General features: G+C 34.5%; 50 protein-coding genes and 3 pseudogenes (1 of these 53 only partly in view). 41 read left to right on the forward strand and 12 right to left on the reverse strand.

The features are described 5' to 3' along the window. The first annotated feature begins 59 nt into the window (after window positions 1-59). From LZ578_RS04995 to LZ578_RS05010, 4 genes are all read left to right on the forward strand, one after another. Window positions 60-413, forward strand: a complete 354-nt coding sequence (locus LZ578_RS04995) for a hypothetical protein (RefSeq protein WP_235146206.1) — start codon at window positions 60-62, stop codon at window positions 411-413. 5 nt (window positions 414-418) lie between these two features. Then, the gene (locus LZ578_RS05000; RefSeq protein ID WP_235146207.1) at window positions 419-2,098 is read left to right on the forward strand and encodes a glycosyltransferase family 4 protein; all 1,680 of its coding nucleotides are present in this window, start codon (window positions 419-421) and stop codon (window positions 2,096-2,098) included. Further along, complete coding sequence (locus tag LZ578_RS05005; protein ID WP_235146208.1) at window positions 2,088-3,389, forward strand: glycosyltransferase; 1,302 nt, start codon at window positions 2,088-2,090, stop codon at window positions 3,387-3,389. The genes LZ578_RS05000 and LZ578_RS05005 overlap by 11 nt, the downstream gene beginning before the upstream one ends. Window positions 3,390-3,638: 249 nt before the next feature. Then, the gene (locus tag LZ578_RS05010; RefSeq protein ID WP_235146209.1) at window positions 3,639-4,448 is read left to right on the forward strand and encodes a hypothetical protein; all 810 of its coding nucleotides are present in this window, start codon (window positions 3,639-3,641) and stop codon (window positions 4,446-4,448) included. An 88-nt stretch (window positions 4,449-4,536) separates the two neighbouring features. On the opposite strand, the gene LZ578_RS05015 is transcribed toward LZ578_RS05010, so the two are convergent. The 3 genes from LZ578_RS05015 to LZ578_RS05025 all read right to left on the reverse strand — a co-directional run bounded on the left by LZ578_RS05015 (window position 4,537) and on the right by LZ578_RS05025 (window position 8,692). Further along, a complete protein-coding gene (locus LZ578_RS05015; protein WP_235146210.1) occupies window positions 4,537-6,321 on the reverse strand; it encodes an adenine deaminase in 1,785 nt (594 codons plus the stop codon). Window positions 6,322-6,391: 70 nt separating this feature from the next. Continuing rightward, window positions 6,392-7,723 carry an NCS2 family permease gene (locus LZ578_RS05020; RefSeq protein WP_235146211.1) on the reverse strand — a complete coding sequence of 444 codons (1,332 nt, stop codon included), beginning with the start codon at window positions 7,721-7,723 and terminating at the stop codon, window positions 6,392-6,394. A gap of 357 nt (window positions 7,724-8,080) precedes the next feature. Next, window positions 8,081-8,692: a trimeric intracellular cation channel family protein gene (locus LZ578_RS05025; protein WP_235146212.1), complete on the reverse strand. Its 612-nt coding sequence runs from the start codon at window positions 8,690-8,692 to the stop codon at window positions 8,081-8,083. A gap of 285 nt (window positions 8,693-8,977) precedes the next feature. Here LZ578_RS05025 and nth point away from each other — a divergent pair, with 285 nt between their 5' ends. Continuing rightward, complete coding sequence (gene nth, locus LZ578_RS05030) at window positions 8,978-9,607, forward strand: endonuclease III (protein WP_235146213.1); 630 nt, start codon at window positions 8,978-8,980, stop codon at window positions 9,605-9,607. Window positions 9,608-9,676: 69 nt separating this feature from the next. Here nth and LZ578_RS05040 read toward each other — a convergent pair. Continuing rightward, window positions 9,677-12,181 (reverse strand): annotated as a pseudogene (locus LZ578_RS05040) (CotH kinase family protein). Between the two features lie 522 nt (window positions 12,182-12,703). On the opposite strand from LZ578_RS05040, the gene LZ578_RS05045 reads away from it, so the two are divergent. From LZ578_RS05045 to LZ578_RS05070, 6 genes and pseudogenes are all read left to right on the forward strand, one after another. Next, window positions 12,704-13,747, forward strand: a complete 1,044-nt coding sequence (locus tag LZ578_RS05045; protein WP_235146216.1) for an acetamidase/formamidase family protein — start codon at window positions 12,704-12,706, stop codon at window positions 13,745-13,747. Window positions 13,748-13,964: 217 nt separating this feature from the next. Then, window positions 13,965-14,825, forward strand: a complete 861-nt coding sequence (locus LZ578_RS05050; protein WP_235146217.1) for a neutral zinc metallopeptidase — start codon at window positions 13,965-13,967, stop codon at window positions 14,823-14,825. Between the two features lie 149 nt (window positions 14,826-14,974). After that, on the forward strand, window positions 14,975-15,352 hold the full coding sequence (locus LZ578_RS05055; protein ID WP_235146218.1) for a metalloregulator ArsR/SmtB family transcription factor: 378 nt from the start codon (window positions 14,975-14,977) through the stop codon (window positions 15,350-15,352). A gap of 2 nt (window positions 15,353-15,354) precedes the next feature. Beyond that, window positions 15,355-16,412, forward strand: a pseudogene (gene arsB / locus LZ578_RS05060) (ACR3 family arsenite efflux transporter). Between the two features lie 40 nt (window positions 16,413-16,452). Continuing rightward, window positions 16,453-16,854 carry an arsenate reductase ArsC gene (locus tag LZ578_RS05065; RefSeq protein ID WP_235146219.1) on the forward strand — a complete coding sequence of 134 codons (402 nt, stop codon included), beginning with the start codon at window positions 16,453-16,455 and terminating at the stop codon, window positions 16,852-16,854. Between the two features lie 81 nt (window positions 16,855-16,935). Beyond that, entirely contained in the window at window positions 16,936-17,646 is a 711-nt protein-coding gene (locus tag LZ578_RS05070) for a nuclease-related domain-containing protein (RefSeq protein ID WP_235146220.1), read from the forward strand. 95 nt (window positions 17,647-17,741) lie between these two features. Here LZ578_RS05070 and LZ578_RS05075 read toward each other — a convergent pair whose 3' ends face one another. Beyond that, entirely contained in the window at window positions 17,742-18,707 is a 966-nt protein-coding gene (locus LZ578_RS05075; RefSeq protein ID WP_235146221.1) for a ribose-phosphate pyrophosphokinase, read from the reverse strand. Between the two features lie 325 nt (window positions 18,708-19,032). Between LZ578_RS05075 and LZ578_RS05080 the strand changes: the two genes are divergently transcribed. Genes LZ578_RS05080 through LZ578_RS05090 form a run of 4 tightly spaced genes read left to right on the forward strand, consistent with a single transcriptional unit; the run spans window position 19,033 to window position 23,305 of the window. Beyond that, entirely contained in the window at window positions 19,033-20,562 is a 1,530-nt protein-coding gene (locus LZ578_RS05080; protein ID WP_235146222.1) for an NAD(P)/FAD-dependent oxidoreductase, read from the forward strand. A gap of 54 nt (window positions 20,563-20,616) precedes the next feature. Beyond that, window positions 20,617-22,140, forward strand: a complete 1,524-nt coding sequence (locus tag LZ578_RS05085) for an NAD(P)/FAD-dependent oxidoreductase (protein WP_235146223.1) — start codon at window positions 20,617-20,619, stop codon at window positions 22,138-22,140. Window positions 22,141-22,188: 48 nt separating this feature from the next. After that, window positions 22,189-22,563, forward strand: a complete 375-nt coding sequence (locus tag LZ578_RS12465) for a glycosyltransferase (protein WP_255763948.1) — start codon at window positions 22,189-22,191, stop codon at window positions 22,561-22,563. Beyond that, window positions 22,508-23,305: a glycosyltransferase gene (locus tag LZ578_RS05090; protein ID WP_255763950.1), complete on the forward strand. Its 798-nt coding sequence runs from the start codon at window positions 22,508-22,510 to the stop codon at window positions 23,303-23,305. Before LZ578_RS12465 ends, LZ578_RS05090 begins: the two co-directional genes overlap by 56 nt. A 175-nt stretch (window positions 23,306-23,480) precedes the next feature. Here LZ578_RS05090 and LZ578_RS05095 read toward each other — a convergent pair whose 3' ends face one another. After that, a complete protein-coding gene (locus LZ578_RS05095) occupies window positions 23,481-23,858 on the reverse strand; it encodes a hypothetical protein (protein ID WP_235146224.1) in 378 nt (125 codons plus the stop codon). Window positions 23,859-23,889: 31 nt separating this feature from the next. Further along, window positions 23,890-24,495 (reverse strand): hypothetical protein, encoded by a 606-nt coding sequence (locus tag LZ578_RS05100; protein WP_235146225.1) that lies wholly within the window; start codon window positions 24,493-24,495, stop codon window positions 23,890-23,892. 227 nt (window positions 24,496-24,722) lie between these two features. Here LZ578_RS05100 and LZ578_RS05105 point away from each other — a divergent pair, with 227 nt between their 5' ends. After that, a complete protein-coding gene (locus tag LZ578_RS05105; RefSeq protein WP_235146226.1) occupies window positions 24,723-25,331 on the forward strand; it encodes a hypothetical protein in 609 nt (202 codons plus the stop codon). Window positions 25,332-25,483: 152 nt separating this feature from the next. Here the strand turns inward: LZ578_RS05105 and LZ578_RS05110 are convergent, their stop codons facing one another. After that, on the reverse strand, window positions 25,484-25,963 hold the full coding sequence (locus LZ578_RS05110; RefSeq protein ID WP_235146227.1) for a nucleoside deaminase: 480 nt from the start codon (window positions 25,961-25,963) through the stop codon (window positions 25,484-25,486). 218 nt (window positions 25,964-26,181) lie between these two features. Between LZ578_RS05110 and LZ578_RS05115 the strand changes: the two genes are divergently transcribed. The 6 genes from LZ578_RS05115 (at window position 26,182) to LZ578_RS05140 (ending at window position 32,783) form a co-directional block, all read left to right on the forward strand. Next, entirely contained in the window at window positions 26,182-26,847 is a 666-nt protein-coding gene (locus LZ578_RS05115) for a RecQ family ATP-dependent DNA helicase (RefSeq protein ID WP_235146228.1), read from the forward strand. Continuing rightward, window positions 26,844-27,977 carry an RQC domain-containing protein gene (locus LZ578_RS05120; protein ID WP_235146229.1) on the forward strand — a complete coding sequence of 378 codons (1,134 nt, stop codon included), beginning with the start codon at window positions 26,844-26,846 and terminating at the stop codon, window positions 27,975-27,977. Before LZ578_RS05115 ends, LZ578_RS05120 begins: the two co-directional genes overlap by 4 nt. A 133-nt stretch (window positions 27,978-28,110) precedes the next feature. Next, window positions 28,111-29,349, forward strand: a complete 1,239-nt coding sequence (locus tag LZ578_RS05125; RefSeq protein ID WP_235146230.1) for a dicarboxylate/amino acid:cation symporter — start codon at window positions 28,111-28,113, stop codon at window positions 29,347-29,349. A 107-nt stretch (window positions 29,350-29,456) separates the two neighbouring features. Further along, entirely contained in the window at window positions 29,457-31,049 is a 1,593-nt protein-coding gene (locus LZ578_RS05130; protein ID WP_235146231.1) for a hypothetical protein, read from the forward strand. 134 nt (window positions 31,050-31,183) lie between these two features. Continuing rightward, window positions 31,184-32,137 (forward strand): tocopherol cyclase family protein, encoded by a 954-nt coding sequence (locus LZ578_RS05135; protein WP_235146232.1) that lies wholly within the window; start codon window positions 31,184-31,186, stop codon window positions 32,135-32,137. Between the two features lie 28 nt (window positions 32,138-32,165). Next, on the forward strand, window positions 32,166-32,783 hold the full coding sequence (locus LZ578_RS05140; RefSeq protein WP_235146233.1) for a CoA pyrophosphatase: 618 nt from the start codon (window positions 32,166-32,168) through the stop codon (window positions 32,781-32,783). Between the two features lie 95 nt (window positions 32,784-32,878). Here LZ578_RS05140 and LZ578_RS05145 read toward each other — a convergent pair whose 3' ends face one another. Continuing rightward, complete coding sequence (locus tag LZ578_RS05145; RefSeq protein ID WP_235146234.1) at window positions 32,879-33,301, reverse strand: thioesterase family protein; 423 nt, start codon at window positions 33,299-33,301, stop codon at window positions 32,879-32,881. Between the two features lie 132 nt (window positions 33,302-33,433). Here LZ578_RS05145 and LZ578_RS05150 point away from each other — a divergent pair, with 132 nt between their 5' ends. Beyond that, window positions 33,434-33,973, forward strand: a complete 540-nt coding sequence (locus LZ578_RS05150; RefSeq protein WP_235146235.1) for an acyl-CoA thioesterase — start codon at window positions 33,434-33,436, stop codon at window positions 33,971-33,973. Between the two features lie 56 nt (window positions 33,974-34,029). Here the strand turns inward: LZ578_RS05150 and LZ578_RS05155 are convergent, their stop codons facing one another. Continuing rightward, window positions 34,030-37,461 (reverse strand): pyruvate carboxylase, encoded by a 3,432-nt coding sequence (locus LZ578_RS05155; RefSeq protein ID WP_235146236.1) that lies wholly within the window; start codon window positions 37,459-37,461, stop codon window positions 34,030-34,032. A gap of 259 nt (window positions 37,462-37,720) precedes the next feature. Here LZ578_RS05155 and gcvT point away from each other — a divergent pair, with 259 nt between their 5' ends. From gcvT to gorA, 14 genes are all read left to right on the forward strand, one after another. Then, entirely contained in the window at window positions 37,721-38,827 is a 1,107-nt protein-coding gene (gene gcvT, locus LZ578_RS05160; RefSeq protein WP_235146237.1) for a glycine cleavage system aminomethyltransferase GcvT, read from the forward strand. A 19-nt stretch (window positions 38,828-38,846) separates the two neighbouring features. Beyond that, entirely contained in the window at window positions 38,847-39,233 is a 387-nt protein-coding gene (gene gcvH / locus LZ578_RS05165; RefSeq protein ID WP_235146238.1) for a glycine cleavage system protein GcvH, read from the forward strand. A gap of 4 nt (window positions 39,234-39,237) precedes the next feature. Then, window positions 39,238-40,599 (forward strand): aminomethyl-transferring glycine dehydrogenase subunit GcvPA, encoded by a 1,362-nt coding sequence (gcvPA, locus tag LZ578_RS05170; RefSeq protein WP_235146239.1) that lies wholly within the window; start codon window positions 39,238-39,240, stop codon window positions 40,597-40,599. After that, window positions 40,586-41,563, forward strand: a complete 978-nt coding sequence (gcvPB, locus tag LZ578_RS05175; RefSeq protein ID WP_311198601.1) for an aminomethyl-transferring glycine dehydrogenase subunit GcvPB — start codon at window positions 40,586-40,588, stop codon at window positions 41,561-41,563. The genes gcvPA and gcvPB overlap by 14 nt, the downstream gene beginning before the upstream one ends. Window positions 41,564-41,634: 71 nt before the next feature. After that, complete coding sequence (locus LZ578_RS12605) at window positions 41,635-42,048, forward strand: hypothetical protein (RefSeq protein WP_311198602.1); 414 nt, start codon at window positions 41,635-41,637, stop codon at window positions 42,046-42,048. A gap of 300 nt (window positions 42,049-42,348) precedes the next feature. Beyond that, window positions 42,349-43,401, forward strand: a complete 1,053-nt coding sequence (locus tag LZ578_RS05180; RefSeq protein WP_235146240.1) for an ATP-binding cassette domain-containing protein — start codon at window positions 42,349-42,351, stop codon at window positions 43,399-43,401. Next, window positions 43,398-44,222, forward strand: coding sequence for a hypothetical protein (locus LZ578_RS05185; protein ID WP_235146241.1), 825 nt, complete (start codon window positions 43,398-43,400; stop codon window positions 44,220-44,222). Before LZ578_RS05180 ends, LZ578_RS05185 begins: the two co-directional genes overlap by 4 nt. Before the next feature lie 12 nt (window positions 44,223-44,234). Further along, window positions 44,235-45,437: a hypothetical protein gene (locus LZ578_RS05190; protein WP_235146242.1), complete on the forward strand. Its 1,203-nt coding sequence runs from the start codon at window positions 44,235-44,237 to the stop codon at window positions 45,435-45,437. A 187-nt stretch (window positions 45,438-45,624) separates the two neighbouring features. After that, window positions 45,625-45,969: a chromate transporter gene (locus LZ578_RS05195; protein WP_235146243.1), complete on the forward strand. Its 345-nt coding sequence runs from the start codon at window positions 45,625-45,627 to the stop codon at window positions 45,967-45,969. A 5-nt stretch (window positions 45,970-45,974) separates the two neighbouring features. After that, a complete protein-coding gene (locus LZ578_RS05200; RefSeq protein ID WP_235146244.1) occupies window positions 45,975-46,199 on the forward strand; it encodes a chromate transporter in 225 nt (74 codons plus the stop codon). A gap of 1 nt (window position 46,200) precedes the next feature. Beyond that, a complete protein-coding gene (locus LZ578_RS05205) occupies window positions 46,201-46,770 on the forward strand; it encodes a chromate transporter (protein ID WP_235146245.1) in 570 nt (189 codons plus the stop codon). Window positions 46,771-46,794: 24 nt separating this feature from the next. Continuing rightward, on the forward strand, window positions 46,795-47,088 hold the full coding sequence (locus LZ578_RS05210) for a hypothetical protein (protein ID WP_235146246.1): 294 nt from the start codon (window positions 46,795-46,797) through the stop codon (window positions 47,086-47,088). Then, window positions 47,082-47,360, forward strand: coding sequence for a hypothetical protein (locus LZ578_RS05215; RefSeq protein WP_235146247.1), 279 nt, complete (start codon window positions 47,082-47,084; stop codon window positions 47,358-47,360). Before LZ578_RS05210 ends, LZ578_RS05215 begins: the two co-directional genes overlap by 7 nt. A 95-nt stretch (window positions 47,361-47,455) precedes the next feature. Then, window positions 47,456-48,805 (forward strand): glutathione-disulfide reductase, encoded by a 1,350-nt coding sequence (gene gorA, locus LZ578_RS05220; protein ID WP_235146248.1) that lies wholly within the window; start codon window positions 47,456-47,458, stop codon window positions 48,803-48,805. Window positions 48,806-48,855: 50 nt separating this feature from the next. Here the strand turns inward: gorA and LZ578_RS05225 are convergent, their stop codons facing one another. Together LZ578_RS05225 and LZ578_RS05230 are read right to left on the reverse strand one after the other, a co-directional pair. Beyond that, entirely contained in the window at window positions 48,856-51,528 is a 2,673-nt protein-coding gene (locus tag LZ578_RS05225) for a cation-translocating P-type ATPase (RefSeq protein ID WP_235146249.1), read from the reverse strand. Window positions 51,529-51,785: 257 nt separating this feature from the next. Then, entirely contained in the window at window positions 51,786-53,258 is a 1,473-nt protein-coding gene (locus LZ578_RS05230) for an NCS2 family permease (RefSeq protein WP_235146250.1), read from the reverse strand. A gap of 254 nt (window positions 53,259-53,512) precedes the next feature. Between LZ578_RS05230 and LZ578_RS05235 the strand changes: the two genes are divergently transcribed. From LZ578_RS05235 to LZ578_RS05250, 4 genes and pseudogenes are all read left to right on the forward strand, one after another. After that, complete coding sequence (locus LZ578_RS05235; RefSeq protein ID WP_235146251.1) at window positions 53,513-54,256, forward strand: metallophosphoesterase family protein; 744 nt, start codon at window positions 53,513-53,515, stop codon at window positions 54,254-54,256. Between the two features lie 60 nt (window positions 54,257-54,316). Further along, window positions 54,317-56,494: a Tex family protein gene (locus LZ578_RS05240; protein WP_235146252.1), complete on the forward strand. Its 2,178-nt coding sequence runs from the start codon at window positions 54,317-54,319 to the stop codon at window positions 56,492-56,494. Window positions 56,495-56,580: 86 nt separating this feature from the next. Continuing rightward, window positions 56,581-57,030 (forward strand): SprT family protein, encoded by a 450-nt coding sequence (locus LZ578_RS05245; protein ID WP_235146253.1) that lies wholly within the window; start codon window positions 56,581-56,583, stop codon window positions 57,028-57,030. Window positions 57,031-57,091: 61 nt separating this feature from the next. Then, a pseudogene (locus tag LZ578_RS05250) lies at window positions 57,092-57,671 on the forward strand (DegV family protein) (it continues 265 nt past the right edge of the window).

The raw sequence follows: 57,671 nt of genomic DNA on the forward strand, positions 1-57,671 counted from the left end.
TAGATAGATTAAAAAGATTTAAACCTCAAAAAGGAAATGAAACTAGGGGGATATTGAATATGAATGAATTTATCAAATTAAGAAAATCTAACTCGAATTTTAAGAATACATACGACTTCACAACTACTTTTGTAAAAGAGTTTATGAATATAGAAAATATGCAGACAAAAAATGCGAAGTTTTTTAAAAATAAATTAGATGATATTTTAGATATTAATCAAAAAAAGAGAAGCGATGAGAAAAAGTTTGAGACTCTATTATCTTACATAGGGGAAGATCCCTACATTGATCGATTTACTATAGATAAGATTGTAAGCATTTACAATCTTTATCCAAAAGAAAAACTGATATCACTATTAAAAACAGAAATCGAGAAAGAGGATAATAATGAAGAAAAAAATATCATCTCTTAGATCTGTTGTTAGAATTTGAATTAGATATTTTATCCGTCGATCAAATCATGACTGTACTTGACAAAAACAAGGACAACTTTGATACGGTCACTTTACTAATCCAGTACATCTACCAATTTAAAAGCAAGATACCGAAAGAATACCTATATGAACAACTTACCAATCTTTATCCGATCGCAATAAAAATCCAAATTTTAGATGTACTAGATAGTCTCTATTCAATGGATGAATTGGACATAGAACGAATAAAATCAGAAATCACAACAGAAAAAAATCTGGTTTTTATAAAAAACTATATTGATTTTCTGAATGGAAAATACCAAAGAGAGCAAAAAGGTACCGTAATGCTACAATCAATGTTTTATGGTGACTTTGAAGATAGTGGTAAAGGAAACAATGGCGGCTTAGCCATTCTTCTTAAAACATTAGGAAATGAAATATCAATCGATAGTAGAATTGATTTAGTACTGACGATAACGATTAGTGACACGATGCGAAAACCATTTATGGCTTCCTACAAAGAGAATCATTTATTTGTAAGACTACCGGCCTATTTAGACCGAACAGTAGCAGATCCGTTTTTAAAAAAAGAATTATTTATAAAGCGATTTATTAAAAACTTTTTAGTGAAACTGAATATTCAACCAGACATCTTCCATATTCGCTACTTAGATAATGCATCCATGGCAACCGCCAAGTTAAGTAAAGAGTTAGGGAAGCAGTTAGTATTGACATTAGCTCCTGATCCTCATCGTAATATGACAGATGAAGAAGGTTCTTTAAAGCTCTTGAATTTTAATGAGGCCGAACTTTTATTAAATAAAATAAAAATAGGAGACGAATTAGTTCTGATGAGCGATAAGATATTAGGAATTGGTGGAAGAAAGGTTAGTAAGGAATTACTATTGTATTTTCCGCAATTCAATTACTATGATATGGAATATAAAATGAAGATGATTGATGAAGGTATAAAAATTGATAAAAACAGCTCAAAAAAAGACAATGTAGATTACATTTGTGAATTAAAAGAATTAGTGGGAATTGACTCTAGTTTTTGTGACCAACCAATTATTTTGAATGTAGGGAGGCTCGCTAAAATAAAAGGGCAAGTAGCTTTATTTAAGGCATGGGCAAACTCAGAATTAAAACAAACCCATAACTTGCTAATGATTGGTGGTGATCTAGAAAACCCTAACCAAGAAGAAAAGGAAATTATTGATTTCTTTAATCAACAAATAAAAGAACGTCCGGAACTAAAAGACAAGTTTTTCCATAAAGGTGCTTTGCACAATGATGAAATCAGATTAGTTGAAAAAAGTATTATGAAAAAGACTTTTGACTACCCACATATCTATCTAGCTTCAAGTATGAAAGAAGAATTTGGAATTGCTATTTTAGAAGCTATGTCTAGAGGTTTTCTTATCTTCGCTCCTATTAAAGGAGGAGTGAAAAGCTACCTAACGAATAGAGAAAATGGCTTTTTAATCAATACTTTTAATGAAAAAACGATAGCGAAGGATACACAAGAAATCCTTTATCATTCTGATATAAGCAATGAAGAGTTTAAACAGATTCAACTAGCAGGAAAAGATACGATTGAAAAAGAATTTTCAATTGATAAAATTGCGAAAACATTTACGGATACATATTTAACCCTATTAGGAGGAAATGAAATTGAAGTATAAATCTATATTTTTTATCAGTCCACCTTTTTATTCTCACTTTAATCCACTTTTAAATCTAGCAAAGAGTTTTAAAAAAGCGGGAGTGGATGTAACAATAGGGTGTAGTGTGGAATTTAAAAAATTTGTCGTTGACGAAGGCTTAAAATTTTATGAAATTGATATCAGTAGCAATAAAAATATTCAAAAAGCAGAAAGTACCGATCAACCTGATACTGAAAAGGAACGTTTGGATGAGTTTTTTGAATCAACAAAAGAAGGTGCGATTGAGACTCTGATTACACAGTCCAGACATCGCAAAGCTGATATGTTGTATGATCCTCATAAACTAATCGAGAATATCAAAATGATTGATGAAACGGTAGGCGTTGATTTATACGTTGTTGATATCTTATCTTATTCCGTTACTTTAGCTTTGTATTCATTAAATCTAGATTTTATAACGTATTGTCCTCCGCATCCGTATACAATTCCTGATGATGAAATGAATTATGGCGTACCAAAATACTGGCTATCTGCTATACGTGTAGAAAAGAATGATGAAGAAAGACTAAAAGAAGTATCGAAGTCTACACAAAAAGAATTTACAGAAGTATTTAATCAAATTATTTCTGAAAAGAATAAGGTAGCTCAAATTGACAATGCCTTTCGTTTGGTTTCTGATATAGCTGTTATTTACAATTATTTTGATTTTAATGAAGAGGAAGAAACAGAAAATATGCCCTATAAAATTTATGCTGGGAATAGCTTCGAAGAAAAAGAATTAGACTCTTCATGGAAAAAGATTGTAGATCATAATGAAATGAAAATTTTAATTACACTAGGTACTTTTCTGTCCAATCGTAAAGATGTTTTGAAAAAGTTGATTGAATACACAAAAGAGAAATATCCAGAAGCAATGATTATCGTTTCGGCAGGTGAAAATACAAAAGAGTTAGAAGGGTATGCTTCCAGTAAAATCATCATCAAAGATTTTATACCTCAAATTGCACTCATGCCGTATGTTGATTTAGTTATTTTCCATGGAGGATGTAATACGTTTACTGAAGCGATGTATTATGGGAAGGATATGATTGTTTTACCTTTCTCAAGTGATCAGTTTAATATTGCTCATGACATAGAAAAAAATGATTTAGGAGTCATTCTAGATCCAAATCACTTTAATCAAAACGATATGAAGACTGCATTTGAAAAAGTTGAGGATATGTCGAGAAATCGTCTAAAATACTTCAGTGAAATGAGTCAAAATAGAGGGACTGATTATGCCACCAAAATTATTTTGGGAACAGAATAGCTAAAATATATGTGGAAATTTACAAGGGATTTTATAATCATAAAAAAGGAGCCTAACAGCTCTTTTTTTTATTAGCAAAAATCCATTCAAGGCTAGTTTCTTCTAAAAGATACAAAAAAAGGTAGTGATTACGAGCCAAAACCTATAAAAAATTTGATGAAAACGCTTTTAAAAGGTAAGATAAAGATAATAATGATAGGATGCAGGGATGTGAAGGAACAATTTAATCTGAAAGAGGAGGAGATTAAAGTGAAAAAGAAATATCAAATAAGTGTATTTTTAATGGTTGCTACGCTTCTACTGGTTGGATGTTCATCTGAAGTTCCAGAGTCTAACCAGTCCGAAAAAATAGATTCTACTGAATTAAAAGAAAGTATTGAGCAAAAATCTATTCAATCAGAAGAATCAGAGTCCACTCTGCTAGAAGAAAGTGAAGAGTCAGAGATAGAGGAAGTTGGCAAAATAGAAGAGGAAGGGTATTCAAAGGTCTTAAATGATATTAAGGACATGAATCGTTATACAACAAAAATGAAAAGTATATCAAATGTAACCGGATATGAAGTAGAAAGCCTTATTACAAACGTGGTAGCAGATGACCAAACGTATTCATTAATTGAGACAGAAAATGGTATCTTAGAGCACATAGAAAAAGATGACAAGTCTTATCTAATTATGCATGACTCTAAAACAATTATTAAGTCTGATCGTTATGAAGAAGAGGAAGACAATTTAGTTTCTACAGATCCAACGATCGTCTACGATGATTTAGAATATATCAGTAAAGGGCAAGATACATTCTTAGGAAATAAAAGAGCCTATGAAGAATACAAAATGGAACTTGGAACAGTAAAATATTATTTTGATGGTGAAGAGCTAGATGGTATGGAAATAACTATGGATATGTCATCTTTAATAGAGGATGATGAAGATTTTGAAGAGAATGAGGAACTTTTTGGAACGGATGAAGTTATTATGATTCTAGATTTATTATCTTTTGAAAAAGAAGTGGATATGACTGTCTTTGATTTACCAGAAGATTATCAAATCATCGGAGAATAACAAATACAAATATACCTCCTAATAACGACTAGGAGGTATATTTGTATTTATAAAAAAATGTTATGTTCATTATGTAGTGATAAATAAATCAGCTTTCTGGAAAAATGGGAATGAGTTTTGTTTTCATTACATCTACTAAACCTAAATCACTGTATTTAAATTCTGGAATTACAGTTAGACCAAGAGTTACAATTCGAAGTAGTGGATTTAATGTGTCTAATCCAATTCCTCTCAAAACATTTTTCATATGGGTGGCTCTTTTTGCAGTTTCAAAACAATCAACTGCACTCATCAGGCCAAATACTGGAAGTTCAAGTGTATAAAGTAACTCTTGTTCATCAGAGCAGCTAATTCCGCCTCCACAGGCTTGCAAGGCTTGGTATACTCTGTAGGCTGCTTCTGGATAACGATAGACAATCATGAGGTTGTGATGGTCATGAGCTACTGTACTACCGATTGCGCCTTCTACACCTCCAAAATTTCTGACCAGACCAAGAGTGCTGTTTTTCTTTCCGTATCGATTAATGGTCAGTACGTAAGCAAGGTCAGGATCGTGACTAATATCAATCACTCCATTTTTTACAGGAAGCTCTTCTACTTGTAGATTAGTAATGGAAGCATTTAATTCATAATAAGTAGGAACATTGACTTTTACCGTGCCATTTTGTTGATTATTAGGTGCTCTCATTATAAAATCGGGTAGTTGTTTAGGTAGAATATTTACTGTGTTTATTTTTTCAATTTCGAAAGAACGTTTTTCAATTTCAACAACCATCTTCCCTTTCTCAGCAACTAGTTTCCCATCAAAGAACACTTTTTCTGGTTCGAAAGTACTAAAATCTTTTACTAAAAGAAAGTCTGCTACATAGCCAGGTGCTATTGCACCTAAGTTGGTTACACCAATTTCTTCAGCAACATGTAAAGTTCCTGCCCTGACTGCCTCAATAGGGGACATGCCTTCTTTTATTAGCAGACGAACCACATCATTCATATGTCCTTTTTCGAGGATATCTGCTGATTCGCGGTCATCTGTACACAATGCTAGGCGACTTCTCCAAGGAAGCTGTTTGACATCATTATAGATCGTTTTAATATTATGGGCCATGGAGGATTCCCGTGCATCGACATAGAGACCCACACGTAACTTATTGATAGCTTCGCCCGGAGAACGCGTCTCATGGTCTGTTGTGGGACCACCTACAGCGTAAGCACTCAACTGACGACCAGATTCGTTAACAATATGACCTTGAATATAGAGATTATTTCTCTCAGCTGCTTCAATCATATCCATCATTCGATCAGCACCATTTTCCACACCTTTAAAATCCATTACCTCAGCAAGACCAATAACATTTTCAAGTTTAGCTAAACGATCAACAACCGTATAATCGAAAGCAGCTCCTGACTGCTCCAAACCTGGAACAGCTGGTACACAAGATGGAATGTTGATATATTGACGCATTGGCAGATCTAATCCAGCATCATGCATATATTTAACTGCTTCCTCACCAGCAACGTTTGCTACTTCATGAGGATCAGTAACGACAGTTGTTGTCCCATGAGGAATAACAGCTTCTGCAAAGTTGCGAGGAGTAAGCATGGTGCTTTCTACATGCATATGAGCATCAATTAATCCTGGTATAATTGTTGCACCTTCAGCGTCAACAACTTCTTTGACATGATCTAAATGCTCTTCGAGATTTTCAGACTCCACATGAACAACAAAACCTTGATGAATAAATACAGTTGCAGGATATTCTTCACCAGTAAATAAATTAAAATAAAGTGTATTTTTTATAGCTAAATCTGCTTCTATTTCACCAAGTGCTGCCTGTAGTAAAGATCGTCTATCTGGAATAGGTATTTTTCTCATAGAATGATTCCTCCTATTTTTTAATTTAATAGAAAAAAGGATGAAAAATCCATCCTTTCGTTATATTTATTTAGTTTAAAATGAAATACAAGACAAGTGGAATAGACAGGATATACATTGCTGGGTGTACTTTAACTTCTTGTGAAGCAGGAGCGAATGTTTTTACAGCTACATCTGCTAAGATTCCAGCACTAATTCCTGTTGCAATACTACCTGTAAAAATCGTGAAAGCAATCATGATAAAAGGACCAAATGCTTGAACAAAGTTTTTGAAGTCAATATTTCCAATAGAAGAGATCATACTGTATCCAACAAAAATCAATGCAGGACCAGTAGCAGCATCTGGAATCATCAAAAATAGTGGGGCAGCTAAAATAGCCATAAAGAACATTAACCCGCTTGTTAAGGAAGTAAGCCCTGTTCTTCCACCGGCTTCTACGCCTGCTGAAGATTCTACAAAGGTAGTAATGGTTGTACAGCCGGTAAAAGCTCCAGCACACGTTCCGATAGCATCTACTAAAAATGGACGTTTAATTCCGGGATAGTCACCATTTTCATCAAGAAGATTAGATTTCTGTGCAACACCAAGTACAGTACCGAGTGTGGAAAAGAAATCTCCACAAAATGTAATGAAAATTAAAACGAAGGTACTTGCTTGCAATAAGTTTTTAAAGTCAAAAGCAAATGAAATATTTTGAATGGAACCTAAATCTGGTGTCGCAAAAAAACTATTGGGCATAGTTGTTACGCCTAATGGAATCCCAATGATCGTAATTAATATGATTCCAATCAAAAGTGCGCCCGGTACGTGATAAACAGTTAAAATAGCAATTAATATTAAACCAAGAACGGCTAGAAAAACAGGTGGTTGAGTAAAATCACCTAAACTAATACCATCTTGAAAATTACCGATACCAGAATTTTTAAATCCAAGGTAAGCTATAAAGAATCCAATCGCAACTGATATAGAAGTCTTGATATTAGCAGGAATAGCTCTTACAATAAAATCACGTATTCCAAGAAGTGAGAGGAGTACAAAGCTGATTCCACTTATAAGAACAATAACCATTATATTTCCAAATGACAATTCGCCACTTTGAAGTAAAATTCCTAACATAAAATTGGTCCCCATACCTGTAGATAATGCGAAAGGAAGGTTTGCATAAAAAGCCATTAATAAAGTAACCAGTCCTGAAACCAGCGCGGTCATAATAAGTAAAGCTGATTTAGTAATAACAACTCCATTGATATCTGTTATAAATTGTTCAGGTCCAAAACCTACAATCGCACCTGGCTGAACTACTAGTACATAAGCCATGGTCATAAAAGTGGTTATACCAGCTATTATTTCGGTCTTTATATTTGTATTGTTTTCCTTTAGCTTGAAAAATTTTTCTAACATATGCTGGTTTACCCCTTTTATTTGCTTTTCACAAATTATTTTTAAGACCTATTCAGTATAACGGTAACGTTCGTATATAACAACTTTTTATAATAAAAAAATCTTTTAAAATTAATTAAACGATTAAACACGAACGATTATAGGGTGTAAATATGATAACGTAAGTTTAAAAAGCGCATTCTAATTTAATGTTGTCACAAAAGTAGAAGTGTCTATGAAATTTACGATGAATAGCCATTTTATTTATCTAGTTTAATTTTACAAGCAGTGAACTACATAAAATAACTCCTAGAAATTGGAAATTAAATTTCTAGGAGTTATTTTATAGTTAAAGATCTACATAAATAAGTTCCCAACCTAATATTTGCGATAGGGAATTCTCCATTTGTATATAAAAGAAATAATATGTAGTGCTGAGAATACACTAAATAACATATATTGATAAGGAATGGCATTCTCTCTGAAGACTCCCATGATGATTCCAATTAAAGAAATCCAAAGTCCGTAAATGTTTCGTTCCAATATGATTGGCTTTCTTTGAGATAATAGATCACGTATAATTCCCCCACCTGTTGCTGTGGCTATTGCTGATACAACGACAGCACTAGCCGGAAGCTCAAGATTGATTGCAGTCAATGAACCTTGGATCGCAAAAGCAACGACACCAAAAGCATCTAGAATATTGGTCAAAAATATTTCTCTTTTAACAATGGGATGAGGAAAAATAATAACTAGTGTAATGGAAATCATCGCAACTATAAAAAGTGTTTGTTGATTCCACAACTGATAGTCTGGTCCTCCAATGATGATGTTCTGTAATAGCCCACCACCAAAAGATGTTAGTAAACCAAAAAAATAAACTGCAAATATGTCATATTTCTTTTCCATGGCAATTAACCCACCTTGTAGAGCAAAGGAAATGGTTCCTATTACTGCAAAAGCACTCCATGTATCTATTGATAAATCCATATAAACTTCTCCAATCTTACTATTAATTAGTACGCAATCAATTTCATAGACTAGTTCCAAATTTTTTTAAAATAATTTCAATAGAAAATGAATATCCAACTTCACACTTTAACATAGAAAGTCTGTTGATGAGAAGTTAATACCTTTTTCGTCTGATTAAACTGTAAAAAAATCTATAGAAATGATTCCTACAGATTAAATGGATCGTAGATGTTATACTTGAACATGTAATGTACAATTTTTATTATTTATAGTTAAACATCTAATGTTGAAAGAGGTAGTCATATGAAACTTACCAAAGATGAAGTTTTAGATATTTTATCCAATGAATACCCAGAACCTACAACTGAATTAAACTACACAAACATATTTAGTCTTTTAATTTCTGTTGTTTTATCTGCTCAAGCAACAGATATATCCGTAAATAAAGTAACGCCTGCTTTATTTGAAGCGTATCCAGATCCATATCACTTAGCAAAAGCAGATATAAAAGACGTAATGGAACTATTAAAAACAATTGGTTTATACAAAAACAAGTCTAAATTTATTATTGAAGCATCCCAAAAAATAGTAGAGGACTTTAATGGCGAAATCCCTCAAACAAGAGAAGAATTAGTGACGCTTCCGGGAGTGGGCCGAAAGACTGCTAATGTTGTATTGGCAGAAGGTTTTGGAATCCCGGCGATTGCTGTAGATACACATGTTTCAAGGGTAGCAAAACGATTAGGATGGGCTGATGAGAAAGATTCTGTAACGATCATCGAAAAAAAGTTAATGGAAATTATCCCCAAAGATCGATGGAGAGATGCTCATCATCAGCTATTACTTTTTGGAAGGTACTATTCAACAGCTAGAGATAAGAGAGATATTTATGACGTGTTACTTGAGGTAAAAGAAAAGCATAAAAATCTGTAGATTGAAACAATGCTAGAAATCCAAATAATATGGGTTTCTAGCGTTGTTTTGTAGATGTGGCTATTTTAATCATTCTTTTATAAAAACAGCTTTTAATTCTACATCATCGACTGGGACAAGTTCTAAAAATGAGTTTTTAGAATCACTATCTTCCCAATGAGAGAATTGGTATCCTTCTTTTGCGATGGCTTCTATCGAAATAGGAACCATTTTAAAATATGTTCCGGACCACAGTGAATTTTTTTCGTTTCCTGGTAAATCTTCCCTAATTTCCATTTTATTTAATCGGACATATCCAGATTCAGTTTCGTTGCTAACCGTTACTGAAATAGTACCCTCAATTTCAAACTCTTCCATCATAAATTCTCTTATAATAGAAGGACGTTCCTTAGCAAATAGTTTTTTTCTTTCAATATAGGACTGCCAGATTTCTTTAGAGGGGATGGAACCCCATTGTTCCAAATGGTAGTCAATTTCTTTATTTAACAAAGCAACTTTTTCATCCAATTTTTTATTGGCTGCCTGTTCATTTAAATAACCATTTGCAATGTCGTTGAATCTTCCCAAAAATCTATTTTTAAATTCTTGGTTTCTCATAAGCTCACGGAACAAAAAGTTAGGCCAAGTCTCACTCCCAAGTCTTCCATCAAACTCATTCATAACGATTTTAATCGTATTATGCTCATGATTAAGTGGCTGTTGGTAGTGACCCCATAATTCATCTGAGCGGTAAAAACCAAAGTCAGTATCATTTAACATCCAACGCCATCTTCCATCATGGCCGTAGGGTGCATCCTCGATGTATTCATCCGTATTCTTTCTCCAATACTTTATATTATTTTGTGGCTAATCAGCATTTCCATAATAAATTTCGGTAGCAAACAAATCAATAAAGTTATCAAAGTCCATCATGGTTTCAATATGGTTTATATGCTCCTCTTCTTGAATGTTATTCTCTTCAATATATTGAAGCATTTCTTTATAATGATTAACATCTTTATTTTTACCCCGATATAATTCTGCATCATTTTCTAATATGACGATATCATAACGATCCATGTCATAATGACTTTCTACATAATACTCATCGAGACGTTCACGAATATTTAAGATACCAAGATATTCACCGTTGAAAAAAATTACAGCAGGTTGATAGGCTTGGGTGTCAAAACTTTTAATTGGTTCGGAAAGTTCTTGCATAAATCCATCATTAAACATCGTCTGATCATTATCATTTCCAGAATTCCTTAAAATTAAATGCTTAAATGAGTCAACAAAACCTTCTGAATTATTTTTTTTGAGGGTTGAGAAAAAAACATTCTCAAAAGAATCTTTGGGTGAATATTCTGATTTTGCATATAGTCGAAAAGATTTTTGAGGATTTCCTCTTGACCAACCACCATGGATTCGAATCCCTGCATTTTGTGTTAATGAGAGGGTACCATTTGGTTCAAAATAATCAATATGAACTGGTCTTTCCCAATCACTACCTCTATTCATTGCATTTTTCTCTGTATAAATTCCTATTTCTTCATCGAATAAATGATCAGGATCTGTTACTAGTGAAAATACTGGTAGATTAAAGCGTTGGTTTATATTTGTAGCAGTGAAGTAAGATTTTGTAATCGTTTTGCTCCTTGCATTTTTTTCTGAAAGGATTTTTGCTCGTATAACCGTTGGGATATTTTCATTTTTCTTAATAGAGATTGGTGTATGGTAAAGGTGCGATTTTGAGGTGGGTTCTGATCCATCTAAGGTATAATAAATTTTTTTGTCTGTGTACTCAGTTGATAAATCTAATAGAAATGTGTTTGTATAAAAGCCTGTATCATGGGAAAAAGTAGGGGGATGTAAGGTGTGTAGGATTCGTAAAGGTCGTACTTCGCCTTTTAAAGCACCCTTACTTAAGAGTTCTTCAATAACGGATGGGTTAAAATTTTCTATTCCTGTATCAATAGCATTCAGTTGCTGTAACTGATCAAAATTAGCTAGTAGTTGGATGTCTTCTAATTTTGTATTGCGCATAATGAAAGTTTCCAGATTGATGAGACTACTGATAGGATCTAATGACTCGATGGTAGGAATGGAGTGTATATTCAGGTAAGTCAATCTAGTCAGGTTACGCAGAGGTTCTAACGATTTTATTTTGTTATTTCGAAGATTTAATTTTTCTAATCGATTTAAAGGTTCTAGGGGCTCGATAGACTCAAACTTATTTTCCCGAATATCTAGATTTTTTAAGGATGTAAGGCTAGAAAGTGGATTTAAATCTTTAATGTGATTATCTCTTAAATCGAGTTTCTTTAGAGAAATCATTGTACTAATTAAAGATATATCTTCGAGTTTGGTTGCTTCACCTTTTGAATCTCTCTTGACATTGTGTCGTAAGTCTAATTTTTCTAAGCTTAAAGAAGTGATTTCTTGAAAATTAATATCTTCTAAACGAGTTATTTCATTATTTCTAAGGTTTAAATCATCTAACTTAACCAGTTTCTTAAGAGGGGATACGCTTTTAACAAAATTGTTTTCTAGAGTTAATTCTCGTAGTTCACTTAAACGTTCAATTCCATTCAAATTTTCAATATTTCTATTCGAAGCATCCAGTGTATGTAAACTTTGAATATCACTAGAGTAAATTTTTCCTTCTTGCTTATCAATCGCATCTCTAATTGAATATTCCAGACCTACGTCTATAAATTCAAGATGTGAATCTGATTTGTAAGCTACAACAATAAAAATAAAGAGAGCAGAAATGATTAAAGCTAATAGGGCTAACAGTTTAATTTTTTTATTTTTTTATTCATAATTTCCTCCTTGTAATCATTTTCTAATAGGGAAGTGAATTATCAAAATATAAAATAAATTAGTAAAGAATAAATAGTGTTATATATATCTATGATACTAAATTAGATGAATAAAAGATACTTGTAACAGTTGGTACTCGTATAATACTAAAAAAATATGGTAAAATAATAGAAACAAGTCGTTTGAATCCTAAGTAGGCTATTCGGCAACAAAGGTTAATAGCTAAAAAAACAATGTAAGCGTATTTATTTAAGTAGGTAGATACATTGGTCAAAGAATTAGGAGGCAATTATGAGTACAATACATGAGTTAAAAGCAACGGTTGAAACTGTCAAATGGGGTTACTACGATAATTCTTGGAAACCTGTTTTACAAATTGAATCAGGTGATTTTGTTGATATAGAAGCTTTGAACCATCAATCAGGTGATGCACCCGATTTATTATTTGATGAGTCAATTAAAGCCATATATGACTTCAATGTTGGAAGACATATGGGAGATCACTTAATAACCGGTCCTATTTATGTGAAAGATGCTAAACCAAACGACATTATTGAAATGAGAATGATAGATGCTAAACCTAGAATGAATTATGGTTCGAACGTGATTGCAAACTGGGGTAACTTGTCAAATGAATTTAATCGTGAAGAGACTATCTTCATTTATGAAGCAGATCCGGAAAAAGGAATTACGTATCCAATTTTTAAGTATAGATATCCTAGACCAATTAACGCTCCAGGACTAGTAACAATACCAGGTACAGTAGAAAGAATTCCTATTCTTGAAAAGTTAACGATTCCTATGAATATGTTTTTTGGAGTTGCGGGAGTACTACCTGCAAAAAAAGGGAAAATCCACTCGCTTCCTCCTTACGAATTTGGTGGAAATGTTGATAATAAAAATTTTGTAGTCGGAACCTCTATGTATTATAAAGTTCAAGTAGAAGGTGCAGGTATTTATGTGGGAGACAGCCATTTTGCACAAGGAGATGGTGAGCTTAGTGGAACGGCAATAGAGGGAAGTGTAAATGGGCGTATCCAAATTATTCTCCATAAAAATAAACAACTATTCAGAAATCAAATACTTGAATCAGATACACATTGGGAAACCCATGGATACGGTTATACCTTAGATTTAGCTAATCATGAAGCGGCGTTAGAAGCAGTTGATTTTCTTACCCATCGATTTAATATTACAAGGGAGCTGGCGTATTCAACTTTAAGTGTAAAAGCAGATTTCCATGTAACACAAGTCTCCAATCGTATCGTGGGAGTTCACTGTAGAATTTTGAAAGAAGCTTATAAGGAATTAGAAATTAGTAAAGAATCTATTTGATAAAAGTAAATCAAAGTCTTTCCATTCTAAAAAAATGGAAGGGCTTTTTTTATATTGTTCTGAACCGTTCTAAATATGAAAATGGGTAAAAATTTTATTCATATAAAGTGCTTTTTCAATCAACACTTGGTAAAATAGCGTTGATATAACTTTGCTGATTAATCTTTTATAAGTTTAGACAAAGGAATTCTTTTAATAAAATCGAGGAGGAGATTTTATGAAGTGGAAGGGCAGAAGAAAAAGCTCGAATGTTCAAGATAGGCGTGGAATGAGTACGGGAGGAAAAGTTGTTGGTGGAGGAATAGGGGGAATCGGACTTCTTTTTGTTATTGTTTTTACTTTATTCGGAGGAGATCCTTCTGCGATTTTAAATAATCAATCAGTGAATACCCCTCAGCAACAAACGGTGCCCTATACAGAAAATGAAGAAGAAAAAGAGCTATCAGACTTTGTCGCGGTTGTTCTTGCGGATACGGAAGATGTTTGGAGCCAAGTGTTTGAAGAAAATGGGATAAATTATGAAGAACCTTCTTTAGTTCTTTTTACTAAAAGTGTGCAATCAGCTTGTGGTGTAGCGGGCTCTTCAACTGGACCATTCTATTGCCCAGTGGATCAACAACTGTATATTGATTTGAGTTTTTACAATGAATTAGTACAAAAATTCCAAGCCCCAGGAGATTTTGCAATGGCATATGTAGTGGCTCATGAAGTCGGTCATCATGTTCAAAAATTATTAGGAGTTTCAGACCAAGTTCAAGGACTTCGAGGACAGTTGAGTGAGAAAGAATTTAATAGATACTTAAAACGCTTGGAATTACAAGCAGATTATTATGCTGGTGTATGGGCACATTTTGAACAAGAATTCGATTACTTAAATGAAGGCGATATCGAAGAAGCAATGAATGCAGCCTCCGCGGTAGGGGACGATCGAATCCAAAAAGCAGCACAAGGGTATGTAGTTCCTGATAGTTTTACGCATGGAACTTCCGAACAACGAATGAGATGGTTCAAGAAAGGATTTGAATCTGGAAATTTAAAAGATGGCAACACATTTGATGTAACCGATAGTGAGTTATAAACGAATACGTATCGAAAGACCACAAACTGTATATACAGTTTGTGGTCTTTTTTGTGTAAGGAACAAGTAACTATTGACAAATTAAGTTTTTAATTTTAGTATATGAGTACATTCGATTATAGTAATACAGAAAGGTGAAATGATATTCTATGGAAAAATTATTCAAAGTATTAGGTGATGAAAATAGACTCCGAATTATTAACTTACTTTGTAAAGGAGAATTGTGTGTTTGTGATATTGAAGAAATTTTAAATACTACTCAATCTAATGTTTCTCGACATTTAACAAAACTCCGAAATGAAGAGGTCGTTATTTTTGAAAAAAGATCTCAATGGGCATATTATCAAATAAATCCAGTATTTATTGAAAATAATACATTCCTGTATCAATATTTACTTGAGAAAATGAATGAGAATGAAAAGTTTAAGAGTGATCTCGAAAGATTATTGAAATATGAAGAAAACGAATCTGATTGTGATAAAAACACTGAAAAAATATCTATAGATACAAAAAGTAAGGAGAGATGAAAATGGTGAAAAAAGGGGAAAATGGCGGAATTGGCTTTTTTGAAAGGTATCTGACTATCTGGGTAGCAATATGTATGGTGATTGGAGTATTCATTGGGGTATATATTCCTGCTATTCCAGAGTTCTTGAGTAATTTTGAATATGCGAATGTTTCAGTTCCAGTTGCTATTTTAATATGGCTGATGATTTATCCGATGATGTTAAAAATTAATTTTCAAAGTATCAAAAAGGTTGGTGAAAACCCAAGAGGACTAGTTATTACGTGGATATCAAATTGGTTGATTAAACCATTTAGTATGTATCTATTAGCTTTGTTTTTCTTTACTGTTGTTTTTAAAGATCTTATTTCACCTGAATTAGCGAAAGAGTATCTTGCAGGTGCCGTTCTTTTAGGAGCAGCTCCTTGTACAGCAATGGTATTTGTTTGGAGCTATCTAATTAAAGGAAATCCTGCATATACTCTCGTGCAAGTAGCAACAAATGATCTTATTATTTTAATTGCTTATGTTCCTATCGTAGGGGTCTTGTTAGGAATAAGTGATATTGCCATTCCGTGGTTGACATTATTCTTGTCGGTTCTATTGTTTGTGGTAGTCCCTTTAAGTGCAGGAGTTATTTCAAGAATTGTAATCACTAAAAATAAAGGGGAAGAATACCTTGAAAAAAGTTTATTCCTAAATTTAAAAATGTGACAACAACGGGATTGTTACTAACCTTGATTATTATCTTTTCTTTCCAAGGGCAAGTAATTGTAGATAACCCACTTAATATCTTATTGATTGCTATCCCATTAATTATTCAAACATTCTTCATCTTTTTTGTTGCTTATTTATGGGCAAAAGCATGGAAATTACCTCATAATGTTGCTGTTCCTGCTGGAATGATAGGCGCATCAAATTTCTTTGAACTAGCAGTAGCAGTAGCTATTTCTATTTTTGGCTTAGGGTCTGGGGCAGCGTTGGCGACCGTTGTTGGGGTATTGGTAGAAGTACCTGTTATGCTTCAATTAGTAAAAATAGCAAATCGTACTAGAAAATGGTTTCCAGAAACTGTAGAATAAAAGAAAATATAGTAGAATTTAAATTTGAAAGGATGAGAAGATGAAGACGAAAGTAGCATTTATTTGTATCCATAACTCATGCCGATCTCAAATGGCAGAAGGTTTGGCAAGACAGTTCGGAAGCGATATTTTAGAAAGCTATTCAGCCGGAACAGAAGAATATCCAGAAGTAAAACCTTTAGCGGTAGAGGTTATGGAAGAAAAAGGAATCTCCATGGATAAACAGTATCCAAAGCTTTTAACAGATATACCAGCAGAGGTAGATATTTTGATTACGATGGGTTGTGGTGTGGAGTGTCCATATGTTCCAGCTCGACATCGAGAAGATTGGGGTCTAGAAGATCCTTCCGGAGGACCGATAGAGGACTTCCGAGATACTAGAGATTTAATTGAAGAAAAAGTAAAAGATTTGATTGAAAGAATTAAAAATAAGGAAATCTAAAAAGAAAATAAATCTTTGAAAAAAACCATAACTAATAGTTAGTTATGGTTTTTTTAATAAACAATATTGGAGGAATCCTACTTGTCAAACTTCTTTATTTCCCTATCAATACCTATACTTTACTGTTTAATAGCTATAATTTTAGTATTCTTGTTTCGAATGATTCTCATTTATTATTTTTACCAAAAATCTTCCTACAAAGAAGCGACTGGAGAGAATTTTTTTAAATTAATAACTAATAAAGGTTTATATGGTGAGTTTTTGATTTTCAGGAAATTAGAAAAATATCCAGAGCCAAAAAGGATTTTAGCTAATATCTATTTGGAAAAAGGAAAAGGAACTACTGAAATTGATTTAATAATGATTAGTACAAACGGTATTTATGTAATTGAATCAAAAAATTATGGCGGAAAAATATATGGTAGCGATAAAAACAAACGATGGACTCAATATCTTAATGGAAAAAAATTTAATTTTTTTAATCCAGTTTGGCAAAATTCAGCTCATATTAGTGCTTTGGAAGATTATATTGGAATGAAAGATTCTGCTATAGTGCATTCTTATCTTGTATTCAGTGATCGAAGTGACTTGAAAAGAATAGAAATTACTACATCAAAGGTTACTGTATTACAAACTAGAAATCTATTACGAGTCTTAGCAAAAGAGAAAAGTATGGATGTCTTAACGATAGACGAAATGGAACAGTATTACGAGAAATTGAAGAAATGTACACTTGTTGATGATAGAAAGAAACAAGAACATATTGAATACGTTCGACAAAGAGTGAAATAGGATCTATTAAGGTAACGATAAAGCTAAACAGGTCCAAAGAAAGTAGTCTAAAATACTACCTTCTTTGGACCTGTTTATGATAATTTTTTATTGATTTAATTCTCTGGGCTAATGCATTTCATTCCTTCTAGTCCAAATAATGGGCTCATTGATTCTTGTTCATAAATACGTTTCATAGCTTCCCCAATAAGTGGAGCACAAGAAATATAAGTTAATTGGTTCGGTTGTCTATCTTTATCTACCTCACAGGAATCTGTTACGAAGATTTCAGTGATAGGAGATTGTTCCAGAAGTTGTTTTGCATGATCAGAGAGTAAAGCATGTGATGCACATACAAAAACTTCTGTCGCATTTGCTTCCATTAATAGAGTAGAGGCTGATGAAATAGTAGTTCCTGTATTTAACATGTCATCTATAATGATACATGTTTTATTGGTTACATCTCCAATAACGTAACCTTGTTCACCATCTTGATCGACAATAGCTAAAGTTGTATCTAGATATTCAGCTAATTCTCTTGCACGTTCAATCCCACTGTTTTTAGGAGCAACAACGACATAATTGTCGCCATGCATACCTTGTTCAATCAGATGATTTGCAAAAAGTGGAACAGTAAATAAATTGTCTAAAGGAATATCAAAGAATCCTTGTACTTGCACCGTATGGAGATCTAGTGTTAGGACACGAGTAGCACCTGCTATTGTAATCATATTTGCGATTAGCTTTGCAGTAATCGGTTCGTGCGGAAGAGATTTACGATCTTGGCGTGAATATCCATAATAAGGAAGAACCACGTTAATTGTTTTAGCACTAGCACGTTTCATGGCATCAATCATAATCATTAATTCCATGTAGTATTCATTTACATTTCCGTTCGTTGATTGAATGATGTACACATCATTATCTCGCACACTTTCTTCTATGTTAATGTAAATTTCCCCATCGCTAAATCGAACGATTTTACATTTTCCTAAATCTTTTCCAAAAACATTTGCAATTTTTTGTGCTAATGGTCTATTTCCATTGCCACAAAAAACTTTTAATTTATTTTCTTGCTCCATGATGTTGCTCTCTCCATTCGCTTTTGAGAATTTATTACTGACTAGAAGTGTTCTTGTTTCTAATATACCACTTTTTTTATGATTTCCCAACCTTGATTTGAAGAAGAATTGAATTTAAATGAGATTAACATTTCATTCTACTAAATCAGTGAATGTAGACTGAGTTAAGTAATCGTTATCATTATGGAATAGTGGAATTCTATACATATTTTGTTATAAATGGTAAGCTAATTTTAATGTAAATAATTTAAAAACTTTCTCTTACTTAAAAGTTTTTTTGAAATACAAAAAATGAACGATTTGAAATGGAAAGGTGTTGTTTTAATTGTCCAAACAAAAAAAGATTCTCATTATTGGAGGCGGATTAGGGGGATTGTCCGCAGCAATTTCTCTTGCCCAAAGTGGCTATGAAGTCTCACTTTATGAAAAAAATAATCATATAGGGGGAAAGTTAAATCGTTTAGAACAAGATGGATTTGGTTTTGATTTAGGTCCCTCTATCTTAACGATGCCAAAGGTTTTTGAAAAACTGTTTACAGACAGTGGAAAAAACATGAAAGATTATGTACCCATTGAAAGATTAAATCATCAATGGCGCTCATTTTTCCGTGATGGTAATGTTATTGATTTATATGAAAATCTACAGGATATGGAAAATAAAAATCCGTCTTTAAGTGAGGAAGATATCCATCAGTTTAAGGAATTACTTAGCTATTCTGAAAACCTCTACCATACGATTGAAAAGGGGTATTTTGATAAAGGATTGGATAGTACAAAAGAAATTGGAGAATTGCATGGAGTAATTAGTACGTTTAAAAACTTTGATTTATTTTCAACGGTTCATCAAGCGATCGATAAACGAATAAGCAATAAGCAGTTTGGAGATATGCTATCTTATTTCAGTAAATACGTAGGTTCTTCACCTTATGATGCACCAGCTTTACTAAACATGTTGATTTATATGCAACAAGATCAAGGAGCATGGTATGTGCCAGGTGGAATGCATCTTTTGGCAAAGGGAATGGTGAAGCTTGCAAAACAAATTGGAGTGACATTCCATACAGGACAAGCAATTACTGAAGTTCATAAAGAAGATGGAATGATTACGGAAGCTATTCTGGAAGATGGGACTGTTTTGACTGCAGACTACTATATTTCTAATATGGAAGTCATCCCATTCTATGAACAATTACTGCATGAGGAAGAAGAGTATGTCGAAAAACTAAAGAAAAAATTTGAACCAGCTAGTTCTGGAATGATTATGCACTTAGGGGTTAAAAAAGAGTATCCGCAACTAGGTCATCATAATTTCTTTTTTGCAAAAGATCAAAAACGTCAAATGAACAAAATTTTTCATCAACATAAACTACCAGATGATCCGGTTATTTATTTGGTAAATGTCAATAAAACAGATTCTTCCCAAGCTCCTGAAGGACATGAAAATATCAAAGTGTTACCCCATATTCCTTATATTCAAGATGAACCTTTCACACAAGCCGAGTATGATGAATTTGCAGAACGTGTATTAATTAAACTAGAAGAAATGGGATTAGAAGACTTACGAGAAAACATCGTAACGAAAGATATTTGGACCCCAGAAGACATTAAGGATACTTATTGGTCAGATCGTGGAGCGATTTATGGAACACTTTCCGATCGTAAATTAAATAAAGGATTTAAACATCCTAAGCATAGTGAGCGTTATGATAATTTGTATTTTGTTGGCGGAACAGTAAACCCAGGTGGGGGTATGCCGATGGTTACCTTAAGTGGTCAACAAGTGCGAGATAAAATTGTCGCAAGAGATAAAAATTTTGAAACAATAATGGATGCCCTTCATCAATTAGAAAAATAGCGTTCGTTAGATGAAAAAAGATGTCGTTTGATTGTTAGAAAGAAGGAGTACACTTTGAGTAAAAAAATCATTGTTATCGGAGCAGGCGCTGCAGGATTGGCTAGTGCCATTCGATTACAATACGCAGGGTATCAAGTAGAACTATATGAAAAAGAATCTACCCCCGGTGGTAAAATGAACCAAATTGAAATGGAAGGGTATCGGTTTGATTTGGGACCAACGATTGTGATGATGCCCAGCATGTATCGAGAAATATTTGAATATTGCGGACGTAATCCGGATGACTATGTCCCGATGGAACAACTTGATCCGATGTATCGGGTTTACTTTAGCAAGGATACTTCTAGACCAATGGATGTATCCAATGATTTAGTTCAATGGACTCGAACACTCGAATCAATCAGTAATGAAGATGCTGCTGGATTTTTAGATTACCTAGGCGATTTATATAGGGGATTTAATGTTGCTTGGGATAGTATTTTACAAAGACCTTTTCGAAAGCCAAGTGATTTTTATAATCTATCTATGTTGAAAAAAGGTATGAAAATGAAAGCAGGTCGTAATGCCAATCAATTCATTGGAAAATATATAAAAGATGAAAGAATCAAGCAAATGCTTAGCTTTCAGACCTTATATATTGGAATTTCTCCAACGCAAAGTCCTTCTTTTTACACTATGATTCCAGCAATTCAATTCACACATGGTGTTTGGTTCATGAAGGGAGGCATGCATACGATGGCTACTTCTATGGAAAAATTATTTAAAGAACTTGGTGGCACAATTCATTACCAAGCAGAGGTTGAAGAAATCTTGATTAAAGATAAAAAAGCAATTGGAATTCGAGTCAATCAAAAACAGATTCTGTCAGACTATGTGGTTTGTAATGCTGATTTCCCGTATGCAATGAAAAACTTAGTTCAAGATAAAGAAGCAAAAGGGAAGTACACCGATAAAAAAATTGATCAGATGAAATATTCCTGTTCGTGTTTTGTCATGTACTTGGGCATGGATCGTAAATATGATGAATGGGAACACGTTCATAATTTTGTCTTTAGTGATCAATTCGAAGAAAATATGAATGATATATTTGAAGGGAATAAAATAAAAAAAGGATCTTTTTATGTGTATATCGCATCTAAGTTGGATCCAACTCTTGCTCCAGAAGGGAAAGATGGTATTTATATCATGATGCCCGTTTCTAATATTTCTTCTTCCAAATACAAATGGAATGATGAAACAATAGCGGATTATCGAACGTATATTTTAGATACATTAAAAACCATTGAAGGATTTGAAAATCTAGAAAATGAAATTGTTGCTGAAAAACATTTCACACCAGTAGATTTTGAAGAGACTTTTCATGCATATAATGGTGCGACATTCGGACTTTTACCATCCCTTAATCAAAGTGGACCTATGCGTCCGCAAAGTAAAAGTAAAACTAGTTCTAATTTATACTTCACTGGAAGTAGTACACATCCTGGTGCAGGTGTACCGATTGTGTTACTATCTGCTAAAATCGCAGCACAAGAGCTGATTCAAGATGATCAAGGGATTATTTTTGACTACGATCATTAGAAAATGAAGGATTAATCTATTTGAAATATAGGTTTGGAAAGGGGAAACATGTCTATTTTAGAAGCAATAAATCTTATTGCAGGATTTTTAGCATTGGTGGTTGGGATTGTTATGTTTTGGTCTTTACCAGTTCCGTCTCCTCAAAAACGTGAATATACAAAACTTCCATTTATTTCTATTATTATTCCAGCTCGAAATGAAGCGGAACGGATTTCCCCTTTACTAGAATCTTTACAAAAGCAAAGTTTTCAATCATTTGAAATAATAGTTGTAGATGATGATTCAACAGATAATACTTCAGCTATTGCGGTAGAATATGGTGCGAAAGTCGTTCAAAGTAGAGGAGAATTCTGGTGCTGGAAAATCAATGGCTTGTTGGATTGGAGCAAAACAAGCCAAAGGGGAGTGGCTCTTATTCCTTGATGCAGACACTCAATTTACGAATGAAGATAGCATGGGGAATCTACTGAACCTCTATCAACAAAAAGGAGCTTCTGGTATTTTATCGATACAACCCTATCATACCGTTGAACACTGGTATGAACAGTTATCAGCTATTTTTAATATTATTGTAATTGTCGGGATGAATCTCTTTACCGTTTGGAAAAGGAAATTCAAAACAGCAGGGTCTTTTGGTCCTTGCATGTTAACGAGTAGGGAAGATTATTTCCTAACAGGTGGACATAAAGAAATCCAGGATGCGATCATGGATGATTTAGCAATGGGACAAGCTTTTCTGGATCACCGTCTTCCCGTTTATTGTTTGGGTGGAAAAGATACCCTATCTTTTCGAATGTACCCCGAAGGATTTAAAACGTTAATAGAAGGATGGTGTAAAAGTTTCGCTATGGGTGCAAAGGCTACGCATCCTATTGTGATGCTGCTAGTGATTACCTGGATTTCAGGTAGTTTCATTAGTGTGGGAGAATTAATTACTTCTGTAAATTCGGGTAGTCTAGTAGCTATTATTTTTAGTAGTATCCTGTATTTATTATATGCCATCCAAACAGGGATATTTGCTCGACGTTGTGGTAACTTTAAATGGATCATCTTCCTTTTCTATCCATTTTTGTTTCTGTTTTTTGCAGGAATCTTTTTATACTCCCTATTTTGTGTATATGTTTTAGGTACAGTTACCTGGAAGGGTCGGAAGATTGAAGTTTGAATGAAAGAAGAGACTGGGACAAAATGATAAGCCCCCTTCAAAGTAGACGCTGTAAAAAACAAACTACTTTGAAGGGGGCTTTTTTCTATTTTCTTAATTATTTCCTTAATGGTGGAATAAAAGGTAGGTTGGCCGTCCACTTCACGAATAAACTCCTTTTGTCCCGCTTTTTTTACTATTTAACTTTTGTTAGACGAAATAATTTTATAAAAAAAGCACTAATAAAATAAATAACAAAAATAATAACGAGAGCCGTAGATCGATTGGAAATGGTAGGAATGAAAAGAGTAAGTAAAATAGCAATAGAAGGAAAAAAGCGAAATAGGATTGATTCTCTAGTACTAGTTATTTCAATAGTCTCTCCGTCATTAACATTCATTTTGCTGCTTTTTGCCCACGATTGAGAAACGGTCATCGTTCCATGATTGTTTAAGAGATCAATTTCTACTTGCTCTCCCGGTTGGACTTTCCCAACAACTTCATTATCTATTTTAATAGTTATTGGTGATGCCGAACCAATCCAATTTGTATTGCGAATAATAGTAATAGACATTTGAATGCTCCTTTATTTTTTATAGTATAGCTTAGGGTGTAGAGCGGCGACTATCTGCTAAGGAAGCAAAATGTCGGAAAGTCATCCCCCAAGATTTTTTTCGAGACAGTGAAATCTTATATGGATCATCTTCCTTGGATAAAAGAGTGGCTTCTTCTGAAAAAAAGGGAAGATAGCTTCCTTCATAAATAACTGAATCGGCATAACGAGCTTCTAACTGATTTACGGATACATCCGTTTTGTCTAACAGAAAAGAGACAAACTCTACACACGTATAGGCATGTGGAATTGTAAAACCACGATGAAGAAGAGAGGTAACAGCACTAACGGTATTATATCGGTATAAATCAGGTTGCTCAATAAATGGAGTAAGAAGAGATAAAATCCGTTTTTCGTCCACTTTTCCTTTTAGGTCCACGACTTTTATAAATGCTTCTTTGTCTCCTTGAATAAAACGGTTTTCTTGTTCAAAGACAAACCCTCCCCATAAAGGAGTATTTTGATGAATCCTTCCAAAACTCACCATTTTATTTCCTTCTATATCTAGTACTAAAGAGACATGATTATATTCATTGCGGGTAAGAAACCGAATTCCTTTTCCAATCAATGTGGGGGTACATGAAAATACGAGGTACATAAAAAATCCCCTTCCATCTTATTATTATATTTAAGGAATAGTTTCCTTTTTAAATTTAAAATTAACATATTTTAATATTATATCACGACAAATGTTTGTATGTTAGATAAACTATATTTTATTAATTGAAGATCCTATAAACCTATAAAAAAGCTTGAACGTTATTATTGAGAATCGTATACAGTTCAGGTAGAGTTTACATCATACACAACCAATAGGAGGAAATCATGAAAAGTAAAGCAACGGATACATATCAAGAATATGCGAGAAAAATAGGGGATAGGAAAGTATTGTATGAAGTAGTTACAAAAAAATTTAATATCCAAGTAGCACTATACCCTGGAAGTCATATTGATATTGCCCCTTCTATCGTTATCCCCACCGTTACCTATATGGATAATTTTAAAGGAGCCATTCGTTTCTTTAACGATATCGATGAGATAGAAGAATACATTGAACAAAATAAGGAATATCTAGATAAAAGTGAAATTAGTTTTCTAGGACAAGATTATACAACTCCTTTTGATATTAAAGAAGTTGATTTAATTATTTCACAATATGCTGGTTTTGTAGGACAAGCAACCAAGCAGGCTTTGAAGACGGGAGGAATCTTATTGTGCAATGATAGCCATGGAGATGCTTCATTAGCAAAGCTTGATGAGGACTACGAATTTATTGGAATTGTGAATAGTCAGAAAGAAATTGAAACAGAACATTTAGAAGACTACTTTGTATTGCCAAAAGAGAAATCCATTGATAGAAAGCTAGTAGAACAAAAAATGAAAGGACTCAAATATAAAAAAAATGCTGAAAACTACTTATTTCGTAAAGTATAAAAGTTCTAAGAATTAGAATCCAGATAATGGGTAGAAATGATAGAACAGATAAAGAATTGTTTTATCAAAAAAAGTAGGAAAGGAAGGGGACTTTTGTCCCATCCTTTCCTACTTTTTAACTATTTTCTGAAAGAACTTTTATCCCACTTTATTTATACTTCCATATTTTTTTGATAGTGCAATAGACGGATTTCTTCCGCTAGTTCATCAACAGGGCCATCTACTATTGCATCGCGGATTATTTCTTGAATAGGCAATGGGTAAACATTAGAAGCCTCCAACCCCATATCTTCGTACCACTCTGTCAATTGTGCAGAGGAACTGGCATAAACGATTCTACCCAACTCAACCCATCCATGAGCGGCGGAACACATCGGACAATGTTCTCCTGAAGTATAAACGACTGCTTTTTTTCGTTCTTCTGGAGTCATGTGGGTAGCTGCCCAACGAGCGATCGCAAATTCTGGATGCTGGGTATGATCTCCACCGGCTACATGATTATAGTCCTCCATTAAAACTTCTCCATTTTCAGAAACTAAAATAGAACCAAAAGGCTCATCTCCTTCATTTAGCGCAGTTTTAGCTAAAGTCACACAGCGTTTTAAATATTCTTTATCTTTTTCGGTAATCATTTTCATCCATCCTTTCTGATTGTATTATCTTAAGTATAGAATAGTGGTCACTAGTTTTCTAGTTATCCTATTCTTTAGTACTTGAAAGAATGAAGAATGTATTTTCCAATCTAAAATCAACTCTATATTCAATGTCATTTCATGTTATAGTCGTAGATGTAGTTTTAAATCGAATGGTAGCTATTTTAAAAAATAAAAAATTTAAATGAGGGATCATCATGCAAGATATAAAGACGGTTTTAAAAACCTATTATGGGTATGAAGAGTTCCGTCCTGGACAAGAAGAAATGATCCGTGCTATTTTGGATCAACAAGACGTATTGGGAATTATGCCAACTGGTGGTGGAAAATCTCTTTGTTACCAAATACCTGCAATTGTCATGGAAGGAACTGCCTTAGTTATTTCACCACTTATTTCTTTAATGAAAGATCAAGTAGATGGATTACGAGTAATGGGAGTCCGGGCTGCGTATATGAACAGTCAAATGAGACCAAAAGAGTATCAGCAAACGATGGATGACTTATTAAATGGGATGCTAGATTTACTGTACATTGCACCAGAACGCTTAGATAATGATTCTTTTTTACATATGTTGCAAGAAATTGAAATTAGTATGGTTGCGGTAGATGAAGCTCACTGTATTTCTCAATGGGGCCAAGATTTCCGTCCGAGTTATCAAAATATCCTTCAATTACGTGATTACTTACATGCATCCACTCCATTTGTAGCTTTTACTGCGACGGCAACCAATCGAGTAAAGGATGATATCATTCACCGGCTTCGGTTGAGACAACCGTATTTATTTACAGCTAGTTTTGATCGACCTAATTTGTATTTTTCGGTAATTGAAACAAAGAAAAAAGTAAAGAATTACTTCCTTTGATTGGAAAGGATGGTTCAACAATTATTTATTGTAATACGCGAAAAAATGTAGAGTCCGTTTATCAAACGCTAACTAAAAAAGGATTTCCGGTAGCTCGCTACCATGGCGGTTTAAGTTCGGATGAACGTAATAAAAATCAAGAGGATTTTATTTACGATAAAAAAACAGTAATGGTAGCGACGAATGCGTTTGGTATGGGAATTGATAAACCAGATGTAAGAAAGGTTATTCATTATAATATGCCATTGGATGTAGAGAGTTATTATCAAGAAGCAGGAAGAGCTGGTAGAGATGGAGCTGAGGCTGAAGCAATTCTTTTGTATTCGGCACAAGATATTATTACGAATACATTCTTAATCGAACAAGGGAATCAAGCTCATGCAACGGATCGCTTAAAAAGAATGATTTCCTATTGTAAAACAGGGCAGTGTTTACGAAAATTTCTTCTTAATTATTTTGATGAAGAGCCTGCTTGGCAAAAATGTGAACATTGTTCTACTTGTGATGGGCACACTGAAGTATATGATATAACTGTGGGATGTCAGAAAATCCTTTCTTGTATTTATCGGATGGAACAACGATTTGGTACGGGATTAATTACTGATGTTCTTAGAGGAAAGAATACAGAACGAATTCGGAGTATGAAATTTGATGAACTCTCTACCTATGGATTGATGTCTAGCTCCAGCGATGCAGATATTAAAGATATGATTTCTTTAATGCTTGGAGAAGGGTACTTGATGCTTTCTGGAGATACGTATCCTATTATAAAATTCACTGCTAAAACAGGTGAACTTCTCAAGGGAAAAGTTCAATTACTGATGACGAAAAAAATTGTAGAGGATGTACCCGAACAAAAGAAAAAATCTACTGAAGCATATGACTATGATGAAACTTTATTTGAAGAACTTCGGATATTGCGAACAGAGATTGCTAAAGATATCGGAAAACCTCCTTTTGTTGTTTTTGCAGATCGTAGTTTAATGGATATGGCAGAAAAATTGCCTCTTACAGATCAAGATTTTTTAGAAATCCATGGGGTAGGACAAACTAAATTAGAAACGTATGGAGACGCATTTCTTTCTGTTATACATACATATACAAAAAACAAGACGGTTATATCCAGTTAAATAGAAAACATAGTCAAATTGTTCATTTTCAGAAAAACACCGAACTTAAATTGACAAAGAGATTAAGGAAGGGTACCATTAGAAACATCTGTTTTTTATAATTAAATTTTAATCTACTGGAGGTTCTGTTTTTATGAAGAAAAGGAAAATCGGTCTGGTACCAAAATTAGTGTTAGGAATTTTATTAGGGATAATAGTGGGCTCATTTGCTCCGACAGGAATAATTAAAATATTTATGACTTTTACCTCCTTTGTATCTGCGTATATATCTTTTATTATTCCGCTTATGATTATTGCATTTGTAACTGCTGGAATTGGAGAATTAAAAAGTGGAGCAGGAAAGTTGTTAGGACTAACTCTAAGTTTAGCTTATGGATTCACTCTCATTTCTGGAACATTTTCCTATACGATTTCTCGTTTAGTTTTCCCACTGTTTATCAATGGGACCACTACAGAAATGGTTGGGAATACTCATACAGCTGTGGTAGAACCTTTTTTTTCTATCCCACTCTCTCCAATGGTTGAAGTTACTGGAGCATTAGTGTTTTCTTTTATAATGGGATTAGGAATTTCAGCCCTACGTGGTCAAGAAAGAAGTCATAAAATAGGTGAGATGATGAGTGACTTTTTCACTGGCTTTCAAGGGATTATTCATATGGTTTTGTCTAAAACCATTATTCCGCTTTTACCTTACTATATAGCAGCAACCTTTGCTTACATGAGTTATACTGGAGATGTTTGGCGTATTCTTAGTATTTTCTGGCGTGTATACTTATTAATTTTTGCGATGCATTTTATGATTATTCTTTTCCAATTTAGTATTGCAGGAGTAATAACCAAACAACGTCCTTGGAAGTTTTTGAGAAATCAACTTCCAGCATGGCTAACTGCTGTTGGAACACAATCTTCAGCAACAACGATACCAGTCAGTGTGGAAGCAGCGAAGAATAATGGTGTTTCGAAAAGTATCCGTGAATTTGTTGTTCCTTTGGGAGCAACGATACACTTATCGGGCAGCATGATTTCTTTAACTGCCTTTTCAACCGCAATATTGATGATGAATCAAATGGACTTTAGCTTTAAAATAATCTTGCCATTTATTGCTGTATTAGGAATCAGCATGGTAGCTGCTCCTGGAGCACCTGGAGGAGCAGTCATGAGTGCTTTACCGTTCTTGCCTTTGATTGGAATCAGTTCCGAAGGGGCATTAGCAAGCTTAATGATTGCCCTTTACCTGACTCAAGATAGCTTTGGAACAGCCTGTAATGTTTCTGGGGACAATGCTATTGCCATCATTGTTGATCGGGTGAAAGGTCGTTTTGGTATCTTTGAAGAAGATGAAGATCAAATAGAAGAAGCAGAGCTAGTATAATTAGATTGAAACACCGGTTATTCACGGGAAAGTGTGAATAATCGGTATTTTTCATGTTTTCTCGTGTTATAATGATGAAAGAAACAAATAGGAAAGAGGTTCGAAAGATGATTAAAGGTTGGAAAAATATTTTAATATCATACGGGGTACCATTGATTGGTATGCTCATCTATTGGTATTTTGCTTTAACACCACTAACGTTCCAATCAATGGAATTTTGGATGAATCTAATCGTCTACTTAGTTGTAAGTGCTACACTTTCAAATCTATTAGATATTCGAAATGGAAAACGAGTCATTCAAATTAATGGAGCGTTGATTGCGATAAGCTTGGTGACAATCTTAGTTGGAATGGCATTGGGAACACAAGTATTCCGTTCAGAAAGCTATTCAAAACTGATCACCCATGAAGATGGACAGTTTGATAAAGATTTAACTTCAACAAATCCAAGTGAAATTCCTACGATTGACCGTAGTATGGCGGAACGTTTGGGTAGTCGTAAAATTGGAGAAGTATTAGACTTAGTTTCTCAGTTCAGAGTAAGTGATGAATATACTCAGATTGCTTATAAAGGAGATTCGGTTCGTGTATCCCCTTTGGAGTATGTAAACTTTTTCCGTTGGTTTAGTAATCGTGGAGATGGAATTCCTTACTATGTAATGGTAGATATGGTTTCTGGTGATGCAGACTTAATTAACTTAGAAGAGACTTTACGTTATTCTCATTCTGGTTTTTTTGGAGATGACATTAAACGTCACATTTTTATGCATCATCCAACTACTTTATTTGAAAAACCAGTCTTTGAATTGGATGAGGAAGGCGATCCATTTTACGTTGCTCCCATCGTAAAACGTCAATTTAGCTTTTTAGGTCCTAAAGATGTTGTAGGTATATTCGTAGTAGATGCACAAAGTGGTGAAATTACTCGTTATGGTTTAGATGAAGTTCCGGATTGGGTAGACCGTGTTTATCCAGCGAACTTAGTAATGGAGCAGATTAACTACAACGGAATGTATCAAAATGGTTTCTTGAATAGTATTATAACCAAACGAAATGTGATTCAAAATGCGGGTGGATATAACTATATCGTATTAGACAATGACCTTTATTTGTATACAGGACTGACTTCTGTCACTTCTGATGAATCAAATATTGGATTCCTTTTGGTGAATTCACGTACGAAAGAATCAAGACGATATAATATTAGTACGGCAACGGAATGGAGTGTCATGGAAAGTGCAGAAGGCTCCGTTCAGGAAAAAGAATATAATAGTACGTTCCCGTTGTTATTCAATATGAATAATAAACCCGTTTTCCAATTATCCTTGAAAGATGAAGCTGGGCTCATTAAATTATATGCCTTTGTGGATGCATTGAACTATCAACGAGTTGGTATCGGTAGTTCATTGGAACGGGCCTGGACCGATTATAATGGCGGTGTAGCTACTATTCCAGATGAAGATCTGACAGATGAAGAAATAGAAGAAATTCCTATGGAGACAGTTACCGGTGAAATTACGTTAATAGAAGCAGTAGTAGTAGCTGGCGAAACAACTTACTACTTTACATTAAATGATGATAATGAAGTTATTTACATTGCTCCAGTGTCATTAAATAATGAACTTCCTTTCTTAAAAGCAGGAGAAAAAGTTTCAATAGAAGTACAAAACAACCTAGTAAGAAGTATTATAAAAGAATAATTACGTAAAATAGGGCCCTTTTTAAAGAAGGGCTCTATTTTTTCTATAAAAATTGGAGTACGATTTGACAGTCTAATATCGAATAGTGCATAGTGAATAAAGAGTATAAATGATTAGAAAAGAAGGTGTCATATATGAAAAAACCTTTATTATTTCAAGGGAATTTAAAAAAGAAACCATATTTTGAAGGTTGGTATTATAAACAAGTTAGTGAAGATAAGAAAAGTGCGATTAGTTTTATACCAGGAATTAGTTTAAATGAAAATGATCCACATAGTTTTATCCAATATATATTCACTCATGACAATGTAAACGGAAACCCCCAAATGGAAAGTGGATATATTCGTTTTGGTGTCGATGAATTTACATGGAGCGACAAACCATTTGCAGTTAAAATAGGCGATAATCTATTTACTGAAAATTTTGTGTCTGTTCACTTACAAAATGATACGCATCAAATAGAAGGGATGCTACATTTAGGTGCCTTCACACCAATTGAACGAAGTGTTTATATGCCTAATATCATGGGACCTTTTGCATATATTCCTCATATGGAATGTTATCACGGTGTAAATAGTATGAGCCATGAACTGAATGGTACATTAGATATTAATGGAGAAAACATTGAATTTACAGATGGCAAAGGTTATATTGAAAAAGATTGGGGAACGAATTTCCCCCGTGATTATGTGTGGTTACAAAGTAATCACTTTAATGATTCAAATACAAGTATCTTTTTTTCGAATGCACATATTCCCTTTTATGGAAGCGAATTTCAGGGATATATTTGTAATTTACTTTTAGAAGGTAAACAGTATCGATTTGCAACTTATACAAAAACACCTATGGAAATTGAAATTAAAGAAGGTAAACGAGTTATTGTTTGTATGGAAGATGACAAATATCGCTTAACATTAGATGCACAACCTGCTGATCAAAAAGAGCTTCTTGCTCCAATTCCAGAAGGGATGAAAAAAATTATTAAAGAAGGAATTTCTGGAGAATTAAAAATTACTTTTACTGACAAAAAAACAGGTTATCACTATGAAGATATTGGTAAAATGGCAGGTATAGAAATAGTAGAGTAAAGAGATTTAGTAGAAAGATGAGGATGGAATGATTAATAAAATTGAGAAAATTTTAAACGAACATGAACCAGCACCATTGGGAAAACAACGTCTATTTTCTGTTCTGTTGCCTTTAATTCAGCATAATGGAGAATGGCATATTTTATATGAAGTACGTAGTCAAAAAATATCCCAACCAGGGGAAACTGCTTTTCCAGGAGGAGCAGTTGAAAATGATGAAACATTTGAAGAAGCAGCTATTCGTGAAACAATGGAAGAATTAAATCTGGAACAAGAAAACATTCGAATCTTAGGTGAAATCGACTACACTGTTAGTGAGTTGGCAATTATTCATTGTTTTGTGGGTGAAATTGTAGGTGTGACTTTAGATGATATTCATTTTAATGAAGAAGTGGAAGAGTTGTTTGTTATTCCAGTAAGTTATTTAATCAAAAACAAACCCCATTATTATTCATCAGAATTCAAGTGGAAACATCCTGACGATTTTCCATACCATCTTCTACCAAATGGGAAAAACTATCGATTCCGTCCTGGTAAACATCTCATTCCTTTCTATCATTTAAAAAAGCATTCTCTTTGGGGATTTACCGCCAACATGACTGATTGCTTTATTAACTTGATTGAAGAGCAAAATAATTCCAAATAAAAGAAGCAAGCTGATCATCAGCTTGCTTCTTTTTTGCTATACGGTTTAAGGATATGAAACTATAAAAAGTATTCAGCTAATCTAATCAATGATGATTATTTATTTTGAACGAGCAGTTGAAATTTTTCATGAATTTCGGGAGCAACTCTTCTAAGAGAGAGAGGCTTGCCAGCATCATTCATGAAACAATGTAAGGAGGTTCCAGTTGTTCGTAGTTCACTGGTTTTTAAATCTGTTACCGTATACGAAAGAGCTAATTTGACTCCATTATATGTTTCCACGGTTACATCAATCAAAACGGAATCACCAAACTTTATCATAGCTTTGTATTCAGCTGCTATCGATAAAACTGGGATGGAAATCCCTCTCCGTTCCATTTCTGCATAACTTAGACCCATTTGATCTAAAAAGTCTACGCGAGCACTTTCAAACCATCGGATATAGTTAGAATGATGGATAATTTTCATTTGGTCTGTTTCGTAATATTGTGTATGGTGTTGATACGGTTTAAAATTCACTTCTTACAGCTCCTCTTTTTGAATATCCTGAATCTATTGTAACGAAAAAAAATTAATTTTGAAACAAATCTCCATACAGAAAGTTTTTATCCTGTTACAATGAACATGCAGAAATGTAAAGGGGGATAAAGAGTGAATCAAGAAAATAAAAGTAAAAACGTTCTAACTTGTAACAAAACCCGTGTAGTGCGCTCTGAGATTGCGCTTCCGAAGCATTTAAACGATAAAGAAACAGTCTTCGGAGGGGAAATTATGTCTCACTTTGACCTAGCAGGAGGAAATGCTGTTTATAACTTTATGAAGAAAACTGCTTTTACTGCAACGATGGATCATATGGCATTTATTCAGCCAGTCCACATGGCAGATGTCATGTATATTGAAGCGTATGTATCTGGAGCGGGGGAAACTTCTGCCGAAGTTTTCGTTAAACTAGTTTCAAATAATGTGGATACTTCGGAAAAGAAACTTTGTTCTTATGCATTCTTAACGTATGTGCTAGCAGACCGGACTGATCCAAATTATCAAATGCCAGAAATTAAACCAGAATCAAAAGAAGAAATGATCATATGTAAAGGGTATAAGGAGCGAAGACTAATAAATCTAGCAAAAAGAAATGAAAGTAAAGAACTTATGAAGAGCATTGATTTGAATCCTATTTGGGAAACACGATAAAAACAGAAAAAAGGTAGAAGGAAAGAAGGGGGAGTCCCTTTTTTCCTTCTACCTTTTTATTTACGTACTATTTCAATTAATAAATCGCCACTTTCAATACGATCTCCATCCACTACATAAATTTGATCAATAACTCCTGAGATTGTGGACCGGATTGTTGTTTCCATCTTCATTGCTTCTGTAATCAAAAGAGGCTCCCCTTGGGAAACAATATCTCCTTTTTTTACAAGTATTTGGATAACAGAACCAGGCATGGTTGTTCCAACATGTTTTTTATTGGTAGGTTCTGCTTTTTTACGAACTGCAATGGTGCTTGTAATGCTAGAATCTCTTACTTCGACTTCACGTCCTTGACCATTTAAGTCAAAATAAAGTGTACGTATTCCTTCAGAATTTGGTTCTCCAATTTGGTTTAGCTTGATAATGAGTGTTTTTCCTTTTTCAATTTGTACTTCTACTTGTTCACCGGTACGCATCCCATGAAAGAAAGTGGGAGTATCTATTTTTGTAACATCTCCAAATTTTTCAAATGTTTTTATATAATTTAAGAAGACTTCTGGATACATTAAATAGCTTAGGACTTCTTCTTCAGTTGGTGTGCGGTTTATTTGATTAGCTAATTCTTCTTTTAAAGCATCAAAATCAATTGGTTCACGTAAACTACCTGGACGTGTTGTTAATGGCTTTTCTCCTTTTAAAATAATGTGTTGGAGCTTCTCTGGAAATCCACCTGTCGGTTGACCTAGGTTCCCTTTAAATAAGCTTATTACAGATTCTGGAAAATCTAAATTCATTCCTTTTTGGTAAACATCTTCTTCAGAAAGGTTATTTTGAACCATAAAGAGTGCCATATCACCTACTACTTTGGAAGAAGGGGTAACTTTTACTATATTACCAAACATCTTATTTACGGTAGCATACATGTCTTTTATTTCGTCCCACTTATCTTCTAATCCCACAGCCTTCGCTTGTTGCTGAAGGTTGGTATACTGCCCACCAGGCATTTGATGTCGATAAACCTCTGTTGAAGTAGTCTGAATCCCACTTTCAAAATCTTCATAATAGTACCGAACATCTTCCCAATAGCGATTAATTTTATGAACATTTGTAATATTTAGATGAGGGCTACGACTAGAACCTTCTAAAGCATAATATAAACTACTCATGGAGGGTTGACTGGTTGTCCCACTCATTGCACTAGAAGCAACATCTACAATATCAACTCCTGCTCGAACGGCTTCTGCTAGAGAGTAAACACCATTTCCGCTTAAATCATGTGTATGTAAATGAATAGGAAGGGAAGTCACTTCTTTTAGCTCACTAATCAATTTATATGCAGCGTTAGGTTTTAAAAGACCAGCCATATCTTTGATACAGATGATGTGGGCACCTACTTGTTCCAATTCTTTGACTAAATCTTTATAATATTGAATCGTAAATTTGGTTTCAGTAGGATCGTTGATATCACCTGTATAACAAATAGCAGCTTCTGCAATTTTACCGGTATCACGTACATATTGAATGCTTTTTTCCATTTGTGTTGTCCAGTTGAGACTATCAAAGATACGAAAGACATCCATTCCATTCCGTGCTGCTGCATGAATGAATTTTTCCAAGCCATTATCAGGGAAGTTTTGATACCCAACTGCATTCGAACCTCGAAAGAGCATTTGGAATAGTGTATCTGGCATTAATTCTCGTAATTTTCGAAGTCTCTCCCAGGGGTCTTCGTTTAAAAAGCGATAAGCAACGTCAAAAGTTGCTCCTCCCCACATTTCATTGGAGAATAATTGAGGAATTGCTTTTTGAGTTTCTTGGGCAATATTTAATAAATCAGAAGTTCGCATTCTAGTTGCTAATAAACTTTGATGAGCATCCCGGAAAGTAGTATCGGTTAAAAGAACTTCTTTTTGATTGGAAACCCAATGGCTAACTGCTTCAGCTCCTTGCTCATCTAAAATAGTTTTAGCAGAAATTAAAGAAGTAGGCAGGGATTCTAGTTGAGTTGGAATTCTTGGTTTTTCATAATATTTTTTAGGTGCTTTAGAAATACCCGGGAAGCCATTTATTGTAGTTGTGCCAATATAATCGAGAGTTTTATTTCCGCGATTTAACGTTTCAGGATATTCAAACAAAATTGGATTGGAATCGATAAAGGTTGTTTTTGCTTTTCCAGATAAAAAGATATCGTGGCTAACTACATTTCGTAAAAAAGGAATATTTGTTTTTACGCCACGAATTCGAAACTCACGTAAAGCACGCTCCATTTTTCTAGTTGCTTGTTTAAATGTAGGAGCTTGTACGCACACTTTCACTAGTAAGCTATCAAAGAAAGGAGTTACAACTGTTCCTTGGAACCCGTTTCCAGCATCTAACCGAATTCCAAAACCACCTGGAGAACGGTATGTATTTATTTTCCCAGTGTCTGGGAAAAATTGATTTAAAGGATCTTCTGTCGTAATTCGACATTGGATTGCCGCTCCAATCAAAGGGATATCAGCTTGTTTAGGAATACCAATTTCTTGATGTAAGTCCAGACCCATCGCAATCTGGATTTGTGCTTGTACAATATCAATTCCGGTAATCATTTCTGTAATGGTATGTTCAACTTGAACGCGGGGATTTACCTCAATAAAATAAAAACGGTCTCCTTCTACCAAGAACTCAACGGTTCCAGCATTTATATATCCAATGTGATTCATGAGTTGTAGGGCAGCATCACAAATTTTAGCTCGTTGCTGGTCAGGCATATCGATGCAGGGTGCGACCTCAACGACCTTTTGATGACGACGTTGTACAGAGCAATCACGTTCATACAAATGGACAATGTTTCCATGCTGATCACCTAAAATTTGAACTTCAATATGTTTCGGATTTTGAATATATTTTTCTACATATATTTCTTCATTTCCAAAAGCAGATTGCGCTTCGCTACGGGCGCGGTCAAAGGCATCATGAATCTCATCTTTTGAATGTGCCACACGCATCCCTCTACCACCGCCTCCCAGAGAAGCTTTAATGATGACTGGATATCCATATTCTTCTGCAAAATCTTGAACCTCTTTTTCAGAAGTAACAGGACCGTTTGAACCTGGGATAGAAGCTACACCTGCTGCAATGGCAGCTTCTTTTGCTTTTATTTTATCACCAAATATATCAAGATGATGAAGAGACGGACCGATAAAAATAATATTCTCTTCTTGGCAACGTCTTGCAAATTCAATGTTTTCTGAAAGGAAGCCGTATCCGGGGTGAATTGCTTGGGCTCTCGAATTTTTTGCAATAGAGATGAGTCCTTCAATATCTAAATAAGCATCAATAGGTTTCTTTCCTTTTCCTAATAAATAGGCTTCATCTGCTTTAAATCGATGAACAGACCCTTCGTCTTCTTGTGCATAGACTCCGACAGTGGAGATATCTAATTCACTCAAGGCACGAAAAATCCGAATGGCGATCTCGCCTCGATTTGCTACTAGTACTTTTTTCAAACGGACACCTCACTATTTTTTTTAATAATATTTTAATGTTGAATGTATCTTTTCATTTTACAATGAAATATTTTATCACGCAATCGGAAGTATAAAAATGATTATTAAAAAGAGAAGGAAGTTCGTTATTTCATTCTGCGCTATGTTAAAATAGTAGTGAAGAAATAGAACGGAAGTATTCCACTGGAAGTAAATGTAAGCCCTTACTTGATTTAGTAGTTAAATGAAATATTGATTGATAGAAAAGGGGGAAAATAATGTGGTAGAAAACCAAACTTTAAAACAAACACCACTCTATAATTATTATCGAGAACAAGGAATCAAGGTAGCTGATTTTGGAGGGTGGGCGATGCCTATTCAATTTTCAAGTATTTTAAAAGAGCATGAAGCAGTTCGTGAAAAAGTAGGAATCTTCGACTGCTCTCATATGGGTGAAATAATGATAACAGGTCCAAATGCAGAAACATATTTAGATCGGCTGTTAACAAATGATGTTTCAAAAATGCAGGACTATTCTGTGCAATATAATCTACTGTGTACAGAAAATGGTGGAGTAGTAGATGACGTAATGCTCTATCGCTACTGTACTGAAGAATTTATGTTAGTTTGTAATGCTAGTAATACTAAAAAAGTATTTGAGTGGATGAAGCTATATCTGGTAGGGAATGTAGAACTGAAAGATATTTCTGAGAAAATGGGCTTAATAGCTGTTCAGGGGCCTAGTGCTGAAATGATTGTACAAAAAATGACTGATACAGACTTAAAAAATATATCACGTCATCATTTTTTAGTTCAACAAACGATAAGTGGGATTCCTTCCATTCTAATTTCAAGAACGGGATATACGGGAGAAGATGGATTTGAACTTTATGTTGATACAAAAAAGACGAGAGAATTATGGGAATTTTTTATTGATGCCATTCGCGAAATAGACGGGTTACCTTGCGGATTAGGAGCTCGTGACACCTTGCGATTAGAAGCTGGACTGCCATTATACGGACAAGAATTATCAGAGGAACAGACCCCTTTAGAAGCAGGATTGAACTTTGCGGTGAAATTAAAAAAAGAATCTCCCTTTATAGGAAAAGAAGCATTACTAAAACAAAAAGAAGTAGGAGTAACACAAAAAATAGTTGGCTTTATTACTTTGGAGAGAGGGGTTCCGCGCCATGGGTACAATGTTTATTCAGAAGAAGACCAGCACATTGGAGTGGTAACATCTGGAACGATGTCTCCCACCTTACATAAAGGGATTGGAATGGCTTTGATTGATGAAGCCTATTCAAAGATGGGCACAAAAATAAAAATTGAAATTCGAAATAAATATATTCAAGCTGAAGTTGTTAAAAAAACTTTTTTGAAATAAAAACTTAGGAGAGATAAAAATGACTCAACCAAAAATCTACTTTACAAAAGAACATGAGTGGGTAAGTCTAGTAGGAGAGAATACCGTGCGTGTAGGGATTACGGAGCATGCTTCTAATCAATTAGGAGATATCGTTTTTGTTGATTATACAGCAGGTCTGAAAGAAGTTACTGCAGGTGAAGAGATTATTACAGTTGAATCGGTGAAGTCAGTTTCGGAAGTTTACACACCAGTAACTGGAATGATTGTAAAACAAAACGAGTCTCTAGATGAGAATCCAGAAGTAGTGAATGATTCTCCACTTGATGAAGGCTGGATGGTAGAAATTACATTAGCTAATCCCGCTGAATTAGAAGGTTTATTAAGCCAGGAAGAATACAATACTTTGGTTGAAGAGGAGGAGTAAGTTTATGGATCCAGAAATTTTTCGGTATTTACCGGATACTCCCGAAGATATACAAGTAATGCTTCAAGTGGTAGGAGTCGAGTCAATAAAAGAACTCTTTCAAACCATTCCTCCAGAAATCCGTTTAAAAGATAACTTAGAAATCCCAGATTCACTCTCGGAGTATAAACTCCTTCAAATGATGCAAAAAATGGCGAAAAAAAACATCTCTGCAACTGAAATGCCATTCTTTTTAGGTGCGGGTACCTATGATCACTACATTCCTAGTGTAGTAGATGCGGTTATTTCTCGTTCTGAATTTTATACAGCATATACTCCTTATCAAGCAGAAGCCAGCCAAGGAGAGCTACAAGCTATTTTTGAATTTCAATCGATGATCAGTGAATTGACAGGAATGGAAGTTACGAATTCTTCATTATATGATGGATTTACTTCTTTATCAGAAGCAGTTGGGTTAGCTCAAAATGTGACAAAGAAAAATAAAGTTTTATTATCTATGGGGATTCATCCAGAAGGAAGAAGCATTGTTAAAACCGCAGCAGTTGGTCGAGGAATAGAAATTGAAGAGATTCCCTTATTAAAAGATTGTACTGATTTAGAAAAACTTAGTAAGGCTCTCACGGATGAAGTTGCAGCAGTTGCCATACAATATCCTAACTTTTTGGGAACCATTGAAGATATTCAAGCTGTTAAACGATTGTTAGAAGGAACCTCCATCCAACTGATTGTAATAGCAAATCCATTGGCACTAGGATTGCTAGAAGCTCCAGGACATTTAGGAGCTGACGTTGTTGTGGGAGATACTCAGTCATTAGGTATTCCAATGTCTTTTGGTGGACCTCATTGTGGATATTTTTCTGTTACTAAAAAAAATATCCGAAGAGTTCCAGGTAGGATGGTAGGAGAAACTGAAGATGCAAAAGGAAATCGCGGTTTTGTATTAGCTTTACAAGTACGGGAGCAGCATATCCGTCGAGAAAAGGCTACTTCCTATATGAGTTCGAACCAAGCACTGAATGCTTTGCAATCAGCTGTTTGTATGGCGGCATTAGGAAGGAACGGTATCCAAGAAATCGCTCAGTTAAATTTTAACAATGCCTCTTACTTGGCAGAGAAGTTGATTGAAAAAGGATTTTCGATCTATAATGATGGTCCTTACTTTAATGAGTTTGTAGTGGAATTACCAATAGAAGCTGAAAAAATGAATCAACAGTTATTAGACGTGGGAATAATGGGTGGGTATAGTTTAGAAAAAGACTATGGAATGCCCATGCACATGTTACTTTGTGCAACAGAAAAGCGTTCTAAACAAGAAATGGATCGATTAGTTGAAGCGTTAGGGGGACAGAAAAATGATCGAAAATAAAAAAGAAAATCCACTTTTATTTGAACAAAGTAAAGTAGGTAGAATTGGATATAGTCTTTCCACATCGGATGTTCCTACATATGATTTAACAAAAAAAATCGCTCCTCATTTGATTCGGAAACAACCAGCAAGATTGCCTGAAGTCAGTGAGTTACAATTGATGCGGCATTATACAAGGTTATCACAGAATAACTTCGGAATTGAAAATGGGTTTTATCCGTTGGGATCTTGCACGATGAAATATAATCCCAAAATAAATGAAGTAACAGCAAGACTAGATGGTTTTGCTAACATACACCCTTATCAACCTGAAGAGACCATTCAAGGAGCTTTACAATTGATGTTTGAGCTTCAAGAGGATTTGAAGGTCATTACCGGTATGGGTGGGATTTCTCTGCAACCTGCTGCTGGGGCACAAGGGGAATGGACCGGTTTGATGATGGTTCGTGCGTATCATGAAAAAAATGGAGAATACAAACGAAAAAAAGTTTTTGTTCCAGACAGTGCACATGGAACCAATCCATCGAGTGCATATATAGCAGGGTACGATGTGGTCAGCATCCCTTCAACGAAGGAAGGACTTGTTGATTTAAACGTATTACGTCAACAAGTAGGTCCAGATACAGCCGCGCTAATGCTTACTAATCCCAACACCCTTGGCTTATTTGAAAAAGATATTATAGAAATTGCAGAAATCATTCATGGTGTAGGAGGGTTACTATATTATGATGGAGCAAACTTAAATGCTATTTTAGCTAAAACAACTCCAGGATTAATGGGTTTTGATATCGTTCATCTTAATGTACACAAAACATTTAGTACGCCACATGGCGGTGGTGGACCTGGTGCGGGACCAGTAGGAGTTAAAGAGTATCTACTTCCTTTTTTACCGGTACCACAAGTTATAAAAAAGAAGAAAACTATCACTTATCTTATGATTATCCAGATTCAATTGGTAGGGTAAAAGGCTACTACGGAAACTTTGGTGTATTAGTTCGAGCCTTTACTTATATTCGCACGATGGGGCCAATCGGTTTGCGTAAGGTTTCGGAAAGTGCTGTTTTACATGCAAATTACCTTTCAGAACAATTAAAAAAAGATTATGTACTTCCGTATGATCAAATTTGTATGCATGAATTTGTACTTTCTGGAAAGACACAAAAAAAGCAAGGAGTTCGAACCCTGGATATTGCGAAACGATTATTAGATTTTGGGTTCTATGCTCCTACCGTTTACTTCCCATTAGTAGTGGAAGAAGCAATGATGATTGAACCAACGGAAACTGAATCAAAAGAAGTTTTAGATGAATTTGTCCAAACGATGCAAAAAATTGCCAGAGAATCCATTGAAAATCCGGAAGTAGTGCAAACAGCTCCTCATCATAAATCGGTAAGCCGATTAGATGAAACTAGAGCTGCTCGTAAAGTAAAAGTAAATTACTATGATTAATAAAAATCGTAAGAATCTAAAAAAATATAGTCAGAAAACGATCTTTCCTCTACAATGACTTGCTTCTTACATGAGCAGACTCTTCTAAAGCAAGTCCAAGACTCAAAAAACAACTAACAACCATATATAATAGAGAATCAAATAGACTTACTAATAGAATTCTATTTGGTTCTCTTTGTATTGACAAAGAAGTGTACTACCCATATAATACATAAGAATGTAGCCAACTATTTTTTTGTTGTGTACGTATTAGTCTGTTAATACACTATGTCTAAATAGAGAAAAGGAGGATGAGACCTCATGGAATTTAATCGCCGAAGTCCCGTTTATGAACAAATTATTACATACTTTAAAGAAAGAATTGCGAACGGGGAATATAAACCAGGTAGTGACGTTCCTTCTCGAAGGGAGCTAGCTGTTTTGTTTAAAATAAACCCCAACACAGCTCAGCGTGCATATAAAGAAATGGAGGAACAAGGCTTGATTTATACAGAAGGGAACTCTCCCAGTAGAATTACAGAAGATCGTTCAACCATACAAATGTTACGCAAAGATATGATTCATACGGCACTAGATGATTTTATAGCGGTTATAAAACCAATGGGATTAGAAATACAAGATATCATTCCCTTATTACAAAAAAAGTATGGAGAGGAGAAAAAAATGATTGAACTTCGTGATGTACATAAATCATTTAAAAATAAAAATGTGTTAAAGGGAATCAGTTTTTCTATAAAGCCAAATGAAGTTACTTGTATAACTGGATTGAATGGAACAGGGAAAACGACACTAATGAATAGCATTATGCAGCTCAATCCAATTGATAAAGGCGAAATTTTATTAGACGGAAAAAAATTAACCCATCAATCGTTTGAAAAAATTTCTTATATTCCTGATACATTGAAGATGCCAGGAAATATGAATATTCAAGAAGCAATGAATTTTATGGAAATCTACTATCAAAATTGGAATAAAGATAAAGCCACTGAATTAATTAGCTTTTTTAAATTAAATCCGGATGAAAAATTAAAAGATTATTCAAAAGGGAATCAAGCAAAAATTAATTTCTTGTTAGGTTTATCTCTAGATGCTGACTACTTTTTGATGGATGAACCGTTGTCCGGAGTAGATATGTTTGCTCGAGAGCAAATTTTAGAAGTATTTACGAGCAATTTAATTACTAATAAGGGAGTTTTACTAGCGACCCATCACATTGAAGAAGTAGAGTTTCTATTAGACCGAGTTGTTATGTTACAAATGGGAGCAATTCAAAAAGATTTTTATGCAGAAGAAATTCGTGAAACAGAAGGTAAATCAATCATCGATGTAATGAGAGAGGTGTATCAATCGTGAAAAAATTTACAGATTTACTTGTTTATGAATTAGATCGAATTAAGTATGCTTATCTGATCTTGATTGGCATGATTGTTGGATTACAAGTCTTTGCTGTTTTTCAGACTCGTAATCATTTTATGGCTACTTTTAATGAGTATCAAAAAAATAGCCAAGGAAATGCGGTAGATTTTTTAAATGAACATGGACCTCTACAATTTTTAGAGATTGCTAATAATAGCTATTATTTCTTTTCTATTGTATTAGGAATTATTATTTTAGCAATTTATACAGTAGCGATTTGGTATCGTGATTGGCTTGGAAAAAATAGTTTTTCTTATCGTCTGTTAACCTTACCCGGTTCACGTATGAGCGTCTTTTTATCTAAATTTATAACTCTTTTATTTATGATTTTAGGCTTATTAGCGATTCAGTTACTTCTTATTATTTTAGAAGAAAAATTATTAGTAATGATTACACCGGCACAACTTTATCAAACGAATGGTCTTCGTCAATTTATGCTCTATTTCCAACCTTTTTATATGATTCTACCAACCACTCTTATTGATTTTATTCTTCACTATACATTGGGAATCAGTGCTTTAGCTACTGTGTTTATGATGATCCTAATCGAATTGAGTTTCAAGTGGAAAGGGATTCTATTAGATGTGGGAATTGTAGCAGGGATTATCTTATTATTTAGAGGATTATATGCAATAGGCTGGTTTGAATACTTGTATCCTATAGAGACACTGATGTTCATGATTGCTTTTGGGGTAGTTCTGTTCATCATTTCTGTTCTAGTTAGTCGTAAACTTCTTAATGAAAAAATAAACGTATAGGGAGAAAAAAGAATGAAAAATAAAAAAATAGCGATTCTTCTCCTCAGTATTATTTTTACGTTTGTACTAGGAGTCTATTATGCCCAACCGTTCTTGGCAGATCCACAAAAAAGTTCTTTTAATTTTAAAGTAGTCGAAGGAAATCTCAATGAAATTGAGAACCTGCATTATACAACAGCCGTAGAAAATGATGGTTCTATGTCTCTTGACATCTCACCGGAAGGGACAAAGCGATTAGATAGTGTTTTGTTAGGGTCTATTTATACCTATCAATCATCTGACATGAAAAGATGGCAAAACGAGTATCGAACATTTATGAGAAAGAAACAATATTCCTATAATAATTTCACGGAAGAAGAGGACGATCTTTTTTATACCAATGATTATAGTAGAAATTGGAGTAAAGACGGAGAAAATAAAGTTGCCATTCAAATAGAAAAACTAGATAAAGCGACAAAAGAAGTAACTACTAAAGAAATAAATATTGAGTCTTTGGATGAAATTGAATTTATTTCTTATCACAATATTTCTAAGGCAGGACCTTATTTGGCTATTCAAGCTTACGTAAATACAGCTCAAACACAAAAATACAATACGTATATATATAATTGGGAAACAGGGGAAATAGTTGATGAGATTCAAGCGAGTGATTCTTTTGATTATTGGTCTGGGGATACTACTTTATATATTGAAGTTTTAGATACAGAAAATCCGAAATTCCTTTTAAATAAACGAAGCTATCTGTATGAAGAAGTAGCAGGACAAGAGTGGCAGGATGAAAAAATTGAAAATGATTACCAAATCTACAATCCTGAGACAAAAGATACGGAAAAAATTTTTCTTCCATATGAACTAACAGATAATCATATTCGCTACGTAGTAGGCGATGGAAATGTAATCTTCGTTGAGAAGAGCGAAGAGCATTTCCAAGTAACCATTTATGATGTAGAAAATCAGAAATTGATTAATGAAAAGATCATTCCAATACAATCAAATACATTTTCAGAAGAACCGTACTTTCATATAGTAAAACAAGATTCGAAACTATTGATTACTCAAACATATATGGAGTCCGAACATTCTACGATAGGAATCGTAGTAGTAAATTTGGATCGCTTTGAAAAAAACTTTGAAGGCACAATGGGACTAACAGATCAATCAAAAGAAGAATTAAAAGATCGAGAAATTTATTTTGATTCCATTTATTTTGACTAAACGTAGAAAAGAGCTGAGACATTTGTCTCAGCTTTTTTCTATTTCTTAATCATTTTCTTAAATGCCTTTTGTCCTGCTCTCTTTTTTTATCTAATTTTACATGTAGCAATTTTTACATTGCGTAATAAGTTTGGTAAAATAACGATTGCTATTATATATATAATCGGAGAGAGTAGGAAAATTCTAGATGGAAAGAAAAGAAAAAACAGGATCTCTGTACTGGACATTATTAAAATCTACCTTTGTGTTGAGTGCCTTTACAGTGGGTGGAGGATACGTGATTGTTCCTTTAATGCAAAAGAAATTTGTAGAAGATTTGGGTTGGATTGAAACAGAAGAAATGCTGGATTTAGTGGCAATCGGACAATCGATGCCAGGAGTTTTGGCTGTGAATACGTCCATATTAATTGGATATCGTATTGCAGGATTATCAGGAGCGCTCACAACCGTTTTAGGAACGGTTAGTCCACCGTTATTTATTATTACCATTATTTCTTTTTTTATATGCAGTTTCAAAACAATCCTATTGTAGAAGCAATGATGTTTGGAATGCAGATTGGTGTAGTTGCTGTTATTTTAAATGTAGTTTTTAATATGGCCAAAGAAGTTTTAAAGACGAAAGATGTTGTCAATGCTATCATTTTAGTTGGTGCATTTTTAGCTGGATTTGTATTTAAGTTGAATATTATTTTAATTATTGTGGTAGCAGGATTACTAGGCTTCTTTAATAATATGTGGAAAGTGAAGAGAGGGGGAGTATAACTTGATTTATTTGAAACTGTTTTATTCATTTTTCAAAATTGGCCTTTTTACAATCGGTGGTGGGTATGCATCTTTACCTTTAATCGAGAATGAAGTTGTAAGTAGCCAAGGATGGATCACTCTTCAAGAGTACACGGATATTGTTACTATTTCTCAAATTACTCCTGGACCTATCGCGATTAATGCAGCTACTTTTGTAGGTACGAAAGTAGCTGGGTTATTAGGTTCAATAGCAGCTACACTAGGAACGATTACTCCTTCCGTTATCATTGCAATCATCTTAGCAAAAATTTATTATAAGTATCGAAGTGTAGATACGATGCAAGGAATACTAGCAGGATTACGTCCCGCTGTTGTCGCACTGATTGGATCAGCCGGTGCTTCTTTATTAGTGCCAGCAATCTTTCAAACGGGAGGAATTTCTCTTCTTGGAGTAAATATTAATATGGTCGCATTGATTATACTAGTTTCTGCTACTGTAGCTTTACGAAAATGGAAAGTAGATTCTATTTTGATTATTTTCATTTGCGGAGTTATAGGGGTTTTGCTGTCATTTGTAGGATTATTATAGATGGAAGACAGAGGTATTTCTAAAATGGATCATAAAAAAAAATCGAATTATTTAAAAAAAGAAGATCTACCTGAACAATGGATAGGTTTACCATCCTCGCGTTTTCGAAAGTATCGTGGATGGATCAATAAGGTGAATCCAGGAATCTGTGGTACGTATTCTAGTGCAGTATTGTTGCATGATGCAGTCTATCAAAAAACCAAAAGAAGTTTAAAGAGAGATTCCTTATTGAAAGGGATGCAGACTGTAGTCGATGACTTCATGCCATATAAAGGAACGTTTATTTGGGATGTGGCATATGGATTAAAAAAATGCTAAAAGATATTCCCTTTTGGAAAGTAAACACTGGGATTATTTCCGAAAGAATCGTTCCACAAATTTTAGGTGGGAGTGATCCAGTTCCTGTTGTAGTAGGTACGACCATTCTTTTTAATAGTTCTTATAAAAACCATTGGCTGCTCGTCTACGCATATGGATATAATGAAGAGGGTAAACTATACTTTAAAGCCTATGATAATCATGGGAAATATGATGCCATCGTTCCAGCGTCACAAACCTTGAATTGCATATGGTTAGAAAATCGAGGATAGATAGAGTAAGATAGGAAAGTATTATAAAAAGATAAAATATAATCGTTAATGATCATTCAAGTGTTACCCAATAAGTAATAGAGAGGAAGAAATATGTGAGAGAATTTGATTTTATTTCAATTGGTGGAGGAAGCGGAGGAATTGCTACAATGAACCGTGCTGCGGAACATGGAGCGAAAACTGCTGTAATCGAAAAAGACTTACTGGGGGGAACTTGTGTAAATATTGGTTGTGTCCCAAAGAAAATTATGTGGTATGCAGCAGAGGTATCTGATGCAATTCATAAATATGGCCCCGACTATGGATTTACTAGCAATGATACTACGTTTGATTTCCAGACTCTTTTAAAAAATAGAGATGCATATATCGAACGGTCTAGAAACTCTTATGATGCAGGATTTGAGCGTCGAAATGTAGAAGTAATCTATGGACATGCTACATTTATTGATTCAAACACGATTGAAGTCGGCGGAGAAAAAATTCGGGCGAAACATATTTTAATAGCTACAGGAGCCTATCCGTTAGTGCCATCTATTCCAGGTTGTGAATTTGGTGAAACCTCAGATGACTTCTTTGAATGGAAAGAGTTACCTAAAAAAGTTGGAATAGTTGGAGCAGGATATATTGCAGTTGAATTAGCTGGAGTATTAAATACATTAGGTGTGGATGCTCACATTTTTGTACGTCATGATCGTCCTTTACGAAGCTATGACCCTTATATAGTAGATGGATTAGTGGAAGAAATGAAAAAAGATGGACCAACGTTACACACGCACTTTAATCCTAAAGAAGCTAGAAAAAATGAAGATGGTACTTTTACTTTGGTTTCCGATGATGGAAGAGAAGAAAGCTTCGATAAAATTATTTGGGCGATCGGAAGAGGACCAAATACAAATGGCTTGAACTTGAATGCAACAGATGTAAAATTAGATAAAAATGGATTTATTATCGTTGATGAATATCAAAATACAGATGCAAAAGGTATTTATGCCTTGGGAGATGTAGTAGGAAATCAAATGCTAACTCCAGTGGCTATAGCAGCTGGAAGAAGACTTTCTGAACGATTATTTAATAATAAACCAAATGAAAAATTAGATTATACAAATATTCCTACGGTTATTTTCAGTCATCCACCAATTGGAACAATTGGTTTAAGTGAAGGCCAAGCAATTGGTCAATTTGGTGCAGAAAAAGTAACTACATACCAATCTTCATTTTCTTCGATGTACTCAGCCGTTACAAGCCATCGTCAAGCAGTACGAATGAAATTAGTTTGTGTAGGTGAAGAAGAAAAAATCGTTGGATTGCATGGAATTGGTTTTGGTGTAGATGAGATGATTCAAGGTTTTGCAGTAGCAGTCAAGATGGGTGCTACAAAAGCAAACTTTGATGATACAGTTGCTATTCATCCAACTGGAGCAGAAGAATTTGTAACGATGAGATAACAATAAAAAAAGGGTTTCGGAATGATTAATTCCGAAACCCTTTTTTGTTATTACATTTTTAGTTTATTTACTTTATCGTCATAACCAATTCCACGTAAGATTGCTTTAGCAATCTCCACAAAAGGTATAACAGATAATGCTGCAAGAATAATAATCATCCACTGTTGTCCAGTCATGTCATAGATTCCAAAAATGGTATTTAAACCAGGTGTGAATACTACCACCAACATCAGAACAAGTGAAACGAGTATAGCTAAGTTAAATTGTTTGTTTCCAAATGGACGAATAGAGAATAGTGATTTGAATACTGATTTACAGTTAAAGGCATGGGACAATTGAATAAATCCAAGTGTTAAGAATGCCATTGCTTCACCAATATGAAGGTCCCATCCGTAATGGAAGGTAGCAAGCCAGAAGACAAATAAAGTAATAGCACCTTCATAAATCCCTTGATAAACTAAACTAGCCATAACTCCATTTGAGAAGAAATTAGATGAATTCCCACGAGGAGCTTGCTCCATGATATCTTCTTCTGCTTCTTCTAACCCCAATGCAATTGCAGGGAACACGTCAGTAACTAAGTTGATCCATAGCAAATGAATTGGTTCTAGGATGTGCCAACCTAATAAGGTAGCAATAAAGAGAGTTAAAACTTCACCTAAGTTAGCAGAAAGTAAATATTGAACTGCTTTTTGAATGTTGGAGAATACTTTACGTCCTTCTTCAACTGCATGGACAATCGTAGCGAAGTTATCATCAGCTAAAACCATATCAGAAGCACCTTTTGATACTTCAGTTCCAGTGATTCCCATTCCTATTCCGATATCAGCTTGTTTCAAGGAAGGAGCATCATTTACACCATCACCTGTCATTGCTACTACTTTGTTTTGACTTTGCCAAGCTTTTACGATTCGTACTTTATGTTCTGGAGAAACACGTGCATAAACAGCGTACTCTTGAACCGTTTTAAGAAAGGTTTCTTGTGGAATTGCATCCAACTCTGAACCAGTTATAACAGAATTATCTGTATGTTCGCTATTTAAGATTCCTAAGCGTTTAGCAATAGCGGAAGCTGTATCTTTGTGATCACCAGTAATCATAATCGTACGGATTCCTGCTTGTTTAGCTTCTGCAATAGCCATTTTAGCTTCTGGACGCTCTGGGTCAATCATTCCAACTAAACCAGCAAAAATTAAGTCTTGTTCTACTGTTTGAGAAGTAGTTTCTTCTGGAACAGTATCAATCGATTTGTAGGCCATTGCTAACACGCGTAGTGCTTGTATAGCCATGCTATGGTTCGAGTCCAGGATTTCATTTCGATCAGCTTCTGTAAGAGGAGTAACTTTTCCATTTTTAACAATAGAGGTACAGCGCTTCAAGAGTTCATCTGGTGCCCCTTTTGTATAAACGGTAAAACGATCTTGATCTGGATGAATAGTAGACATTAATTTACGATCTGAATCAAAAGGTACCTCTCCTACACGAGGAGTTACTTCTAACTCATCTTCGATATTAAATCCTTTTGTTAAGGAGAACTGAACTAAAGCAGTTTCAGTTGGATCTCCAATTAAGGAATTATCAGAAGAAATTTTAGTATCATTTGCAAAGTTCATCGTTTTTACTAAAGGTAGAGTTAAATCAATTTCTTCAGTAGAATCATGAACCTGACCATTATAGTAAACTTTCTCAATCGTCATTTTATTTTGAGTCAAGGTACCTGTTTTATCAGAACAAATAATTTCTGTACCACCTAGTGTTTCAACTGCAGGTAACTTACGAACTAAAGCGTTTCTTTTTGCCATTTTTTGAGTTCCTAATGCAAGGATGATAGTAGAGATGGCAGGTAATCCTTCTGGTATAGCAGCGACAGCAACAGAGATCGAAACCATTAACATCTCTAACCATGTTCTTTGACCAGAATAAATACCAATAAAGAACATAACAACGGCAATAACCAAGATTAGAATCGTCAAGAATTTACCAAGTTGATCTTGATTTTGTTGAAGAGGGGTTTTCTTTTCTTCTGTATTTTGAAGCATATGAGCAATTTTACCCACTTCAGTATTCATAGCCGTTCCTACGACTACTCCTTCAGCACGACCATAAGTAACATTGGTAGAAGAGAAGGCCATATTTTTTCGGTCTCCTAAAGGTGCATTTTCAGGTACTATTTCTAATTTCTTATCAACAGGTACAGATTCTCCAGTAAGCGCAGCTTCTTCAACCTTCAATGAACTGATATCATACAGACGCATATCAGCAGGTACCACATTCCCAGCTTCCAAAACAATGATATCACCAGGAACAATTTCTTCTGACTTCAGTTGAACCATTCTTCCGTTACGACGAACGTTAGCTAGTGGAGAAGCCATTTTTTGTAAGGCTTCGATTGCTTCCTCTGCTTTTTGTTCTTGGAAGACACCTAGGAAAGCATTAATAATGACAACCGCAAGAATAATGATCGCATCTGCAATTTCACCACCAACAGTAGCTGAAATGATTGCAGCAAATAATAATACAAGAATCATAAAGTCTTTGAATTGATCCAAGAATTTCTGAAGTAATGTTCGATTCTTACCTAATTCGATAGAGTTTGGACCAAAATCTGTAATTCGCTTAGACGCCTCTGCATCTGATAATCCTTCTTTTGTCGTTTCTAATTCTTGAAGAACAGTTGCTTCATCTTGAGCATAAAATATTTTCTTTACTTGTTCTGTTGACAATATTTTTCCTCCTTGTTTTTCGTTTTTTAGAGTTAAAAGAAAAGAGACTTATGCAGTGAAATGTACCTACGGAACATTTCTATTTGCATAAGTCTCACTATTTAAGATAACACCAGCAGAACAGTGAAGACTCTACTTATTGTTGATGCTACCACAGTCGGAACTGCTAGTTACTCCCCTATGGAGATATTTACTTTAACACTCGAGTCAATTATAAAGGTTTTTATTTTTCTACGCAACTAATAATGTCTTAATTATTAAAGAAAAGCCATCATAACAAAGTTAAGTAAGAAAAGTCCAGCTGCTCCCCAAAGAATAGGATGAATTTCTTTCGCTTTTCCTTTAACTACTTTAACAATTACATAAAAAATGAAGCCAGCAGCAATCCCATAAGAAATATTGTAGGAAAGTCCCATGAAGATAGAAGCGAAGAATGCCGGAACAGCATCTTCCAAGTCCGTCCAGTTTACTTCTTTAAACGAAGACATCATCATAATTCCAACAATAATTAAAGCAGGTGCAGTTGCGGCTGCAGGAACGATTCCAATTAAAGGAGCAAAGAATGCACTGATAACGAATAGACCCGCTACAACAACAGAAGTCAAACCACTACGACCTCCAGCGCCAATTCCAGCTGCACTTTCTACAAAAGTAGTTACGTTAGAGGAACCAAATATGGATCCAAGAATCGTACCAATAGAATCTGCAAACAAAGCTTTATCCATTTTAGTTTTAAAACCAGAACCACTTTCTAACATAAGCTCATCTTCTTCAGAAAAAATACCAGTACGACGGCCTGTTCCGATGAATGTGCCAATGCTATCAAATGTATCAGAAAGACTGAAAGAGAATATTGTAATCAAAACAAGAGGAAGTCTATTAGGATCGTTAAACAAAGAAAGCATCCCTTCTTTCCCAAAAGCCGCACCAAATGTTGTACCTAACTCAGAGAACGCAGTTCCTAGAGAGTTTGCGGATAAAACTTCCGGTGTAATAGACACAATGCCCATTGGAATAGCCAAAAGAGTTGTGACAACAATTCCAATAAGAATTGCACCTCGTACATTTCTTACAAGAAGAATAATCGTAACAATAAGTCCAATCAAGGCAAGAATTGCAGGGCGTTGAGTGAAGTCTACTAATTGAGGAACAATTCCACCACTAGTAACAAACGTGCCAATTCCGCCAGAATACGCTTCAGTACTTGGATCAAATGTAGTTCCATTAACGGAAAGAATATTTCCAACATCAGAAGTAAATTCTAGGAAGCCAGCATTTTTAATTCCAATATAAGAGATGAATACTCCAATACCCGCACTAATTCCATGCTGTAATGATTCTGGAATAGATTTAATAATCATTTTTCTAAACTTAGTTATGGTAATAATTACATTTACGATTCCGCATAAGAACACCATTGCAAGAGCTTGCTGCCAAGTAAAGCCAAGTGCAAATACAACTGTATATGTAAAGAAGGCATTTAACCCCATACCCGGTGCTAAAGCATAAGGCACATTAGCAAATAATCCCATCAACAAAGTGCTGGCTGCTGCAGAAATGATCGTTGCTAGGAATACTGCCTGACTAGGCATTCCTGTTAGAGATAGAATAGCTGGGTTAACGAAAATGATATAAGACATTGCAAAGAACGTAGTGACTCCAGCCATGAACTCAGTAGATACGGTAGTATCCAACTCTTTCAATTTAAAAAATTTTTCTACATTTAACATGGTTAAGAAAAACCCCTTTTACATTTTTTTGTGTGTTTAGGTAAAAAAATAAGAATAAAGACAATGTTCAGTATCCCAACAGCACTCGTTCAGTATATAGGAACGCTAGGATACATTCAATACTAAAAATGAATGTTTTTATTAAAAAAACTCTAATTGTTCGTGTTTAGGGTGATTTGAGAGTGGGAAAGGCTTACAGAGTTCTTGAATAAATATGATAAGATATAGATGATGAAGATGAAGGAGGACTCAAAATGAAAAAAGAAATTTTTGCAGTAGGAGATGTACATGGAGAAATTTCAATGTTGAAAGAACTTTTAAAATTTTGGAATCCAGTAGAACAGCAATTACTTTTTGTAGGAGATTTAGGTGATCGTGGTGAGAATCCAAAAGAGTGTTTTCTACTAGTAAAAGATCTTTGTGAGCAACAAGGAGCAATTTGTGTAAAAGGAAATCATGAAGATATCCTTCTAAACTTCCTCGATTCACCGGATCAGTACGCTGCTAATTATTATTTGAATGGTGGTGGAAAAACAATCCAAACTCTATTAGGTGGGGAAGATATATCACAAATAACCCCAATTGATCTAGCAGAGAAAATCAAAAAACAATATCCTGATTTAATTGCTTTCATTAAAAGAATGCCGCTCTATTATGAATGGGGAACGTATTTATTTGTTCATGCGGGGGTAGATTTATCCAAAGACAATTGGCAAGATACAGATTCACGAGACTTTTTGTGGATTCGAGAACCATTCCATGAAGGAAAAAATAATACAGGGAAAATAATTGTATTTGGTCATACTCCAACTTTTGTATTTCACGATGACCAAAAAAACTCTCAAATTTGGATGGAAGACAATAAGATTGCAATAGATGGCGGAGCAGTCTTTGGCGGAAGTTTACATGGTGTTATATTTGACAAAGAGGGCATAAAGAATCATTATAGGATAAGTAAAAATGAAGAAAATCAGTTAATCATGAATCAATATTCTTGAGTTTGAAATGGAGAATCTCTTCGTATAGAAGAAGGATTCGAAAGGGTGTATAGAAGATAAATGACAGAACTAACAAATGAAACAGTCCTCCAACTATTAAAAAAAGAATTAAGTGACTATAGTTCCAAGCAAATTGATGCAGTACTAGACTTATTAGAACAAGGGAATACCGTTCCTTTTATTGCAAGATACCGTAAAGAAATGACGGGGACCTTGGACGAAGTACAAATTCGTGAAATTGAAAGTCGAAATGCGTATCTTACTCAATTACAAAGCCGTAAACAAGAAGTCATTCGAATCATTGGGGAACAAGATAAGTTAACTCCTGAATTAGAAAAGAAAATTATGGCTGCTGAAAAAATGCAAAAGATAGAAGATTTATATCGTCCCTATAAACAAAAGAAAAGAACGAAAGCGACCATCGCAAGAGAAAAAGGTTTAGAGCCTTTGGCAGAGTGGATGTTTACTTTTTCAAAACAACCTTCTATAGAAGAGAAAGCAAAAGAATTTATCTCTGAAGAAAATGAATTAAATACAATAGAAGATGTGTTGAATGAAGTTCATGAAATTTTGGCTGAAGTAATTGGTGATCATGCCATATACAGAGAAAAAATAAGAGAATACACTAGAAGAAATGCAAATATTTCTAGTAGCGTAAAAAATACGGACAAAGATGAAAAAGATGTTTTTGAAATGTACTACGAATATTCTGAACCAGTACGATCGATGGCTCCGCATCGGATGCTGGCTATCAATCGTGGAGAGAAAATGGGGATTCTAAAAGTAAGCTTGGATGTAGAGACTGAGAATATATTTAGAATGTTTGAAAAAAATATCATTCTAGATTCTGATAGTCCCTTAGTTCCTCATTTACAAAAGGCATATGAAGATAGTTATCAACGTTTTATTGGTCCAGCAATTGAAAGAGAAATTCGAAATGAGTTGACAGGATTAGCTGAAGAACAAGCTATTAACGTCTTTGGAGACAATCTTCGCAATTTACTTTTACAACCACCTTTGAAAGGGAAAGTTGTGATGGGGTTTGATCCGGCATACCGTACAGGATGTAAATTAGCGATTGTGGATGCTACTGGAAAAGTACTAGCAAAGAGTGTCATCTATCCGCATAAACCGGCAAATGATGCCAAACGAGCAGCAGCAGGGAAGGCTTTCTTACAACTTTTGAATGAATATCAAGTAGAAATGGTTGCGATTGGAAACGGAACAGCTAGTAGGGAATCAGAATTATTTGTTTCTGAACAAATAAAAGCTTTAGATCATCCAGTTTATTATGTGATTGTAAACGAGGCGGGTGCATCCGTTTATTCTGCTAGTGATATTGCTAGAGAAGAGTTTCCAGATTTCCAAGTGGAAGAACGAAGTGCGGTCAGTATTGCTCGTCGGCTTCAGGATCCTTTAGCGGAATTGGTGAAAATTGATCCTCAATCCGTTGGAGTCGGTCAATATCAGCATGATGTGTCACAAAAGCAATTAACAGAACGATTAGATTTTGTAGTGGAAACAGCAGTAAACCAAGTAGGGGTGAATTTGAATACCGCAAGTGCACCGCTTTTACAAAATATTTCTGGTCTAAACAAAACCATTGCAACTAATATTGTGCAGTATCGGGAAGAGAATGGAGCCTTTACAGCTCGACCGCAATTAAAAAAGGTTGCTCGATTAGGTCCAAAAGCATTTCAACAATCAGTTGGGTTTTTACGAATTGTAGATGGTAAAAACATTTTGGATAATACTGATATTCATCCAGAAACGTATCCAGCTGCAAAAGAAATTTTGAAATTAGCAGGGTTAAAAATGGAAGATGTTGGAACCCAAGAAGCGAGGGAAGCATTAGCTACCTTAAACAAACAGGAAGCAATGGACTTGACTGGATTAGGAACAGAAACTTTACATGATGTTCTTCAAGGATTAGCCAAACCGGGTCGAGACTTACGAGATGATATCGCGCAGCCTCTTCTTCGACAAGATGTATTGAATGTGGAAGATTTACAAGAAGGCATGGAGATGCAAGGAACCGTTCGAAATGTAGTTGATTTTGGTGCATTTGTTGATATTGGAGTAAAACAAGATGGATTGGTGCACATCTCTAAATTAAGTCAAAAATTCATTAAGCATCCATCTGATGTAGTTGGAGTAGGGGATATTGTGACTGTTTGGATTGAATCTGTAGATAGAGATAAGGGAAGAATTGCTTTAACGATGCTACCTAATCATTAATAAATAATAGAACAATCGACTTTATTAAAAAGGAGTCGATTGTTCATTTATCTATGATTTTTTCTCATAATCGAAAAGGAGTTATCATGAATCAAGCTGAGTTACAACTACTTGTTGAGAAAATATCTATTGAATTTTTTTCCATTCCTTTTTCACATCAAGCTTTGTTTAATAATCGACTTCGGACAACAGGAGGACGTTACTTGTTACAGAGTCATCATTTAGAATTTAATCCCCGTGTTTGGAGTTTGTATGGAGAAAAAGAGCTAATTGGAGTGATTAAACACGAACTCTGCCACTATCATCTTCATCTAGCTAATAAAGGCTACCAACATAAAGATCTAGATTTTAAACAGTTACTCGCTCAAACAGGAGGGAGTCGCTTTGTTAATAATTTACGAACCGAATTAGAAAAAAAGAAATATCTCCTTTATGTTTGTTCGGAATGCAGTCAAACTTACCAACGTAAAAAAAGAATAGATCTTAATAAATATGTATGTGGAAAATGCAAAGGGAAGTTAATTCATCAAAAATGAGAGTTAGAATTTCTTTATATTACTAACTAAAAAAAGGGAGAAAATTTTAATCGTGAAACTGATGTGTGATTCAACTAGTGATTTGGGTTTAGACTTTTTAAATGAAAATGATATTCACTTGTTTCCTTTACAAATCCATTTAAAAGAAGAAGAGTATCAAGATGTATTAGAATTGCAACCAGATAAAATTTATCAAAGTATCGCACAAGGAATTCATCCTAAATCGAGCCAAGTCCCTGTAGCAAAATACTTAAAAATGTTTTATGAATTAGCGCAAAAAAAGAAAGTGGCATTTACATTGCAATTTCATCAAAATTATCAGGAACCTATGATACGGCTTTGGTTGCTTACAAAGCAATTCTTGAAGAATATCCTGATTTCGACCTTCGAATTATCGATTCCAAGACCGCTTCGTTAGGTACCGGAGTACAAGTTGTTAACGCATTAAAAATGAAAAATAATGGGAAAAACATAGATGAAATAGAAGAACGAATTCGTTTCATCGCCGATCATTTAGTTACCCTTTTAACCGTTTCAGATTTGAACTACTTAGCTGAAGGTGGAAGAATTTCAAAATCCCAAGCGGCTATTGGATCGATGCTACAAATTAATCCCATAATAGAAGTAGTAGATGGAGAAGT

This window comes from Jeotgalibaca sp. MA1X17-3 (assembly GCF_021513155.1).
GTDB lineage: Bacteria > Bacillota > Bacilli > Lactobacillales > Aerococcaceae > Jeotgalibaca.

Coding starts and splice junctions, on each gene's coding strand:
- gcvPB (WP_311198601.1), top strand. CDS start 40,586: ATGATCGAAAATAAAAAAGAAAATCCACTTTTATTTGAACAAAGTAAA.
- LZ578_RS05230 (WP_235146250.1), bottom strand. CDS start 53,258: ATGTTAAATGTAGAAAAATTTTTTAAATTGAAAGAGTTGGATACTACC.
- LZ578_RS05245 (WP_235146253.1), top strand. CDS start 56,581: ATGAATCAAGCTGAGTTACAACTACTTGTTGAGAAAATATCTATTGAA.
- LZ578_RS05235 (WP_235146251.1), top strand. CDS start 53,513: ATGAAAAAAGAAATTTTTGCAGTAGGAGATGTACATGGAGAAATTTCA.
- gcvH (WP_235146238.1), top strand. CDS start 38,847: ATGACTCAACCAAAAATCTACTTTACAAAAGAACATGAGTGGGTAAGT.
- LZ578_RS05240 (WP_235146252.1), top strand. CDS start 54,317: ATGACAGAACTAACAAATGAAACAGTCCTCCAACTATTAAAAAAAGAA.
- LZ578_RS05065 (WP_235146219.1), top strand. CDS start 16,453: ATGAAGACGAAAGTAGCATTTATTTGTATCCATAACTCATGCCGATCT.
- LZ578_RS05115 (WP_235146228.1), top strand. CDS start 26,182: ATGCAAGATATAAAGACGGTTTTAAAAACCTATTATGGGTATGAAGAG.
- LZ578_RS05095 (WP_235146224.1), bottom strand. CDS start 23,858: ATGTCTATTACTATTATTCGCAATACAAATTGGATTGGTTCGGCATCA.
- LZ578_RS05100 (WP_235146225.1), bottom strand. CDS start 24,495: ATGTACCTCGTATTTTCATGTACCCCCACATTGATTGGAAAAGGAATT.
- LZ578_RS05105 (WP_235146226.1), top strand. CDS start 24,723: ATGAAAAGTAAAGCAACGGATACATATCAAGAATATGCGAGAAAAATA.
- LZ578_RS05045 (WP_235146216.1), top strand. CDS start 12,704: ATGAGTACAATACATGAGTTAAAAGCAACGGTTGAAACTGTCAAATGG.
- LZ578_RS04995 (WP_235146206.1), top strand. CDS start 60: ATGAATGAATTTATCAAATTAAGAAAATCTAACTCGAATTTTAAGAAT.
- LZ578_RS05025 (WP_235146212.1), bottom strand. CDS start 8,692: ATGGATTTATCAATAGATACATGGAGTGCTTTTGCAGTAATAGGAACC.
- gcvPA (WP_235146239.1), top strand. CDS start 39,238: ATGGATCCAGAAATTTTTCGGTATTTACCGGATACTCCCGAAGATATA.
- LZ578_RS05180 (WP_235146240.1), top strand. CDS start 42,349: ATGGAATTTAATCGCCGAAGTCCCGTTTATGAACAAATTATTACATAC.
- LZ578_RS05195 (WP_235146243.1), top strand. CDS start 45,625: ATGGAAAGAAAAGAAAAAACAGGATCTCTGTACTGGACATTATTAAAA.
- LZ578_RS05090 (WP_255763950.1), top strand. CDS start 22,508: ATGGCTTGTTGGATTGGAGCAAAACAAGCCAAAGGGGAGTGGCTCTTA.
- LZ578_RS05020 (WP_235146211.1), bottom strand. CDS start 7,723: ATGTTAGAAAAATTTTTCAAGCTAAAGGAAAACAATACAAATATAAAG.
- LZ578_RS05135 (WP_235146232.1), top strand. CDS start 31,184: ATGAAAAAACCTTTATTATTTCAAGGGAATTTAAAAAAGAAACCATAT.
- LZ578_RS05210 (WP_235146246.1), top strand. CDS start 46,795: ATGGATCATAAAAAAAAATCGAATTATTTAAAAAAAGAAGATCTACCT.
- LZ578_RS05015 (WP_235146210.1), bottom strand. CDS start 6,321: ATGAGAAAAATACCTATTCCAGATAGACGATCTTTACTACAGGCAGCA.
- nth (WP_235146213.1), top strand. CDS start 8,978: ATGAAACTTACCAAAGATGAAGTTTTAGATATTTTATCCAATGAATAC.
- LZ578_RS05130 (WP_235146231.1), top strand. CDS start 29,457: ATGATTAAAGGTTGGAAAAATATTTTAATATCATACGGGGTACCATTG.
- LZ578_RS12465 (WP_255763948.1), top strand. CDS start 22,189: ATGTCTATTTTAGAAGCAATAAATCTTATTGCAGGATTTTTAGCATTG.
- LZ578_RS05050 (WP_235146217.1), top strand. CDS start 13,965: ATGAAGTGGAAGGGCAGAAGAAAAAGCTCGAATGTTCAAGATAGGCGT.
- LZ578_RS05215 (WP_235146247.1), top strand. CDS start 47,082: ATGCTAAAAGATATTCCCTTTTGGAAAGTAAACACTGGGATTATTTCC.
- LZ578_RS05190 (WP_235146242.1), top strand. CDS start 44,235: ATGAAAAATAAAAAAATAGCGATTCTTCTCCTCAGTATTATTTTTACG.
- LZ578_RS05110 (WP_235146227.1), bottom strand. CDS start 25,963: ATGATTACCGAAAAAGATAAAGAATATTTAAAACGCTGTGTGACTTTA.
- LZ578_RS05055 (WP_235146218.1), top strand. CDS start 14,975: ATGGAAAAATTATTCAAAGTATTAGGTGATGAAAATAGACTCCGAATT.
- LZ578_RS05200 (WP_235146244.1), top strand. CDS start 45,975: ATGATGTTTGGAATGCAGATTGGTGTAGTTGCTGTTATTTTAAATGTA.
- LZ578_RS05075 (WP_235146221.1), bottom strand. CDS start 18,707: ATGGAGCAAGAAAATAAATTAAAAGTTTTTTGTGGCAATGGAAATAGA.
- LZ578_RS05125 (WP_235146230.1), top strand. CDS start 28,111: ATGAAGAAAAGGAAAATCGGTCTGGTACCAAAATTAGTGTTAGGAATT.
- LZ578_RS05140 (WP_235146233.1), top strand. CDS start 32,166: ATGATTAATAAAATTGAGAAAATTTTAAACGAACATGAACCAGCACCA.